Origin of the sequence: Paenibacillus sp. FSL R7-0198, assembly GCF_038000415.1 — a bacterium.
GTDB lineage: Bacteria > Bacillota > Bacilli > Paenibacillales > Paenibacillaceae > Paenibacillus.
In genome coordinates this window covers 1,557,126-1,614,796 of record NZ_JBBOCB010000001.1, presented here as the reverse complement: position 1 = coordinate 1,614,796, position 57,671 = coordinate 1,557,126, and the positions used below count along the sequence as shown (strand labels likewise).

Below are 57,671 nucleotides of genomic sequence, written 5' to 3'. Positions count from 1 at the left end.
TGAACGTAGTCATATGCTACGTCTTGGTGAGAAAGTTAAATGTCGGGTGACACTGGTACGTGAAGACGGACGTGTGAATCTGGCCATGACTCAACTCAAACAAGTTGGACGTAACGAAGATGCAGACAAGCTGCTCGCCTTTATGAAAGAGCGTCCTATGGGCGGCATGCCTTACTCTGATGCAACTCCGCCGGATATCATCAAGCAGCGCTTTGGCATCAGTAAGTCAGCTTTCAAGCGTGCCTTGGGCAAATTGATGAAGGACGGATTGGTGGTCCAAAAGGAAAGCTGGACGTATCTGTCCGAATCTGCTCCTGCGGATCAGAATGAAAATAAGTAATTTTCTTGATTGAATATTTCGTAATATGAAACTCGGAGAAGGCAGGGCTAGGCTGGGTAAACACCGGATACCCCTGCTTTTTCTTTTGTTAGCAGGATTGGAAAATGAAATTGAAAGTGCGGTGCCTGACATGTCTTACCGGAAATTTGCCTATGTGTATGATGAATTAATGGAAGATATGCCTTATCCGGACTGGATAAGGTTTGCAAGAACAGCATGGGAAAAGCATGGAATGCCCAAAAGTGTCGCTGAACTTGGCTGTGGAACGGGCTCCATTACGATCCCGCTCGTGAACTCCGGTTTCGAAGTTACAGGCATTGACCTCTCAGCAGATATGCTGTCGGTTGCACGCAGCAAGATGGAGGCTACGCCTCAGGGCCATCGCTTGTATCGGGAAGGCAGCGTACGTTGGGTGCAGCAGGATATGCGAGACTGGCGAGTTCCGGAACCTGTGGATTCGGTGATATCATTCTGTGATTGCGTCAATTATCTGCTTGAACAAGAAGATGTTGTTCGAACATTCCAGCGGACATATGAGATGCTGAAGCCTGATGGAACGTTTTTGTTTGATGTGCATCATCCCAATACGCTTATCCGTTATGATGAGGAGCAACCTTTTGTACTGGATGAGCGCTCCGTATCTTATATTTGGACTTGTGATCTGGACCAGGATCGTTGTGAGATTGAGCATCATCTCAGTATTTTTTCGCGTGTGGATGATGGTCCCAAGGATATATACCAGCGGTTTGAAGAGGTTCATGTCCAGCGTGCATATAACCCGGAATGGATGAAGATGGAGTTATCCAAGGCAGGTTTTAGAGATGTGAAAGTATATGCGGATTTTGAATGGAAAGAGGCCGGAGACAGCGCACAGCGTTTGTTCTACGTTGCTGTGAAGTAAGAATAAAAGATAAGAACTGTCCTTATGTTGCATAAGGGCAGTTTTTTTGTTTTATTTTCCATAAAGAATGAGTGACATGTTTCTGTATTCGGGCAAAGAAATGTCAGGAAAGACTCACAAGCGTGACAAAAAGTATTGCCAGTTAAAGTAAAGGAGGCGATAATAGTCGGATAGAAAGCGTTTTCTAAGGAAATCAACAGTTGAGGTGAGGTGTAGAAGTGGAAAGTACATATAAAACAAGACTTTCGTCAGAACAGTTGAATGCCATAATAGAGCAGCATTTCTCTGCAAGTATACAGGAGTACAAGGAAATGGTGGATGGCTGGGCCAATCATGCATATCTCATTACACTCAGTGACGCACAGCGAGTGGTACTCAAAATTGCTCCTTCAGCTTCGACAAATCTGATGCGCTGTGAGCAGGATCTCATGATTGCCGAAGTTGAGGCCCTGCGCCTTATTACGGAGCTACAGGATGTTCCCGTACCCCAAGTGTTGGCTTATGATGATTCGTTAACTATGGCTTCAGCCCGTTATTTTATCATGGAATACATGTCTGGAACACCCTATAATCAGGTCAAGGATCAGTATTCTGCGGAAGAACAGGAAGCCATTGAACACCAGCTCGGTCAGTACAATCGTCGAATCAATGAAATCAAGGGCGAGCAGTTTGGATATTTCTCGGAGGAAAAACAGCGATATTCCACATGGAAAGAAGCATTTATGAATCTAATGGATGACATTCTTAACGATGGTGAAGAAGCCGGGATTACATTTTCGATCGATTATCCTGAATTGAGACGCTTGATTGAAGATAAGTCGGATGCGCTTAACGATGTCAAAGAACCTGTTCTTGTCAGTTGGGATCTGTGGGATGGCAATGTGTTAGTAGACAAAGGTCGTATCACAGCGATTATTGATTTTGAACGTTCACTGTGGGCAGATCCTCTGATGGAGCATTATTTCAGTCATTTTAACTATACTCCCGGTTTTGTGAAAGGGTATGGGCATGCGATTACAACTGAAAGTGAGCTGAGAAGAAGAAGTTTATACGACTTGTATTTTGATCTGGTATTACGCATTGAATGCGCTTATCGCCAATATGATAATCAGGAACATGTGAATTGGACCATTCATAATCTGGAGGAAGGCATTGAGCGTTTTCGCTTATCCTGAACAGCAACCAGTGTTATGAACGATACGAACCGTAGACTTCAAGATAGCGATTATAACGTGTAATATTGACTTTGGGCTTGCTTTTTTATATAATGGTCCCGATATTGTATACATATTTCGATGATAAGGATCAGTAGTAATTCCTGTACATACAGAGAGCCGGCGGTTGGTGCAAGCCGGTTGACAGTGATTTGCGAACTCGCCTTGGAGAAATGCGGTGATTACACCATTCTGTTTAACCTGCTTGTATAAAGCTTGGGTTCAGGAATGGAAATCCGCATCGGTTAACCGCCGTTACAGGTCCAAAGGGAGTGGATGACGAAGCACGTTCGTCCGCTAACTAGGGTGGTACCACGGGAATTCAACCTCTCGTCCCTAGCGCTGCAAACGCTACGGGATGCTGAGGTTTTTTTGTTGCAATTAAAGCTAAAGCGAATAACCTGAAGGAGGAACAATAGATGAGTGAGAATAACCAGCCGAAACACGGCTATCAGCCACAAGTCATGGAAAAAAGTTGGCAGCAATACTGGGATGCAAATAAAACGTTTAAAACGGGTGAGGACCCTGCTAAACCGAAATTTTATGCACTGGATATGTTCCCTTATCCATCCGGTTCAGGTCTGCACGTAGGCCACCCGGAAGGATATACGGCAACGGATATCGTTTCCCGTTACAAACGTATGCGCGGTTACAACGTATTGCACCCAATGGGTTGGGACGCTTTCGGTCTGCCTGCTGAGCAGCATGCACTGGATACAGGTGAACATCCACGAGATATTACATTCCGTAATATTGACAATTTCCGTCGCCAGATCAAATCGCTCGGTTTCTCTTATGACTGGGATCGTGAGATCAGCACAACGGACCCTGAATACTATAAATGGACACAATGGATCTTTATCCAGCTGTACAATAAGGGCCTGGCTTATGTGGATGAAGTTGCAGTTAACTGGTGTGAAGCCCTTGGAACGGTACTTGCTAATGAAGAGGTTATTGATGGCAAGAGTGAACGTGGTGGACATCCGGTTGTACGCAAACCGATGCGTCAATGGGTTCTGAGAATTACCGAGTATGCAGAGCGTCTGTTGGAAGACCTGGAAGAGCTGGATTGGTCTGAAAGCATCAAGGATATGCAGCGCAACTGGATCGGTAAATCAACAGGTGCGGAAGTTGTATTTGCCATTGAGGGTCGCGAGGAAGTTATCAAGGTGTTCACTACCCGTGCGGACACATTGTTCGGTGCGAGCTTTGCAGTACTTGCTCCAGAACATGAATTGGTAGGAGCAATTACAACCGATGACCAACGTGAAGCGATTCAGGCTTATCAGGAGCAGGCTTCTCGTAAAAGTGATCTGGAACGTACGGATTTGGCCAAAGACAAAACAGGTGTATTCACTGGCGCTTATGCAATCAACCCTGTTAATGGTGCAAAACTGCCGATCTGGATTGCTGATTACGTTCTTGCAGGCTACGGTACAGGTGCGGTTATGGCTGTTCCGGGTCATGATGCACGTGACTGGGAATTTGCGAAGCAGTTCGGTCTGGATATCATCGAGGTTATTCAAGGTGGGGACGTTACACAAGAGGCTTATTCCGGTGATGGCGCGCATGTGAATTCCGATTTCTTGAACGGACTGAATAATGAAGAAGCGGTTGCCAAGATGATTGCTTGGCTGGAAGAGAACGGTAAAGGGCAAGGGAAAGTAACCTATCGTCTGCGTGATTGGCTGTTCAGCCGTCAGCGCTACTGGGGTGAGCCAATCCCGATTCTGCACCTGGAAGATGGAACGATGAAGACGGTACCTGAGGATCAACTTCCATTGCTGCTGCCTGATATCGACCAGATCAAACCTTCGGGTACTGGAGAATCACCACTGGCGAATGTTACGGAGTGGGTGAATACGGTAGATCCGGAAACGGGAATGAAGGCACGTCGTGAGACCAACACCATGCCACAATGGGCGGGTAGCTGCTGGTATTACCTGCGCTTTATCGATCCGCACAATGACAAGGAACTGATCTCCAAGGAGAAACAGCAGCAGTGGCTGCCAGTTGATCTGTACATTGGTGGAGCAGAGCACGCGGTGCTTCACTTACTGTACGCTCGTTTCTGGCATAAAGTGCTGTATGATCTGGGTGTTGTGGAGACCAAAGAACCTTTCCACAAACTGGTGAACCAAGGTATGATCCTGGGTACCAATAATGAGAAAATGAGTAAATCTCGTGGTAATGTCATTAACCCGGATGAAATCGTCAATGAATTCGGTGCAGATACATTGCGTCTGTACGAGATGTTCATGGGACCATTGGAAGCGACAAAACCGTGGAATGCAAACGGGGTTGAAGGCATGCACCGCTTCCTGTCACGTGTATGGCGTCTTTTCATTAACGAAGACACAGGAGCCATCAATGACAAGATTACGGTGGACGGTGGAACGGATGAGTTCAAGCGGACTGCTCACAAAACGATCAAAAAAGTTACGGAAGATCTGGAACACCTGCGCTTCAATACATCCATCAGCCAGCTGATGATTTTCATCAACGATGCATACAAAGCAGATACACTGCCTCGCGAAGCGATGGAAAACTTTGTGCAACTGTTGTCACCACTGGCACCGCATATGGCAGAGGAACTTTGGAGCCGTCTGGGTCATGAAGGTGGAATCTCTTACGTGGCTTGGCCTGAATATGATGAGTCCATGACAGTGGATGCGGAAGTAGAAATCGTTGTTCAGGTAAATGGTAAAATTGTAACTCGTGCTACGATCGCGAAGGATCTGGATGCACAGGGTATGCAGGACTTTACGATGGAGTTGGCACCTGTTAAGCAGGCGCTGGAAGGCAAGACCATTCGTAAGGTCATTGCCGTTCCAGGCAAACTCGTTAATATTGTTGCCGGTTAATCTCACCGGCTCGAAATAGTTCATCCAGCTTTAACAAATCTTCATCATATTTGTCATGTGTCGTGTGGATTAGGCTGTCGAAAACACCGTCGAGACTAACCTTCAGCAGTGCAAGTGCCTGAGCGGTAATACCGCCAGGTACAGCGACACGAGCTTGAAGCTCTTGCGGCGTGTATCCTCCTTCGGTGAGCAGCTTGCCTGTGCCCAGGAGCATTTCGCCAGCCAGAGCGCAGGCATCTGCCCTTTTGATGCCTGTCAGCTTCACTGCACTTTCGATCCACTGTTCCAAAAAGAACGATATGAATGCAGGTCCGCAGCTGGAGAAGTCGGATGTGATTCGTGTACAGGCTTCATCCACTTGGTACGGCCTGCCTATATGACTGAGCAGACTTTCCAACACAGCGCGGTCTTCACTGGTCATTCGTTCGCCATGTATGCAGAGGGATGCTCCACTGCCGACTTGGTGTGTGACGCTGGGAATTACCTTGGAGACTTTGCAAGGAAGTGAAGATTCCAGATGTCGCAGCTGCACGGGACTGGTGATCGAGACAATTATATGATTGGGATTCACGACGGGCAGGAGGTCGTCAATAACATGTTTGAATTCAAGCGGCTTCACGCACAGGAAGATGATATTACTTCGGATCACCGTTTCCCGATTGCTCTGGGCTTCATGCAGACCGGGGTAACGGAGGGATAACTGACGTACTTTGGACGGGGTTCGATTGCTGGCCGCGATCTGCCGGGGCTCAAGTGCACCCGATTGGATCAGGGCATAGATTAGCAGGCTGCCCATGCTGCCGGTTCCGATAAATCCAACCTTCATTGTTTCAGGCCTCCTTTCATGCTTTACGGTACTGGCGCAGTTCATTCCCTCTATTCTATGCGTGAGGACCTGTTTCACATGACATGAAAAATGCACAACTTGTTTCATCAGGAAAGTTCAACGGTTCGGAAGCACCGCCCGTGTTCGAAATGAATGATTTTGAATTCAGGGAGAGGTGTGGAAGAATGAGATGTAACAAAGGGATGACCATTGCTGCTGCGGTGGTTGGAAGTATACTTATATTATGGTCGGGCAAAAGTGAACAACCACCTAGTGGCTGGGAACCCTTGCAGCTCGGCACCGAGAAGCCGACGATAGAGCAGGAACTCCCTGCTGTACAGTCGGCTACTTCGGTTCAGGGCAATACAGGAGCATCTTCGGGAGCGGATGCAAGTGGGATGCAGACTGGGAATGAGGCAAAGGCAGAAGAGTCTAAAGAGCTTGCGAGCGTTGGGGTTGAAGGTGATTCAGTTGTTCAAACTACAAGTCAGACGAATGATAATCCACCGGCCGCCTCAAATTCGACTGAACCAGTTGTGCAGGGTACGAATTCGAATCCTTCGGTTACTTCCGAGACGGTATTAGGCAGTAATCCATCTGTAGTTCGTGAGGAAGTTAGCGACAATGGCAAAATCGATGTGAATACAGCGCCTGTCTCCAAGCTTACGGAGCTTCCCGGAATCGGAGAGAAAAAAGCTCAGGCTATTGTGGATTATCGGAATGCACATGGTCCTTTTGCAAAAGTCAGTGATCTGACAAAGGTCAAAGGAATTGGGATGAAGATGCTGGAGAAGATGGCACCGTATGTGCAGATCCGGTAATATTAGAATAAAAATTGTGTTGAGCGGGAGGAAAGCAGCATGAGTACTGAGGTACGCAAGGACTGGGATACGTATTTTATGGACATCGCGTATATGGTTTCTACCCGTTCCCGCTGTTCGCGTCGTCATGTGGGTGCCGTTCTTGTTCAGGGAAAGAAACTGCTGGGAACAGCCTATAATGGTGCACCCACCGGCGTCCCGGATTGTTCTGAAGCAGGTTGCATGATATCGGAAGAGTATGAGTTGGTCGTGACCGATGGTCAGGAAGAAATGGTCAAAAAGCAACGATGCATTCGCACAATCCATGCGGAGCAAAATTTGCTTTTATTCACAGATCGAATCGACCGTGAAGGCTCGTCCGTGTATGTGACCGACGAACCTTGCTGGACATGTGCCAATATGCTGGCGAATAGCGGGATTACAGAAATCGTGTTTCATCGTTCTTATCTTAAAGATACCGGCAAGGTTACCAATATGATGGAACAGAAGGGAATAACGTTCCGCAGGCTGGAGAATTACCAGCCCCCGCGGGAAACGATGATGACTGTAAGCAATTAATGTGAATATGGTCGAATACGCGAGGGAGAACCTCCGGCAAGCCTGAATTGGCTTTCCGGAGGTTTTTCTGCGTTCAACGGGTGAAATGAAGGAGGGGTAGAAATGAAAGGCAGACCGTTACTAAGTTTTACGATTTGTTGGTTATGCGGGAGTGGGATAGCATGCGCGTTAACAGGCTGGACGTTAATCTGGGGGTTAATTGGAGCTCTGGCATGTTTGCCACTTTTACTTCGTTTTATGGATGTGCGTGGATGGTCTGTTTTATTTTTACTCGCTGCCTTTATTGGAGGTGCTGCACATTGGGAATGGAATGACGTACACAATCATAGCGGTCTGCCGGAGACTATGCGTATCGCTACTCATGAGTTGGACGGATGGCCAGCTGAAATTCAGGGTGAGCTGGTGTCAGATGTACGCATTGATGGAGATCGGGCTGACTTTAAGATTAAGTTGTCTTCAATATTGCCAATATCGGATTCGTCAGCAGATACAGATCTGGCAACAGCATCATCTGCATTCAACATAGATGAACAATTGATGGTACAAGTCAGACTGTTGGAGGAAGAAGAACAACAGGTAGCAGCGGGCTGGAAGAGGGGCGATACAATCACGCTTAATGGTTCTTTTGCCCTTCCTGGTGAAGCAAGGAACTTTGGCGGGTTTGATTATCGCAGTTATTTGCGAACCCTGCATATCCACTGGTTGTTCAAAGTGAAGGGAGCCAGCTCGGTAACAGCTACGCCTCCTGAAGGGCTTGGACAATTTAACGTACTACGATGGACGGATTGGGCAAGGCATACGTTGGGCTCGGCGGTTGAGCATTTATTTCCAGAGCCTCATGCAGGATATATGAAGGGTCTTATTATCGGGATGGCTACTGATATCGATCCAGGTACCTATGGTCAGTTTTCACAATTGGGTTTAACGCATATCCTGGCAATCTCCGGGACCCATGTCGCTGTATATGTCGCTTCTCTTCTCCTTATTCTATCCTGGCTAAGGCTTACCAGAGAGACGGCACTCACGATTGTTCTGATCCTGGTGCCAGCTTATGTACTGTTATCAGGTGGTTCACCTTCAGTCATTCGAGCAGGGATTATGTCCATGATTGGGTTGTATATGGCACGTCGCGGTCTCGCTAGAGATGGCCTTCAGATGATCAGTGCAGCAGCGTTGCTGATGATGTGGTGGGACCCGTACTTTTTATTAAGCGTGAGCTTCCAGTTATCCTTTCTTGTGACCGCAGGTTTGATGATCTACATGCCATTGATTAACCGACTGTTCAGCAGCTGGCCGAAATCACTGGCTGCAACAGCATCCGTAACGGTGACCGCTCAGCTGATTTCGTTTCCAGTAACCATTCTCTATTTCAATCAGTTCTCATTACTTTCATTTGTGGCCAACTTTCTGCTTGTTTCTTTGATTAGCGCCATTGTATTACCTCTAGGGACGGTCGCCATGTTATTGTCATTCATATGGGTTCCCTTGGCGAAACCTCTCGCATGGATTGCGATGCAACTGAATCAACTGACATTTATAAGCGTGGAGTGGATGAACAGCCTGTCAGGTTTTGTATTGATCTGGGCAACACCGCCCTTGTTATGGATTGCCGCATATTATGCTGTGTTGTATGCCTTACTCTACCTGTTGCATCGTGGCAATGGTGAGCAGCAAGAAACAGCGTTTGTTGAGGAAGAGACGGCTCCTCTTGTGAGGGGACAACCTTCAGTTTCAATGGCGAATATGGGCATTCGCTCTTCCGTGTCTACGGTGGCACAGGATCAAGGTAAGAACCGTGTAGATGGAAAAGAAACTTCATTAACGATATTAGGAGCCAGTATTGCCTGGCCGGAGTATACAAGTGCATTTACCGCAAGAGGTGCGGGTTATTATGCATATAAACGAATGAGTAAAGTTCAGCGATGGTTGTGCGGTTTGCTTGCGCTCAGCTTTGTTGCTGGATTGTTGTGGGCATATCAGACTCCCCAGCCTGCTGGAACCGGCATCGTACAGTTTTTGGATATTGGACAAGGAGATAGTACGTTGATTACAACCCCGAAAGGTAAACATATTTTGGTGGATGGCGGAGGAACGGTTAACTTTGGGAACACCGAGCAATCGTGGAAAACAAGGCGTGATCCGTATGAGGTTGGAGCCAAGGTGGTTGTTCCTCTGTTGAAAAAGAGAGGTATCCATCAACTGGACGCGGTCATTGTAACACACGCTGACCAGGATCATGCTGGAGGACTTCAGGCTGTGCTGGAACAGATTCCGGTTAAACGTTTCATGTTTAATGGAACGACCAGCGGTAAGGATAACTTTGATAAGTTACTGGACACAGCCATGGAACGGGAAATTCCTCTGTACGCCATTCGGCAGGGCATGTCCTATAAGGCTGATAAAGAGACATTTTTACATTTTATAGCTCCGGATCTGGCACATATGGATGTAAATGTATCGGGCAGTTTGCCTGTATCTGAACACCAGAATCATGATTCGGTTGTCTTTTTGCTGGACATGGCTGGGACTTCCATGTTATTCACCGGGGATATGGATGCAGCAGCCGAGCAGGACCTGCTCTATATGATTCAGGATGGCTCATTGGCTGCCCAGTTTGAACAGAAAGGTGCAGATCTTGGAGATACAGAGGGAGTTATACAAAGGGTACTTACACGCCCGTTGCAGGTTAATTCAAATGATGCTTCTTCAGCATTTGGCTCCATTGACGTTCTAAAGGTCGCTCATCATGGTAGTAAAACGTCGTCCACCGAAGCTTGGCTCCAATACTGGAATGCCAAAACCGCTGTGATATCTGCTGGAGTTAACAATACATATGGACATCCCAACCCGGGAGTGATGGAACGTCTGGAAGCTACCGGGTCAGAGATTTATCGGACGGATCAGATGGGTGAGGTCCAGATGAGAGTGAAAGATGGGAAGATCGATATCCGGTACAAGCTGGTTGGAGTTGAGTGACGGCACGCAATCTATTTATCGGTGTGAAGATAAGTGAAGAAAACTCCGATTTAATACCAACTGAAAGGTTAAAAAGACAATAGAACATACAACAATGTAGATAGTCTGAGCGGAAAAAGTAGTGAAGTTTAGTGTAAATATCGAGTAGATGATCCCACCTGTGAAGCCTAATAGAACATATGCGGCAATAGCAACGAGCAATTTTATATACGTATTATCTTTTTTTCTGTATAAAAGTAATCCATCCACCAATATGGAAAGTGGCATAATTAAGAAAAGTAAAATAGCGAGGTTAATCAATAATCCAACTGCAAATTTATACCCAAATGAATAATAGTAATTATTTTCCAATTTTTCATCTATAGGGACATAGTGATATATCCCCATTGCAAGTGAAATGAAAATTGCAGTTAATACAGCTGCAAGTATTTTTCCGCGCGGCCTATTGATTCTATGGGTGTTTGTCATTTAAATATTGACCTCCATCTTGAATAACTATATTAAACAACTGATAGACTTGGGGAGTTACTATATTTTAGCATATACAGGCTGAGAAAGAATGAGTGAGGGACATTGAGAAAGTAGTACTTGGTTGACCAATAACAGAAAAAAGTCGTTCCGCTGCGAACGACTTCTTTTTGAATTGCATGGTGGTGACATTTCCAATTGTGATGCACTTTATTCGATTGTCATTTAGTGGAATCGACTAAAAACAAATTACTCTCTTGCCTTTGAGATGCCAACTACCAAGCTAATTATAGTTGCGCTGAATAAGTTAAGTATGTGATCGATTTGATCCCAACTTTTATGCCCTATTATCATATTAAATGCAAAAAGTAACACACTACAGAGTAAAAAGAATCCCAGGAAGTATTTGAAAAAGATTTTTAGATTCATTTAATCTCCCTATATTGAATTTAAATTTTGTTGCGGATGTACGTTTATATGTTTCATTCTAGAATATTGAATAGAAGTATTTGTATGTTAATCGTTAATTTCGTGTAAAAATATGGTTTGAGTTGGGGTTTTATTATTGGTAGGTGGTTTTTGTTGCAGGATTATGATTTTTTACTAAATAATAGTTAGTCCCACCTTAGAGGAGGGATAGAGATACTTAGGGATCGTAGCACTATACATAATAATGAGGGATCAAGAAAATGGAAAGGCAACTCAGAAGTTTAGAGTGAAATGGATTAGAAAAGCGATAGCCCTATGCATTGGACTTTTAGTTATCGGTTTGATCGCAGGACAGTCCTCCGCTTTTGCATCATCTGGGTCGGGTAATTCCATCACTTCAGTTCTTGACCGAAATGACTATTTGCTGGACGATGGTACACTTTGGTCTAAAGGGGCCACAAGTGGATGATCAGGCTAAGGTTTTGGAATCGATTATCGATGCGGATTCTTATTGGAGTAGTACTGGAAGCGATTCTTCTTATAGCGCATTATCTTCATCAGGAGATATATTATGACAAATACAACAAAATACGTAAAGCTGGAAATGTACCTGATGGTAAAGCAATTGCAACGAATGGTGTTTACGCAGCTGTGCTGAAAAATGATGGCTCGGTAGTGATTGTAAGTATGCTGTATGAGGATGACTACATCACGGTTGCGAATAATGTGCAATCTTTGATTTGGTGGTGGGGTACGCATAAGCTGCTCACGGTGAAACAGGATGGAACCGTCTGGAGCTATGATCGAACTGCCAAATATAAGGGCGAGCAACTGCCTGGTTTAAGTAACGTATCGTAGATGGTGTGTGCGCCTAATCTGGATGAGCTATATACATAGTTACAAGATGGATCATGGGCTACATATGATAATGGAAAGTTAACTCCTCTATCAGCTCCCGGGTTAAATCAAGTGACACTTACGGCATCTTCCAAGGAAGTTTTATTGGGGATATGATCACCCTTACCGTTCAGGAGAATTATAGTAATGGTTTCAAGAACAAACGTTCACCTTTGCCTGAAGAACTTATAGTGGAGCAGCCCCAAGTTGCACAGATTCAGGCAGGAGGCAAACTAGAGGTTACGGGCATGGTAACAACCAAAGTGACGTTGAAGATAGGAGGTTTGGCTTCAAGTCTTCAACTGAACGTTGATTCACAGCAAAAGTTAACAGGCGCCACATTGTTGGATGGAAATGTATATGGGATGCTGAGCTAAAGCAGGCCAAGGTGCTGGTTGGAAATTCTTCTATTCTGGTGGAATCGAAGGACACACTTGCACTGATCAAGAAAAAAGAGCTGGGGAATCTTGCTCGCTTCATTGGCAAGTCCTACTGGATCAACAGTGATACGAGTTTAGGGCAACGTTTCAGTAAAGTGACCATATCAGATATCAAAATTGAGAAGATTAAATACGGTGATCGAAGTTACTCTATTATCTTCCGTAATGCAAAAGGAAAAACCGTTTCTGCCTACGCAGGAGGTGCACCTTCCAGTGTGACGGAGATGCTTGCCGATTCCAACCAATTCTTCTCTTCTGATCCGTATAAGAAAAACAATTGGTCCAAGTCCACTTGGAATAAAATCATTGCTGGAGAAGTAGCTTTAGGAATGAACATAACTCAGGTGCGCCTTGCATGGGGAGATCCATCGAGCATTACGTATGAAACGAGTTCAAAAGGCAAAATCGAGGTTTGGGTGTATGCCAGCTCAGCAGGCATAAGAGCTTTAGGGTTTCTCAATGGCAAACTGATGGCGATTTACTGATGAATATACCAATTAATCACTTCATTTGATTGTAAGTCACAGCACAAAAAAAGCCCGCTTTCCGTTACCCTCCAGGAGGGAGAATATCGGAAAACGGGCCATTTTTCAAAATGTAGAAGAAATATAATAACTACTCTACGCCATCCTTAAAGTGTTTGTTCCAGTGTTTATCTCCCTTATGCAACAGATCTTCTACCGTTTTCTCAAGAGTCATCAATAGTTGTGCTCTGACATCAAGTACGGTTTCTCTGTACAAGCGTTCTTCCGATCCAACGATTTTATCGCCGTATAATGCCTGTGCAGCTACGTACTTCCGATGTTCCTCGACCAGAGTATCAATGGACTCCAATGCATGTTCCACAAAATGGGAAATGCTTTGGTATTCTTTGGGCATTTGTTCTTTTAAAGCTTGAATTTTCGCTAGAGCTGGCATGCTCATCACCTCGTGTTTATGAATGTAAATTTACAATACACCATTTTCATGAAAATTGCATTAAAAATAGCTTAAATTTGGACAAATTTCGACTTTTTTTATTTTCAGAACCAAAAAAGTGCTTAGCTATAATGTATGCCATTGCATTTGAATTGAGTCGTGTAAGTAATGGAATCCCTTTTGGATACGTTTGGTGACTCGTTATGCAATTTCTGTTATTCTAAGAGAAGATTTCAGCGGCCCTAATACATACGCCGTTATTTTGTTATGGCAAATTAAAAAAATACTTAACTTTGCAACAATTTTATTGATGATCACGTCTGTAAGGTTGCAGGGAGAGGGGGATCCTTTGTGGTAGAGCCGGAACTCATCAGAGCCGCTCAATCGGGCGATCGCGACGCTCTAATTACCCTATTGCGGGAGATTGAACAACATGTCTATCGGACCGCATATTACATTCTAAATAATGAACAGGACGCTTTGGATGCTGCTCAGGAAGCGTTGATCCGAATTTACACCAAAATCAATTCATACGAAGAAAAGGCCCAATTCAAAACATGGGTACAACGCATCGTCACGAACATCTGTATTGATAAATTCAGAAGAACCAAACCGTCCGTCTCCATTGACGAACATGACATGGTTTTTCAGGATAATCAGGATGTGGAGTACGAGGTCATGTCTACATATGTGGCCCAAGACATTCAGGATGCGATCAACAAGCTTCCCGAGCATCATCGTACCGTTATTGTTCTAAGATATTTGCAGGACTTATCCTACAATGAAATTGCGGATTGTCTCGATCTTCCGTTGAATACGGTGAAATCTTATTTATTTAGAGCCAGACAGCAATTACAGAATCTACTACAGGAATATCAGAAAGGTGGTGTGACAGGATGAAATGCGAAGAGGTGGTGGAATGGATGCACCGCTATCTGGATCATGATCTGGGCGAGGCGGAAACCGCGCAGATGCTACAGCATGTGGCAAAGTGTCCGGAGTGCGCCGAAAATTTTAGTTTACTCAGAGCTCTTTCCAGAGAACTGGAAGAATTACCGCAAGTAAGCCCGAAATTTAGTCTGGTTGATGCGATTATGCCACAGCTTGATGCCATTGACGAAGCGCGGAAGGAACAAAGTAGCACCATACAGGAAATGAATCCTGTCCCCGCTGCATTTGAGAATTTACAACGTTCAAGTGAGCGGAAAACGAAGCAAAAATGGCTTAACTCGATGGCAGGACGTATGTCCATGGGTGCAGCGGCTGCGGCAGTTGTATTGGGATTTGCCATCTGGGGATATAATCCTGAACAGATCGAGAATGCCGATTCCATGCTGATGAGCTCTGGGGCTTCTCAAGAGAGTGGCAATGTGGATGAGAATCCATTAAGCAAGAGTATTGAACATTCTGATCCTGCCACTTCATCCCAACCAAGCAGCAACGATGTGTTTGTGGATCAATCGAATGTTTCACCGACTGAACCAGACAACCAAGGCGTAGAAACCTTGCCTGAAGAGAACGGTGGAGATAAGGTACAGGAGCCTGAAGTTCAATCAGATCCGGAACCTCAACAACCGGCTACCGAATCAACACCTGCTCGGAATAAAGGAACTCAGGATAATTCGTCTAAAACTCCTTCGACCGATAATCAGCAGAGTCAGGTTCAGAACCAAGATTCTGAGAAGAGAAATCAAGAATCAGGAGATGCTCCCAAATCTTCTGCAGATGGGGAAGAGAATGGAGTAACAGAAACAGAAAATGGAGATTCATTCACTTCTCAGACAATCGTACCAAATACCAATGAAGATGCTCCGGTAGAAGGCAGTTCTGCTCCTGATTCCGGTGCAGGTACAGACGCATCTGGAGGAAACAAAGGTTTCGCAGCAGGACCGGATCAGGGAATGACTACAACGGCAGCACCAAAAGAATGGAAGTCACCTGACGGCTCCTATGTAGTTATGCTTATTGGTGATCAACTCAGCATATACTCCAAACCTGCCAATGAACCGGATGTTCTGAATTTGGTTGAACAACGCAGTATAGAGGGGACACTGAAGTCAGCGAGTTGGTCCAAGGATGGTACCCTATTTAATTACGAGACGGACAAGGACGGAACAACGGCGAAGAACTCGTTTAATGTACCTGCCGTTCCAAGTGGAGCTCCTGCGAAATAATTTAAAAAATGGGGAGTGCGCTCCTCCAAACGAAAGAACATTTTCAGTATGACAAGCATATAGTGGAATTAACAAAACGTCCTATCTCAGTTCAAACAACTGACGTCGTATGACCGCGCACCGGCTTTTTCTAGAACTGCTGGTGTCTGCGTTTATATAGATGTAGGACAGGGGACCTTCATCCGTAAACTGGATGTAAGGTCCCTTTGTTGTCTTGCACTTTTTCTGGTAGGATAAGAGGGATAAGGAGGCACCGTGAATGGATGTAAAAAGTGCAACAAAGGCAATACGTAGTGGAGAACCGGCTCCGATCTATGTGCTGTATGGAACGGAAAAGTATCAGATACAGCAATTTACGGATATGTTAAAAGAACAGGTTATTGAAGAAGAACATCGTGATTTTGCGATTATTCCATATGATTTGTCTGAAACGGCTGTGGAGGTCGTTATTGAAGAAGCAGAGACCGTACCTTTTCTGGTTCCGCGCAAATTAATTATTGTAAGGGACGCGAGCCTGTTCACCGCAGGTAAAGAATCCAAGATTGAACATCAGGTTGATCGTCTGCTTACATATATGGAAAATCCGGCAGATTACAGTACGATTGTTTTCCTGGCCCAAGGGGATAAGCTGGATGAGCGTAAGAAACTGGTGAAGGCTGTTAAGAAACAGGCAGTAGTTCTTGCTTTTGCTCCACTTAGTGGAGATGAGCTGTTGAGTTGGATAGCGAAACTGGCGAAGCAGCGGGATGTTTCCTTGGAGACGGGAGCGGCGGAAACGTTGATCAGCTATGCAGGAACAGGTCTTCAGACCCTGTCTGCTGAAGTAGACAAGTTATGTTTGTTTGCTGGTAATGGGGGGACAATCAAGCGTGCTGATATCGAGTCACTGGTTGCCCGTAGTACAGAGCAGAATGTATTCTCGCTGGTCGAAGAACTCGCTAATTTGCGACTGGAGAAAGCGTTGGCTCTTTTCTATGAGTTGCTGAAGCAGCGGGAAGAACCGATTAAAATTGCCGCTTTAATCGCTCGTCAGTTTCGGATCATGATCCAGGTGAAAGAGTTGGGCCAACAAAGTTACTCCCAACAGCAGATTGCCAGTCAGCTTGGTCTTCATCCGTATGCTGTTAAGATTGCAGGTGAGCAAGCTCGTAAATTTCAGCCGGAACGTCTGAGAATGATTCTGAGTCACCTCAGCGAACTTGATTACCAGATGAAAACAGGTGCAGTGGATAAAGTACTTGGTCTGGAGCTGTTCTTATTGAGACTTGGTGCGTGAATGAATACGTAAACCTGATAGAATAATAGTATGATAACCAAACAAAGCGACCTTTGCTCCATGATCGTTAAATCATCGGAATAAAGGTCGCTTTATCTTTGTCTTATACTTATCGAATCAGATACTAAAAAATCCTGAAAGCCTATGCTGTTCAGGATTTTTCCATTGAATCGTATAAGTAACGCTTCTTACGCTTGTGCGGAAAGAGCGTTCAGTTTTTTCGCCAAGCGAGACTTTTTGCGTGCTGCAGCATTTTTATGAACCAGACCTTTAGTTACAGCCTTGTCCAGCTTTTTGGAAGCAGCTTGAATCGCAGCTTTTGCAGTATCAACTTCGTTACTTACCAGAGCAGCATCAGCAGCTTTAACAGCTGTACGGAGTGCAGACTTCTGGGAAGCGTTGAGTGCGCGGCGCTTGTCGCTCGTTTTTACGCGTTTAACAGCGGATTTGATGTTTGGCATTACATTCACCTCCTGTAAGGCATTTGCATGAATACAAACGTTTCACAACTTAAAATATTCTATCACGCTAGCATGTAAAATGCAACAGATATTCCTACGATGTTCGACATGCTGTATAAAGAAACCCTTTTTCCCACACAATATGCTCAAATGCGGTAAGGGAGGCAGGGACAGAATGACACTGGATTTGCAAAACTATACAGTTCGTACCGATTTGGCGATCGACTCCAAGGAAATGGCGCAAGGTGGACAGAAACAGACGATTCCCGGACTACAGGAAGATGTAGAGAAAAAAGAGGGCATTACGATTACACGTATTGATGTCCTGACTGAAGAAGCAGCCACGGCTATTGGTCGGGTGAAAGGTCACTATGTCACCTTGGAAGTACCTTCACTACGGAATGGTGATACCGAGTTACAGGAGCGAGTTGCTGCCGAGTTCACACGTGAAATGGAAGATTTTATGGTTAAGGCCGGAATTAACAAAACATCCAAGGTCTTGATTGTTGGCTTGGGCAACTTAAATGTCACCCCGGATTCACTCGGTCCACTTGTTGTGGAAAATCTGATGGTGACGCGTCAGTATTTCGAATTGGTGCCAGATCAGGTTGCGCCAGGGTATCGGGAAGTCAGCGCGATTGCTCCCGGCGTGTTAGGTACAACGGGCATTGAATCCAGTGACATCGTACAGGGGATTGTAGATCGGACCAAGCCAGATGCGATTATTGCGATTGATGCGCTGGCCTCCCGTTCTCTGGAACGTGTAAATACAACCATTCAGGTAGCGGATATTGGTATCCACCCGGGTTCCGGTATTGGAAATAAACGGCGTGGCCTGACTCGTGAAATATTAGGTGTGCCTTGCATCGCCATCGGAGTACCAACCGTATGTTATGCGTCCACCATTGTGAACAATGTGATTGAGATGATGCGCTCACACTTCCGCCAGGAAACGGATCAGACCAAACAGATCATGGGTATGCTGGACGACATCGGTGAGCAAGATCGCTTGAGTCTGGTGAAAGAGGTACTGGAGCCACTGGGTCATGACCTCATTGTTACCCCAAAGGAAATCGATGAGTTTATTGAGGGAATTGCCAATGTTATCGCTACAGGACTTAACGCCGCACTCCATGATGCCGTGAATCCGGATAACGTAGCTGCTTATACACATTAAAACTTAAAACTGCTGAGAAGAAGGTCCGAATCTATCGGACTTTCTTTTTTTGTTTTTGGAATCTTTCATTTTCCTGTTCTATCAAATTGGGCGGGCTCATAGAGTTGAAGTATAAGAGTTGTCCAGCAGGGAAGGAGACAGCAGAATGAATAAGATATTGGCCTGGAATATTGGGAAGTGGAAAAAAAGATGTCTGCACGTGCTGGCCATGGGCCGTACGTTGTTGTTGCTTATGATCATATCTGCCTTGTTTTTTGTCGTACTGGGTCTGGGGGGGATGGCAGAGAAACGCTTGAATAATTCACCCGTTTCTTCCATGAAAGGATTTGCGAGTGCCGTATCAAGCCGCTTTTTTGTCGATATGCTCGGTATGGAGATGCCCCATCTCACCCAGAAGGAACAGACCTCTGCGATATCCGGTGAGAATCTCACCTCTTTTGTTTTCCAATTACTAACGAATGTAAATCCTCAAGATCCGAAGAGCCTGATTGCGAGAGAAATGCCGGGCATGGGTTCCAACCAACCTGTTCTGCTCCGTCCTGGATCTGGTAACGAAAAAGCCGAGGCTCCCGAAGATTATCAGCCCGGTCCCGGTCTTACGGATACGGCTTCTGCAGGTGGAGGAAAACCCGGTAGTGAGCTGCATATTCCACCAGGCCAGGACAATACGGATCCACCTGAGTCGAGTGAGCCTGGAGATGGAGAAGGTAAAGAGGACCCCCCAGCGAAGAATGGTGAGAAAGACAATTCAGGCTCACCGACAACAGGCAAAAAGTCAATTCTTATCTATCATTCCCATCCAAGGGAAGGCTACAATCCACTGCTAGGTACGAAAAGTGATAATCCATCAACAGGCAAATCAACAGGCAATGTGTTTCAAGTGGGAACCTACCTCTCAGACAGTCTGGAGAAGCTGGGAATCGGCGTAGAACACGCCAAGGATGATTACCCCACTAAAGTTAAGGACTACAACTGGAACTATTCCTATAAATACTCCCGTCAAACGGTAAAAGCGGCACTCGCTCAAAATGATGATCTGACGTATCTCATAGACATTCATCGTGATTCACAGCGTCATGGCAAAACAACAACAACAATTAATGACTTGGGCTATGCCAAAGTGTATTTCATTATTGGACATGAAAATCCAAATTGGCGGCAGAATGAAGCCTTTGCAGCGAAAATTCATAAGAAACTGGAAGCGAAGTATCCTGGGGTATCCCGTGGTGTGTGGGGCAAGGATGGCGGAGGAGCCAACAATGGAGAGTATAATCAAACCCTTTCACCCAACAGCATTTTGATTGAGATTGGCGGCATAGACAACACAGGAGCTGAGTTACAACGGACATCGAAGATTCTAGCAGACATGATTGCCCAAGTGTATTGGGAAGATCAGAAGGTGGACAAAGCCAGTGCGGAAACCTCGTCGCAGGGTGGATAGGAATTATATATGTAAAGAAGATAAAAATAGTAGAGTGACAGGAGGCAAAGCATATGTCCAGATTCGGTAAAAGACTGTTATCCATGGCTGTATTAATGTTGCTGGGTGTTCTGTTCGGAATGCAGCTGGCTGGCAGCAACTTTCATATGGGCAATCCATCAGGAGGCACGTCAACCGTGGTGACAACTGAGCCAACTTCATCGGTTACCGAATCTGTTCCAACTGCACCTGTCCAGAAGGAGATCAAAGAACCAACGTTTGTACCTGTTCAGTCACCAAGCCAAGTGCTTGGGGCAGATCAGAGTAAAGCTCCGGTCGATGTGTTGGCAGACAAAACGGCTGGACTATTGCAAAATCTCTCACACAGTGGCATCAAATGGGTGGTCTCTCTTTTTAGTGGCGTTGCTGAATAAAATACCATGGATTAAAGGTACAATATTACCTCTAGGAGTGTATGATCACACTTTATTATAAAGTTGAGACAACACGGGATTGATGCACTGTGCTTCAACTGTTATAATGAAGTGATTGACACTAGGCTGTTTCTGGGGGTAAGGAATGACTGACATTCGGGCAAGACAACGTAAAATTCGTAACTTTTCTATCATTGCACATATAGATCACGGCAAATCAACACTTGCGGACCGGATCTTGGAGCACACAGGTGCGCTCACGTCACGTGAAATGCAGGAACAGGTTCTGGATAAGATGGACCTTGAACGCGAACGTGGAATAACGATCAAGCTACAAGCAGTAGCCTTGACTTACAAAGCGGATGATGGTGAAGAGTATTTATTGAATCTGATTGATACACCGGGACACGTAGACTTCACATATGAAGTATCACGCAGTCTTGCTGCATGTGAAGGTGCTCTGCTGGTTGTGGATGCGGCTCAGGGAATCGAAGCCCAAACACTTGCCAACGTGTATCTGGCATTGGATAACAACCTTGAAATTTTACCAGTTATCAACAAAATTGACCTTCCGAGCGCTGATCCTGAACGGGTGAAGCAGGAAGTGGAAGATGTTATTGGTTTGGACACAAGTAATGCGGTCTTGGCTTCGGCCAAATCAGGAATCGGAATCAAAGAAATTTTGGAGCAAGTGGTGAAAAGTGTTCCGGCTCCAACTGGTGATCCTGACCAGCCTTTGAAAGCGCTGATCTTTGACTCGCACTATGACCCGTACAAAGGTGTAATCGTATATGTGCGTGTTGTTGATGGCAAAATCAAATCCGGTTCCAAAATCAAAATGATGGCAACAGGTAAATCATTTGAAGTCATTGAAGTTGGAGCGTTCAAACCTCGTATGACCATCGTGGACGAGCTGAACGTCGGGGATGTTGGATTTATCGTTGCAGGTATCCGGCATGTTGGCGATACACAAGTCGGGGATACGGTGACAGATGCTAAAAATCCAACACCGGAACCTTTGCCGGGTTATCGTAAAATTAACCCAATGGTGTATTGTGGTCTCTATCCGATCGAAACATCGGACTATGTTGATCTGCGTGAAGCGTTGGAGAAATTGCAGTTGAACGATGCGTCTCTGAGCTTTGAACCGGAAACATCCAGTGCACTCGGTTTTGGATTCCGTTGCGGATTCCTTGGGCTGCTTCACATGGACGTTATCCAGGAGCGGATCGAGCGGGAGTTTAACATTCCGTTGATCACAACGGCACCAAGTGTAATCTATCACGTCACCTTAACGAATGGTGAAGTGATGAAAATCGACAACCCATCCAACTATCCTGAGGTGGGACGGATTGATTACGTCGAGGAACCATACGTCAAGGCAGATATTATCGTGCCGAATGATTATGTAGGTACCATTATGGAGCTGTGTCAGAATAAACGGGGTGAATATGTAAATATGGAATATTTGGACACAACCCGGGTTACCATTACCTATGAGATTCCGTTGTCCGAGATTGTATATGACTTCTTCGACCAGTTGAAATCCGGTACCAAAGGATATGCATCTCTGGATTATGAGTTGTCCGGTTACCGTCAGTCCAATCTGGCAAAAATGGATATTGTACTCAATGGCGAACAGGTGGATGCTCTGTCCTTCATCGTTCACCGTGACCGTGCTTATAACCGCGGACGCATTGTCTGTGAGAAACTGCGCGAGCTGATTCCACGGCAAATGTTCGAGGTGCCAATTCAGGCATCTGTAGGTACCAAAGTTGTTGCTCGTGAGACGGTAAAAGCAATGCGTAAAAACGTACTTGCCAAGTGTTATGGTGGTGACATCTCGCGGAAACGGAAACTGCTTGAGAAGCAGAAAGAAGGTAAGAAGCGGATGAAGCAGGTTGGTAACGTTGAGGTGCCACAAGAGGCATTCATGGCGGTACTGAAAATTGATGATTAAATAATCTAATTTGAAATACGTCACAGAATGTGAGTATTCAAACTAGATTAGGAGAATTCAATTTCGGGTACATCACAGAGTGTGTGTATCGAAATTGAATTGGTACAACACAGAATATTAAATAACTAAGCTGAAAGGGAAGCCGGATGGCTTTCCTTTTTTCAAATAGAGGGGGACTTGCCATGACATTGGCAGCACACAGCCGGAAGACAGGTGCGCCCCAAGCGGTGTATCTTCACATTCCCTTTTGCACGAATAAATGTTTTTATTGCGACTTTAACTCCTACGTTCTGAAAGATCAGCCCGTGATGCAATATCTCGAAGCGCTGGAACGGGAGATGGAACATACAGTTAAGGCCAATCCACCGGGTGAGATCAAGACCATATTTGTAGGTGGGGGTACGCCAACAGCTCTGAAACCGGATGAGATGGCAGTATTTCTTCGTTCCGTGAAGACGTATTTCCCAAATTGGGCGGACGATATTGAATTTTCGATGGAAGCCAACCCGGGAACCACGGATGCGGAGAAGCTTGCTGCGATGAAAGAAGGCGGCGTCAACCGTGTCAGCTTTGGCGTGCAGGCGTTTCAGAATGATCTGCTGACAGGCATTGGCCGTATTCATAATACGGATGATGTATATCGCAGTTTGGAGAATGCTCGAAAAGCGGGATTGAATAACCTGTCCATTGACCTGATGTTTGGTTTGCCGAACCAGACTGTTGAAATGTTGAATGAGAGTATCGACAAAGCGCTGGAACTGGATCTGCCGCATTACTCCATCTACAGCCTGAAAGTGGAAGAGAATACACTTTTCCATACACTGTATCAGAAGAACCAGTTGCCACTTCCTCATGAAGATGACGAGCTGGAGATGTATCTTCTATTAATGAGACGTATGAAAGAAGCAGGCTATGGACAATACGAGATCAGTAACTTTGCCAAGCCGGGCTTTGAGAGTCGTCACAATATTACCTACTGGCGTAATGAGGACTACTATGGTCTGGGTGCAGGTGCGCATGGATATGTAGGCCGCGAACGGCATATGAATATTAAAGGTATAAATCCTTATGTTGAAGCTTCGCGTGCAGGACTGCCTCGTCTGGATCATTTTGAGATTGCTCGCCCTGAGGCCATGGAAGATTATCTGATGGTTGGACTGAGAATGTTGGAGGGGGCTTCGGCCTCACGTTTTAGCGAACAGTTCGGAGAGTCCATGGAAGAAGTGTTTGCAAAGCCTTTGGGCAAAATGTTAAACGCAGGGCTGCTTGAGCGGACGGCAGACGGCTTCCGACTGAGCGAGCAGGGTATCCTGTTCGGAAATGACGTTTTTGCGGAGTTTATCGGGTCCATATCGCTGAATTCATAGCTTGAAATTCTATACGCTCTGTTGTATATTTATTCATATTGATTTTACAGAGCGTGTTAATTTAACAACTACGAAGTCAGCTTTCCTCTGGAAAGCTTGGTAATAGGAGGAGAGCAGGATGTCGGTAATATGCAGAAAAGCCGTGCCGGAAGATGTTGAACCACTGTATGAAATGATTAAGGGCTATGCAGAGCGTGGGATCATGCTTCCGCGATCACGGGAAATACTGCACCGACAGCTGGAGCACTTTGTTGTAGCCGAAGTTGATGGTGAAGTGGTGGGTTGCGGATCGCTTTGTCGTCTGGGGAATGATCTGGTAGAAGTCAGATCACTCGGTATCTCGGAAGGGCACAAAGGGCTCGGTATTGGCTCCCGATTGCTGGACCGACTGGTAGAAGAAGCGGAGAAACAACAGATTCCTAAGGTTATGGCGTTGACATATGAAGTGTCCTTTTTCCTCAAAAACGGCTTTGCCGTGGTGGAAAAGGAGATTTTCCCCGAGAAAGTATGGACCGACTGTGTTCATTGCAGCAAGCAGGATTGTTGTGATGAGATCGCTGTATTGAAAGAGCTTAACGTTTCAGCCTAATAACTGAATGGACTGCATGAATCGAGCCGAGTCAGCCTCTGCCCTACATGCAGTCCTTTTTTACTTTAAAGTATGTACAATAAAGTTGTTAGGACTCGTTGACATTGGTCTATACTATAAATAGATGAGCCCACTCATCAAACTCACTTGACAATGTTCACGTCAGTTTGGTATTTTTGTATTACCGCTTAGCACTCATCTAACCGGAGTGCTAACGACATGGGACAGTACAGTCAGAAGGAGGGAATACTCACCATGTTAACAGAGCGTCAACGAATGATTCTGAACGCTATAGTGGATGACTATATCCGTTCAGCTGAGCCCGTAGGGTCCCGGAGCATTTCCAAAAGGGGAGATGTTGGATACAGTCCGGCGACGATCCGTAATGAAATGGCGGATCTCGAAGATATGGGCTTTCTGGAACAGCCGCATACATCGGCTGGACGCATTCCATCCCATAAAGGCTATCGATATTATGTCGATCATTTGGTTCCCTGGAATCAGGTGGAGCCTCAGGAGTTGGATGATCTGAAGTCGTTCTTCGCTGAAAAGTTGAACGTCATGGAGCAAGTTATTCAGCATGCATCCAATATTTTGTCACATATGACGAATTATACTTCGATCCTGCTTGGACCGGAAGTATTCCATACGTCCCTACGTCACTTCCAATTGCTTCCGTTGAATGAAAGTGAAGCTGTGGCAATCATTGTGACCAATACAGGTCAGGTGGAGAACAAGACGGTCCAGATTCCACCAGAAATCTCGGTAGCCGAGATGGAAAATGTGGTTCGTTTGTTAAATACCAAACTTGTGGGCGTACCAATCTACAAATTGAAATCCCGTCTTTATACCGAACTTGGGCAAGAGATGGAACGGCATATTACACGTTATGAGGAAGTTATGCAGGTGCTGAACAGTGCCTTTGACAACGAACATGATAATCGTCTGTTCCTCAGTGGTGCCACCAACATGTTGACTCAACCGGAGTTTAAAGATATCGAAAAGGTAAAAGATATTCTTGACCTGCTGGAAGAGACACCAACACTCATGAAATTGATGATGCCCGTGCCGGGTGGATCTGGTATTCAAGTGCGAATCGGCACTGAAAATGATCATGAAGCCTTTGCCAACTGCAGCCTGATTACAGCCTCCTATTCATTGGACGGTGAGGCATTGGGTTCGATCGGTATTTTAGGACCCACGCGGATGGATTATGCACGTGTCATTCATATTTTAAATACACTATCCCGTGACTTGACGACGATGCTGACACATCGTTTCAAATAAGATTCGGGAATGAACCATTTCATTCGTATAAGGAGGTGAACATCTTGAAAGAGGAGCAATCATTTACAGAAGAACAAGAGGTAACAGCAGCTGAGCAGGAGCCTATTAATGAAGCTGGCGCTGCAGAAGCACAAGCTGAAGAGATGGCTGGTCAGGAGCAGGATGAGCTTGCGCGTCTGAAGGCAGAAGCTGAGGAGCAACAGCAGCGTTATGTCCGTGCACAGGCTGATTTTGATAACTTCCGTCGTCGTACGCAGAAGGAAAAAGAAGAATTGGCTAAATACGCTTCGATGAAGCTGGTCACCGAACTGGTACCGGTTATTGATAACTTCGAGCGCGCCATGGCTACTGTACCGGAAGGAGCAGAGGTCGAATCTTTCTCAAAAGGCATCCAAATGATTTTCCGTCAATTGGAAACCGTGATGAATAATGAAGGTCTGACGGCTATGGAATCGGTAGGACAACCGTTCAATCCTGAATTCCACCAAGCAATTATGCAAGTGGAGAGCGACGAGTACGAAGAAGGTATCGTTGTTGAGGAAGTCCAAAAAGGCTACATGCTGAAAGATAAAGTGCTTCGTCCAGCTATGGTAAAAGTCAGCTCATAATTTCCTTATAGGAAGGAATGAGTTGGCTCCGTGGTTGAACAATGTGGGCGAAGTTTAATATAAAGGTTTGTACACATAGAGCACGATTAGCAACATGAACATCTAAATAAGGGTCAGATCAGACCCATTCATTTTAAATTGTTGAGGAGGAAATTTTCGGATGAGCAAAGTAATTGGTATTGACTTAGGAACAACAAACTCATGCGTAGCAGTAATGGAAGGCGGCGAGGCTGTCGTAATTCCAAATCCGGAGGGCGCACGTACAACTCCATCCGTAGTTGGTTTCAAAAAAGATGGAGAGCGTGTTGTTGGTGAAACTGCAAAACGTCAAGCGATCACCAATCCGGATCGTACGATCATGTCGATCAAACGTCACATGGGTACTTCCCACAAGGAAACAATCGATGGCAAAGACTACTCTGCACAAGAGATCTCTGCAATCATCCTGCAAAAATTGAAAACTGATGCTGAAGCTTATCTGGGTCAAACGGTAACTCAAGCAGTTATCACTGTACCAGCTTACTTCAATGACAGTCAGCGTCAAGCGACTAAAGATGCGGGTAAAATTGCAGGTTTGGAAGTTCTGCGTATCGTCAACGAGCCTACAGCAGCAGCTTTGGCATACGGTATGGAGAAATCCGAAGACCAAACGATTCTGGTATATGACCTGGGTGGCGGTACGTTCGACGTATCCATTCTTGAACTGGGTGACGGCTTCTTCGAAGTTAAAGCAACGAGCGGGGACAACCAACTGGGCGGGGATGACTTCGACCAAGTAATCATTGATTATCTCGTAAGTGAATTCAAAAAAGATCAAGGCATTGACTTGAGTAAAGATAAAGCAGCGGTTCAACGTTTGAAAGATGCAGCGGAAAAAGCGAAAAAAGAACTTTCCGGCGTATTGACTACAACGATCTCCTTGCCGTTCATCACGGTTGCTGATGGCGTTCCTCAGCATTTGGAGTTGAACCTGAGCCGTGCGAAATTTGAAGAAATCTCTGCAGGTCTGGTTGAGCGTACGCTTGAACCGACTCGTCGTGCATTGAGCGATGCGGGTATGACAGCTAACGATATCGACAAGATCGTATTGGTTGGTGGTTCCACACGTATTCCTGCAGTTCAAGAAGCAATCAAAAAACTGACGGGTAAAGAGCCTCACAAAGGCGTTAACCCGGATGAAGTTGTAGCGTTGGGTGCTGCTGTACAAGCGGGCGTACTGACAGGTGACGTGAAAGACGTTGTATTGCTTGACGTAACTCCACTGTCCCTGGGTATCGAAACAGCAGGTGGCGTATTCACTAAAATGATCGAGCGTAACACAACGATCCCTACAAGCAAATCTCAAGTATTCTCCACTTATGCAGACAATCAACCAAGCGTTGAGATTCATGTTCTGCAAGGTGAGCGTGAGATGGCAGCAGGTAACAAATCGCTTGGACGTTTCATGTTGGGTGATATTCCACCAGCTCCACGTGGCGTTCCGCAGATCGAAGTTAGCTTCGATATTGATGCCAACGGTATCGTTAACGTATCTGCAACAGATAAAGGTACTAACAAAACTCAAAAAATCACAATCACTTCTTCCAGCGGTTTGAGCGATGCTGAAGTTGAGCAAATGATGAAAGATGCTGAGTTGCACGCTGAAGAAGATAAAAAACGCAGAGAACTCGTTGAAGCGAAAAACAGTGCAGATCAATTGATCTACTCTGTTGACAAAACGATCAAAGATCTTGGCGAAAAAGCAGATGCTGGCGAAGTTGAAAAAGCAAATGCTGCCAAAGAAAAACTGCAAGGCGTGCTGGCTTCCGACAACCTGGAAGATATCAAAGCTGCTACAGAAGAACTGACAGAGATCGTTCAACAACTGTCCGTGAAACTGTATGAGCAAGCTCAGGCGCAAGAGCAAGAAGCGCAAGGTGCTGAAGAGCAACAAGGTTCCGCTAAACGTGACAACGTCGTAGACGCTGATTACGAAGTTGTGGATGAAGATAAAAAACAAAACTAATTCGTAGTTCTACGCGAATTAAACATCGGTGACGTTCGAATTAGAGGGAAAGTCATAGCCGGGGCTCCCGCGCTTTGGCTTTCCTTTTGTCACGATGTGCGATATGGTGAATGATATGGGGGTGGAAGAGTGGCTGAAAAGCGTGATTATTATGAGGTGCTTGGCGTTAGTAAAACGGCTAACGACGATGAGATTAAAAAGGCTTACCGTAAGCTTGCCCGTCAGTATCACCCTGACGTAAACAAGGCTGCTGATGCGGAAGCTAAATTTAAAGAAGTTAAAGAAGCTTACGACGTAGTGAGTGACGGTCAGAAGCGTGCACAATATGATCAATATGGTCATGTCGATCCGAATCAAGGTGGATTCGGTGGTGGCGGTGATTTTGGCGGCGGCGGATTTGGCGACATCTTCGACATGTTCTTTGGCGGCGGTGGCGGTGGACGACGTGATCCAAATGCTCCGCAACGGGGGAATGACCTGCAGTATACGATGACGATTGAGTTCAAGGAAGCTGTATTTGGTAAAGAAACCGATATTACGATTCCGCGTACAGAAGGCTGTGATACCTGTCATGGCTCAGGTGCCAAACCTGGAACGAAACCGGAAACCTGCTCGGTCTGCCAAGGTAGCGGTCAGCAGGAAGTCGTGCAAAATACACCGTTTGGTCGTATGGTTAATCGCCGTGCATGTTCGAACTGTAGTGGTTCGGGCCAAATTATCAAAGAAAAATGTACAACGTGCAGTGGTAGCGGTAAAGTCCGCAAGCAACGCAAAATCCATGTCCGCATTCCAGCGGGTGTAGATGATGGCGCGCAACTGCGTATGACAGGTGAGGGCGAGGGAGGCCTGCGTGGCGGACCAGCGGGAGATCTGTATATTGTCATTCGCGTGAAATCACATGATTTCTTCGAGCGTGAAGGTGACGATATTTATTGCGAAATCCCACTTACCTTTGCACAGGCAGCTCTGGGAGATGAAGTTGAAATCCCAACGTTGACTGAAAAAGTGAAGTTGAAAGTACCAGCTGGTACACAAACGGGAACGTATTTCCGCCTCAAAGGCAAAGGTGTACCACGCCTGCGCGGTATGGGGCAAGGGGATCAGCATGTGAAAGTGGTTGTGGTTACACCTAGCAAGCTGAATGACGAGCAGAAAGATCTGCTTCGCCAAATCGCTGCGCTGGATGGAGAGCAAACACATGAGCATGAACAATCTTTCTTTGATAGAGTGAAACGCGCCTTCCGCGGCGACTGAGAATAAAATAAAGCAAGCCCAACAGGACACCATAGCGGTTTTTACCGCGGGGTGTCCTTTTTTGTGCGCCTTTTTAGTGGTTCAGTGTTTTTTGTGAAATCCATGGATTTATGCTACGAAGAACGACAGCAATTTGTGGGAGCATTTCGGTATATTCTGAGCGAACTTGCGGAAAGATAGCATGGCGAGAATGATATGCATAGCTGATATGCGAGAAATTAGGGAAGCAGGTGAAGCGGATGACCGAGAAAAATATTTTGGCGTACTTTCACAGCCCGGAACAGGCTCAAGGGGCAGCCAAAAAACTGGAGGCATTGCGAGTGGAGGACCTGTCAATTAATCGATTCAGCCGATATGCGGGTGTAGGACCAAGCGGGGCTTCCTACAAGCCGGGCGTTTCCGGCAGTTTTTCATCATGGGTGCCCGATTCGATGCAAACGAATGCCAGTGCTGGAATCATGGCTGCGGCGGACCCTTCTGCAAGCGGCATGAGTGATGGTGGACAGGGTGGACCTACAGGAAGGGATGTATTACTAACCGTCATCGTAGATGAATCGGTACATCACCGTGCTATGTCTATTATCGAACAAGCCGGTGGATTGATCTAGTTTCAAGAAATATATATTTAGACCAGCAATATAAGATTCAATCTAAACATTTACACAATAACGGAGAGGACAGAAAAAACCTGAAGAAGCGAAGCGTTCGCCTAAAAGCTTTCGCAAGAAAGCTACTTCGGAAGCATACGCTATCCCCGGATTTTCCCTTTGAAGAAGGGAATTAAAAAAAATCTGGGGATAACAGCGATCGGAAGGTTGTTCTGTCATCGGAGTGTCAGTGTAAATACGATTTAGTTGAACTTATACAATTTGAAGGAGGAGCATTACAATGGCAGAGCATGAACGTCCAGGCAAGATTTTAACCAAAACGGAAAAGATGAAACGTATGCAATCCGCGAAAAATGAGGACGTGGAATTCAGCGCTGAAGCTGCGGATCATGAAGATATCGAAGCACTACGCCGCAGTGAAGCGGCTGATCGACGTCAGGGACGGGAGCTGCATGACTGAAGATCGCTCGGCGGTGACCCTCGAAGCTGTTTTTACAAGCTGGACTGAGGCGGAGTCTGCACGCAGAGCCCTGGAATTGTTGCACCCGAACCAATTGAGTATCGAGAGCCTTGGCAATGAAGCGTCTGCATTGGACTCACACGATGTTACGAGCTCAGATAATTCTCCTACAGCCGTCGTTGGAGGATTTAGTGGCGAACTGAATGTACTCGCCTTGATCAGTGATGAAACAGAAATGTTGTCCAATGGTCAGGTGTATGATACACCCAAAGAGGTCTCGGCAAACAGGCTAAAACAAGAAATTTTGCTGACCGTGTCCGTATCCAACGATTCGCTCCCGCAAGCCGCAGAGATGATCACACAGAATGGTGGGCGTTTTTGTTAAGTGAGATTCGAATTATGCAAAATACTGAAGTAAACGAAACAGATATGGATGAATAGATGACAGGATATTCGAGCAGTCAGGCTGCGGATATCCTGTTTTGTTTTTCTTTTACTGATGCGGCTTTGTGCTCTGGCTAGCTTGTGTAGTACAATAGTTGGGATGTTTGAAAAATGAGGAGGAAAAACCAAGTATGTTATGGCATGAACTAACAATACATACCACAGAAGAAGCTGTGGAGATGATTTCGAATTTTTTACATGAAGCGGGTGCTGGAGGGGTTTCGATTGAAGAGTCCGGTACTTTAAATAAAAAACGGGACACAACATATGGTGAGTTATACGACGTTCCTTTGAATGATATTCCGGAAGGCTTTGCGGTCATCAAAGGGTACTTCTCCGAAGGTACGGATATGGTTGCACTACAGTCAGAAGTTAATCCGAGAATCGAGGAACTCTCTGAATTTGGAATTGATACAGGTGAGGTTCGTTATGAGACGCGTACAGTGGATGAAAATGACTGGGCAACAGCCTGGAAACAATATTTCAAGCCAGTACGTGTATCGGAGCGTCTGACCATTAAACCAACGTGGGAAGAGTATACACCAGAAAGTCCGGATGAGAAAATTATTGAGCTTGACCCAGGCATGGCTTTTGGTACAGGAACACATCCAACGACCTCCCTCTGCTTGCGTACACTGGAAACGGTTGTTCAGGGCGGCGAGGAAGTTATTGACGTAGGTACAGGTTCTGGGATTTTGGCTATAGGAGCGATAAAACTTGGTGCAAAACATGTACTGGCGCTTGATCTTGATCCGGTTGCGGTAATCAGTGCCAGGGAGAATGTGGAACTGAACGGGCTGGAGCAACAAATTACGGTTAAAGAGAGTGATCTGTTGTCCGTCCTCGGGAGTCAGGACCCTGCGCTTGGTGTGCAACTGCCAGTTAAGGTTGTCGTGGCGAACATTCTGGCTGAGATCATTTTGTTGTTCGTAGACGATGTTTATAATGCGCTTGAGTCTGGTGGGACCTATATTGTATCCGGAATTTGGAAAAACAAAGAGCAGGTTGTACATGATGCACTGGTAGCCTCCGGGTTTGAAGTGAGTGCGATCCACCGTGATGAGGATTGGCTGGCGTTTGTAGCCAGAAAGGGGTAACGTATGGACTTTTGGAATTCGTTCTTTCGTTATCCGATCGATCAGCTTCCGTTTTTCCTGCTGACCATCCTGATCGCATTTACGGTGCATGAATTCTCGCATGCGTATTTTGCCAACAAATTCGGTGATCCGACAGCCAAGCTGTTGGGTCGGGTCACGCTGAATCCGGTTGTACACTTTGACTTGTTTGGTGTGCTGTTGCTCATTATTGCCGGCTTTGGTTGGGCACGTCCAGTTCCGGTTAATCGTGCTAACTTCGACAAACCTAGATTGATGGGCATCATCGTATCCGCAGCAGGGCCTCTGAGCAATCTGTTGCTCGCGATCATCGGTACAATCATCTATGCTTCACTGGTTGGTTCGGGAGCACTCGGCGGCATTGATAATGAGCGGTTGCTGACAGCAATCACAACGTTTTTCGCTATTTTTAACTTAACCAACTTTTTCCTGTTCCTGTTTAACTTGATTCCGTTGCCCCCGCTTGATGGTTATCGGATTCTGGAAGATGTAGTGCCACCTTCAATCAGCCGCAAGCTGCAAGGGGTGGAGCAATGGTCCATTTTTATCTTCTTATTGATTCTTGTTATACCTCCGTTGCAAAATGTGACGATTCAACCTTTGTATGAGTTTGCGCAAACGATGTATGTGGATCTGGCAAAGCTGGTTATTGAATTATATCGCTAAAAGCGTAGCGTGTTTTGGGCTGATATACTGGTCAGAAACACGTAAAAGTTGTATGATCATCTGTGGCGATTGGATTCACGCCTGTCATCAGGCGGGGTGAATTCCAGTCATAACAGGACAGAATGGGTGGATTGACTAATGCAGCGATATTTTGTATCTGCAGAACAGTTTAGTGAACACGCTGTGATCATCACAGGTGATGATGCACGCCATATCGGCAAGGTCATGCGTGGTAAACCTGGAGATAAACTGATTGTCAGTGACGGAAACTCCAGAGAAGCACTCGTGGAAATTGAGACTATTGAAGTTGGCCAAGTGACAGCCAATATTGTCGAACCTCTCGAGATGGACCATGAAGCACGGATTCGTGTAACCGTGGCACAGAGTTTGCCCAAGGGCGACAAGATGGAAACAGTCATCCAGAGATGTACTGAGATTGGGGCGGTATCATTTGTACCCTTCCTGTCAGAACGTACGATTGTGCAATATGATGCCAAGAAAGAAGGCAAACGGTTAGAGCGGTGGCGGAAAATCGCCAAGGAAGCTGCCGAACAGAGTCACCGGAATCGTATTCCATCTGTCGAGCAGCCGCTTTCCTGGAAAGGGCTGTTATCTTCTTTTGAGGGCTATAGCCTGGTATGTTATTGTTATGAGAAAGAAAACGGTAAACAGCTGAGAGATGCACTGAAACCGTTTGTAGAGCAGCTTGCACCTGATGCAAGTGTAGAAGTTTTGATCGTGGTTGGACCGGAAGGTGGATTTTCTGAGAAGGAGACGGCAGAGGCTGATGAGGCAGGTGCTGTATCTGTTGGACTGGGCAAACGCATTTTGCGTGCTGAGACAGCTGGAATGGCAGCACTAACTTGCGTGCTATATGAATCCGGAGAAATGGGAGGAATGTAATTATGCCATCCGTGGCGTTTTACACCTTAGGCTGCAAAGTTAATTTCTATGATACAGAGGCGATTTGGCAATTGTTCAAAAACGAAGGTTACGATCAAGTGGACTTTGATGAACAGACAGCGGATGTATACTTGATTAATACTTGTACAGTAACCAATACCGGCGACAAAAAGAGCCGTCAAATTATTCGTCGTGCCATTCGGCGCAACCCGGAGGCGATTGTGGCCGTTACAGGCTGCTACGCGCAGACTTCTCCGGCAGAGATTCTGGACATCCCAGGGGTGGATCTGGTTATCGGTACACAAGACCGTGACAAGATTTTGCCATATGTTAATGAAATTCAGGAGTCGCGTCAACCGGTTAATGCGGTGCGTAATATTATGAAAACCCGTGTGTTTGAAGAAATGGACGTACCGGATTTTGCTGACCGTACCCGCGCATTTCTGAAAATCCAGGATGGATGCAATAACTTCTGTACATTCTGCATTATTCCATGGTCTCGTGGTCTCTCGCGCAGCCGTGAGGCGAACAGCATTATTCAACAGGCTCATCAACTCGTACACGCCGGATACAAGGAGATTGTTCTGACCGGTATTCATACAGGTGGGTATGGCGATGACATGGAAAACTATGATCTGACCGACCTGCTGTGGGATTTGGATAAGGTAGAAGGTTTGGAGCGTATTCGAATCAGCTCGATTGAAGCCAGTCAGATCGATGACCGCATGCTCGACGTGATCAAACGTTCGGACAAACTTGTTCGTCACTTCCATATTCCGCTGCAAGCGGGTGATGATACGGTGTTGAAACGTATGCGCCGTAAGTATACGACAGAAGAGTTTTACAACAAAATGCTTCGCATTCGGGAAGCAATGCCGGATGTAGCGATTACAACAGACATCATTGTTGGATTTCCAGGTGAGACGGATGAGATGTACCGTAATGGCTATGAGTTGATGCGTAAGATCGGTTTTTCCGAAATGCACGTATTCCCTTATTCCAAGCGTACGGGTACACCAGCAGCACGGATGGAAGATCAGGTGGACGAAGAAGTCAAAAATGCACGTGTGCATGAACTGATTGATTTGTCCGAGCAGATGCAGCTGGAGTACGCTAAGCAGTTTGTTGGACAGGTACTGGATGTTATTCCCGAAGGTGAAGCCAAGGGCCGCGAGGGAAGTGGCAAGCTGCACGGTTATAGCGACAACTACATTCAACTGGTCTTTGACGGAACCATGGATATGGTCGGTAAAGTGTGCCGGGTCAAAGTGGTTGAAGCTGGCGTCAACGAGAGTCAGGCTACGCTGGTACGTGTGTTGGAAGAGAATCTTAAGTCCGCCGCGATGTGATCGAGGCGTCAGAAACAAGGATTTCATTTCCTTGGGGAGCTTACCCGGGGAGATGAGGTCCTTCTTTTGCAAAAAATAAGATAAAGATATCGAAGTTGATGGGGGAGAGCACGATGAACAAAAAAGAAATTTCAGCAGGCGGAGTTGTTTATAGAACAGGGGAAGACGGACGTCTTCAAATTCAGCTTATCGTAGATCGTTATGGTAAAACAACTCTCGCCAAGGGCAAAATGGAAGAGGGAGAAACAATCGAACAGACGGCACTGCGCGAGATTTTGGAAGAGACAGGTATGGTGGGTCGCATTGTAGAGCCGGTTGATATCATTGCTTATACGTACCAACATGCAGATTTTGGCCCGGTGGACAAGGAAGTTCATTATTATCTCGTTGAAGCCGAGAGTGGTGATCTACAGCCTCAGATTGAAGAAATTAAGGGTGTGGATTGGTATGCTCCAGAAGAAGCATGGTCCAGACAGCAGCAGAACGGATATGATAATAACGATGATATCTTGCGTGTAGCCCTGAACAAGTTAGGCATTAACGTATAACGCATTATTGTTCGAGTCAGTTACCCGCGCGTTCTGTGGGTCTGATAGGCAGATCATCAAGCCACGGGTGACTTCGCCGCTGGGGCGTGGACCGGTGGTTTTTTGTGCCAGATTGGCAAGTAACAGAACGGTAAAGCAAGCAGTGAACTGGTGATGTTAAAAAGGGTCTGGGCATGCGCAATCTGTGCCCCGTTGTCCGCTGACAGCCAGGCCGAAGCTGCATGCAGCTGGCCGATCAGCGGCATAAACAGCAGCGCTCCCGCAATGTTTAATACAACATGGGAGGCTGCGACAAATTTGCCTGCGGATGCTCCGCCCGCGGCAGCGATCACGGCAGTGATGCAGGTCCCCACGTTGGACCCGATCACAATGGCGATGCCGATCTCCACAGGCAGTACCCCTGTGGCTGCGAGCGTAATCGCCATGCTAATGACAGCTGCGCTGCTGTGAATGAGCGCTGTCAGACAGGCACCTGCCAGGAAGCCCCACCACAAGCTGTCGGCCGAGCGGTCGAGAAACCATTGAAATACGCCCATGCTCCGCAAGGGTAAGGCAATGGATTGCATTACCTGAATGCCTGTCATAACAAGTGCAAATCCCGCAGCTGCGAGGAAGCTGTACTGGATGTTAAACAGTGTCCGGCGCGTGCGTTCAGGAGCGGCCAGATTGCGTTCACCAAGGACAACAAACATGGCCCAGCCCGTAAGCGACAGGACAAGCAGCGGCAGGGAAGCACGTCCGATCTGTAATCCCACCAGCTCCGTCGTCAGACATGTCCCGATGTTGGTACCGAGGATGATGCCGAGTGTGCGTCCATAGGTAATTAATCTGGCATTAGCCAGTCCAATGGTGAGCACGGTGACCGCAGTACTGCTCTGTAACAAGGCCGTTGCACCTGCACTGAAGGCCATGCCTTTCCATGGAGCAGAGGTGGCGCGATTGAGCCAACCTGCCAACATGGGCCCTGCCATGCGCTGCAAGGCCGTCTCCATCAGCTTCATGCCACCAAAAAAGATAATAAGCCCATAGAGTAGGGGCAATATCACATCTCTAAACATAGAAATATCATTCCTTCCGTCCGGTTCCTTAACTCATCCTATGAGTAAGAAAAGACAACCATGACAAGCCTAAAGGAATTCAGAGGGAAGCGACCTAATTTCCGTCCCCTAATTCGAAAGATACGGTGATTCGTGCAAACGTAGTGGAGGGGACAAAATCGAATCTTAAGAAGCGAAGCGCTCGCCTTTGTCTCCGGATTTTCCCTTTTAAGAAAGGGGATTAAAAAAAATCTGGAGACAACAGCGATCGAAAGATCGATTCGAACCCGGAACGCCACTCATACAGCGCTCAAAGTAACACCTTAGCGCCGATTGCTCTCAATTGCTGCACCCCAATTCGAAAGATACGGTGATTCGTGCAAACGTAGTGGAGGGGACGAAATCGAATCTGAAGAAGCGAAGCGTGCGCCTTTGCCTCCGGATTTTCCCTTTAAAAAAGGGAATCAAAAAAATCTGGAGACAACAGCGATCGGAAGATCGATTCGTAACCGAAACGCCACCTACGCGCCGCACCAAACCTATCTTTTCAACTAACTATGAAAGAAGTGGATCTACCTTGCCATCAGTTACACTCGAACGCAGTCGCAAAAAGCGGCTTGAACATGCACATCCATGGATATTTAACAATGAAATTGCCTCTGTTGATGGAAACCCGGAGCCGGGAGATCTGGTCAATGTATTGAATCATCAAGGTCGCTATCTGGCGACAGGATATTACAATCCCGCATCCCAGATCACGGTAAGGGTTGTAGCTTATCAACCCTTGGAGTCCGAACAGATGGATACGGCGTTCTTTGCAGCACGTTTCCGTGATTGCTTGCGTCATCGGGAACGTTTTATCCAGGATGGCGAGGCGTACCGTCTCGTTTATGGGGAAGCTGATTTTCTGCCAGGATTGATCGTTGATCGATTCGGCAGTATCCTCGTTGTACAGTTGCTTACACTTGGCATGGATCGTTGCCGTGAAGCCATCGTACAGGCACTCATTGAAGTAATGCAGCCAGAAGGCATATATGAGCGCAGCGATGTCTCGATTCGTGAACTGGAAGGTTTGGAGCAGACCAAAGGTCCACTGTACGGAGATTGCCCGCGACATGTCACCGTTACAGAGAATGGACTACTCATTAAAGTGGACATCGTAGAAGGACAGAAGACAGGTTACTTCTTCGACCAACGTGAGAATCGTGCAGCGATCGAACCGCTCATGAAGGGTTGGGGCTACAAGAGTGGAATTACACTCCAAACGACTGAGCAGGACGGCACAGAGCAGCTCTTGCCTATGAATAAAAGCGGTAAGGTAGTTACATTCCCTTATTGGGATGGTGCCACTGTACTGGAGTGCTTCTCACACACAGGCAGCTTCACGTTAAATGCTTGCAAGTATGGAGCCAAAAAAGTGACTTGTCTTGATATTTCGGAGCATGCCATTGAGAGTGCACGAACAAATGTGGAGCTGAACGGTTTCACCGACCGGGTCGAATTTGTAGTTGCTGATGCATTCCAGTACTTGCGTGAACAAGTGAAAGGACTGGATGAACGTACCGCACGTGCACGTGCAGGCGAACAGAAAGTGGATACATCCAAAGCGCTGGCAGCTGGCGGTAAAACATTTGATGTCGTCATCCTCGATCCTCCTGCATTTGCCAAAACGAAATCAGCAGTTAAAGGTGCATGCCGTGGATATAAAGATATCAACCTGCAAGGAATGAAACTGGTTAATGAGGGCGGATATTTGGTAACAGCCAGCTGTTCGTATCACATGCGTCCAGATCTCTTCCTAGATACGATTGCCGATGCAGCGGAAGATGCAGGCAAAGTGCTTCGTTTGATCGACTGGAAAGCAGCCGGTAAGGATCACCCGCAAATTTTGGGCGTGGATGAAGGACATTACCTGAAATTTGCTATTTTCGAAGTACGCAGTAAAAAGAATTAGAAGAGTCTGTTTCATTTTTTTTTTGATCTCTCGTGAGGTAAAGTGAGTTTTAAATAAATGATACTTTCGGTCAAAAGTCCCCAGTGTGAACAGCTGCGGGCTTTTTGCCGTGTTAACGGAGATGATCTCCGGTTTTACCGAATAGTGGCAAACGTATGTTCCGAACCAAGTCAGATATGTTATACTGGGAATTAAAATCTTGTACGTGTGGTTTGGAGGATTAGACATGTCCGTTCGTTTTGTTATTGGCCGGGCAGGCAGCGGTAAAAGCTCGCTGATTACCCGGGAAATTACATCCCTGCTTCAAAAGGAGCCGCAAGGTAAACCTTTAATTTTACTCGTTCCCGAACAGAGTTCTTTTCGAACAGAGCAGGCATTGGTGTCTTCTGGAGCAATTAAAGGTACCATGCGTGCAGAAGTGCTCGGCTTTCGCCGTTTAGCCTATCGTGTAATGCAAGAAGCAGGTGGTTCTGCTCGTATTCCGATCGGAGCCGAAGGAAAAAAAATGCTGCTTTACAAAGTCATCCAGCGCCGTAAGGAAGAATTGAAGCTGTTTGGTGCATCCGGCAGCCAGCTGGGTTTTATAGGCGAATTAAATGATTTATATAGTGAATTTAAACGTTATGAAGTTGATCCATCATTGCTGGAAGAAGGGCTGTCTGGAGGGAATATCTCGTCCACTTCGCCAATTCTGGAGGACAAGTTGCATGACTTGAATCTGATATATCGTGACTATGAACAGGAACTGACCAATTTATATATTGATGATGAAGATACGTTGACCGAGCTGACAGATCGTTTGTCGGAAAGTGCATTGCTGCAGGATGCCCAGATCTGGATTGATGGTTTTCAGGGATTCACGCCACAGGAGATGAGTGTGATCGGTCGGCTAATGTTGCAGTCCTCTTCCGTGACGATTGCACTGACACTCGATCGCCCTTATGATCACGGCGCACTGCCTGGAGAACTGGAACTGTTTTATCCTACGGCAAGTGCCTACGCGCGTCTCAAAGGGATGGCTGACGAACTGGATGTACCGAGCGATATAACCGTGCTAGATTCGGAGATTCCACCGAGATACAAGGATCGTCCGGGACTTGCTCATCTGGAGGCTGGTTTCGACCGCCGAATTCGTTGGAAAAGTGAGGGCCTTGATTCCGGAATCCGACTGGTTGCAGCGGAGAACCGACGAGCTGAGATGGAGGGAGCACTGCGTGAGATGCGGCGTCTAGCGCAAAACGAAGGTGCGCGTTATAGGGACATGGCGGTACTTGTTCGTCAGTTGGATACCTACGCTGATATAGCTGAACCTCTATTCAGGGATTATGACGTACCCGTCTTTCTGGACCGCAGAAGAAATGAACTTCATCATCCATTATCTGAGTTTATCCGTTCTGCACTGGATATTGTTCGGCGTCACTGGCGTTACGAGGATGTATTTCGCTGTGTCAAAACGGATCTGCTGCTTCCACGTGATGGTTCCATCACTCGTGAAGATATGGACCAGCTTGAGAATTATGTGCTGGCTTGTGGTATTCACGGGTATCGCTGGACTGACGGCAAACCATGGAAGTATGTACCAAGCCTGTCGCTGGAAGACAACGGTCAGGATGGCCGTAGTCGAGGACGGGACCAGATGCTTTCTTTAATGGAGAGCTGCCGAACGGTCATTACAGATTCCTTGGGTGTTTTTGAGAAGCGAATGAAAAAGGCAAAGACAGCCAAAGCCCAGTGTGAGGCACTATACAGACTGCTGGAAGATGCTGAGATCGCATGGAAGCTGGAGAATATGTCTGCTGAAGCTAAGGCACAAGGTGACCCCGAACGGTCGAGAGAACATCGGCAGATGTGGGGAGCTGTGCTGGATTTATTGGATCAGATGGTCGATATGATGGGGAATGAACGGCTGGATATCACGCTGTTTGCCGGGATGATTGAGACCGGATTGACCGAACTGAAACTGGGTCTGGTACCACCAGCACTGGATCAGGTATTGGTTGGTTCGATGGATCGTACACGTCTTCAGGACATCAAATATGTATTTATCCTTGGTGCCGTTGATGGTGAATTACCCGCCGTACCTCAGGATGATGGTGTATTAACAGAGCTGGAAAGATCGTTGCTGACGGAAAGAGGTGTGGCGCTTGGACCAGGTGCAACAAGGCAGATGCTGGATGAACGTTTTCTAATCTATACGGCACTTACAGCGGCAAGCAGCCAGTTGTGGCTGAGTTACCCGGTTGCTGATGATGAGGGGAAAACACTTCTTCCTTCCGAGATTGTCCGCCATGTACGGAAAATGTTTGGTTTACAAGAACAGCCGTTGCTCGCTCAACCACCGGTTGCGAACTCGGAAGAAGCGCATTGGTCCTATGTCACCCATCCAGGTCAGAGTCTGTCTACGCTCATTGGACAATTGCGCAAATGGCGCCGTGGAGAAGACATCCCTGAAATGTGGTGGGCGGTCTACAATTGGCATGTATCTCGGGAGACAAGCAGACCTCACCTGGAGCGGTTGATGGGATCGATTTTTTATCGTAATCGGGCATTGCCACTACGGACAGCCACCAGTCGCAGACTGTATGGCACAGAGGTAAGGACGAGTGTCTCGCGAATGGAACGGTTCGTTGCTTGTCCGTTCTCCCATTTTGCTTCACACGGGCTGCGCCTCAAAGAACGGCAATTGTACCGCTTGCAGGCTCCTGATATCGGACAACTTTTTCATGCTGCACTAAGCCAGCTGGCTATGCGGTTGCGTGAAGAAAATCGTAGTTGGGGCAGCTTGACTCCAGACCAATGCCGCCAGGAAGCCGAGCAAACCGTGGAGCAGATTGCACCACAGCTGCAAGGGGAGATTTTGCTCAGCACCAAGCGATATGGTTATATTTTCCGCAAATTGAAGGACATTGTTAGCCGGGCATCCGTTATTCTCGGGGAACAGTCCAGACGTGGAAGTTTTGAACCGATTGGGCTGGAGCTTGATTTTGGACCGGATAAACCGCTGCCCCCACTCCGTTTTGAACTGGAGAACGGCTGTGTGATGGAGATCGTGGGTCGTATTGACCGTGTGGATGTGGCAGAAGGAGAGAATGGTCTGCTCCTGCGTGTCATTGACTATAAATCAAGCCAGACGGACCTCAAGTTACATGAAGTGTACTACGGTCTGTCATTGCAAATGCTCACCTATCTGGAGGTGCTGCTTAGTGCTGCCGAAGAATGGCTTGGGGAAACGGCGATGCCGGGAGGAACGTTGTATTTTCATGTGCATAACCCGCTGTTGCAATCCGCAAACGGCATGACATCAGAGCAGGCAGGACAAGAACTGCTGAAACGGTTCAAAATGAAAGGTTTGCTGCTGGCGGACCGGGACGCAATTGCTCAAATGGACAACACCCTGGATAAGGGGTATTCAGCTATTATTCCAGTTGCTCTTAAGGCGGACGGAAGCTTTTATAGCAGCGCCGCTGTAGCTACGCCAGAGCAATGGGATACGCTGCTTGCTTCAGTCCGCAGTAATATCCGTGAGATTGGTACCCGGATTACGGATGGAGATGTGGCCATTGAGCCTTATCGTATTCAGCAGGAAGTGGCGTGCACGTTCTGTCCGTATAAGCCTGTTTGTCAGTTTGATGAGAATATAGAAGGAAATGAATACAACCTGTTGTCCAAACCGGGCAAACAGCAAATCTGGGATATGTTATCTCACACCAAGGGAGGGGAAACATCATGACGAATATGCCAAAACCGGAGGGTAGCTTCTGGAGTGATGATCAGTGGAGTGCCATCTCGGAAAGCGGAGAAGACATCCTTGTTGCCGCAGCGGCGGGATCAGGCAAGACAGCCGTACTGGTTGAACGAATTATTCGCAAGATCGCAGATCCCTCCCAAGGATACAGTGTGGATCGTTTGCTTGTAGCTACGTTTACCAAAGCCGCCGCCGCCGAGATGAAACAACGGATTCGGGAAGCGTTGGAACGTGCGCTTGAAGAACAGCCTGGAGAAGAGCATCTGCGTAAGCAGCTGTCGTTGCTTGGGCGAGCATCTATCACAACATTGCATTCATTCTGTATGGAAGTCATTCGGCGGTACTATCAGCAAATTCCGTTGAACCCGGCTTTCCGTATCCTGAATGAAAACGAAGCGGAAATCATGCGACAGGAACTGCTCGAAGAACTCTTTGAGGAAAAGTACGGCGAAGAAGATGAAGGGAGTACATTCCGCGAATTGGTGGACTGGTTCAGTGGAGAACGAAACGATGATGCCATGCATCGACTGGTGCAACGATTATATGATTTCTCCCGCAGTCATTCCTGGCCGGATCATTGGCTCTTTGAGATGGCATCCGCTTTTCAGGTGGAAAGTGTAGAGGCGCTTGGACATTCAGCATGGGTTCAGAGTATTTTGCGTGATGCGGCTCTTGCTTTAAGTGGTGCAGCAGGACTGCTTCGTCAAGGCATCCATATTTCCATGCAGCCTGAAGGTCCGGCACCTTATGCAGATACGTTAAAAGAAGACCTGGTGATGGTAGAAGAGCTATTGTCTGCGGTCCAGGTTATGCCATGGGAGAGGTTGCCTGAAGTGTTTCAACCCGCTGCATTTGGCAAACTGAAACCCTGCAAAAAAGATCAGACGGACCCGGCTTTACAGGATCAGGTGAAGGAACTTCGGGAGGCTGCGAAAAAGGCAGTTACCGACCTGAAAGGCTCACTGTTCGGAAGAACTGCGTTTTCGTTCTGGCAGGAGCTGGAGCAGGCGGCACCACTCATGCAGGAGTTGTCAAGGTTGATTAGTACATTTGGAGAACGTTATCGACAGGCCAAACAGGAACGTGGGCAAGTTGACTTCAGTGATCTGGAGCATTACTGTCTTCACATTTTACGACATGAGGATTCAACGCCTGAATTGTCGATGCCTTCCGATGCGGCTATGGAGTACCGTTCGCGATTTGATGAAGTGTTGCTTGATGAATATCAGGACACCAATACGGTTCAAGAAGATATCGTCAAGCTGATCTCCAGAGAAAACCCGGGTAACCGATTCATGGTCGGTGATGTCAAACAGAGTATCTACCGTTTCCGGTTGGCTGAGCCAGGTCTGTTTATGAACAAGTATCGTCAATATGGAGCGAGCACACGTGAGGACGGAAATTTGGAAGATCGTCTGCATCGTACAGGTCAACGTATTGATCTTGCGCGGAATTTCCGCAGTCGAGCAGAAGTCGTGCATTCGGTCAATATGATATTCCGGCAACTCATGAACGAAGGTGTGGCAGAGATTGCTTACGATGAACGAGCTCAACTAGCATATGGGGCTACGTTCCCGTCAGAAACGCTTGGTGATGAGGCGTATACACCTGAACTCATGTTGATTGATCGTCAGGGTGGTGGTCCTGATCTGACAGAGAGTACGGATGAGAATGGGGATGTATCGGTCTCCGCAGAACTGGAGAGTGCCGAACTTGAAACAGCCCAGTTGGAAGCACGGGCGATCGCAAGGCGTATTCGTGAGATGGTTGGGGATACGGAGAAACCTGCTCTCCATGTCTATGATAAAGCCCTGCAAACCATGCGTCCGGCACGTTACGGTGATATGGTCATCTTGCTGCGTTCGACCTTGATGTGGGCTCCGCTCATGATTGAGGAATTCAGACAGCAGGGAATTCCTGCTGGAGGAGAACAGAGCAAGGGTTATTTTCAGGCTACAGAAGTGGAAATCATGATGTCTCTGCTTCAGCTTGTTGATAATCCAAGGCAGGATATTCCGCTCGCTTCCGTGCTTCGTTCCCCGATTGTCGGACTGGATGAAGAAGAACTGGCACAGATTCGGCTCGGTGACAAAAGACAGTCATTCTACGATGCAGTTATATCGGCTGTTGGAGAATGGGGCGATTCCTCCACTCATGCCGTACAACAATCCCGGCAGGATAATCATCCTGATACCAATATCGTCCAGTTACAGTGGCCGGAAGCCTGGTCAGAGATGGAACTGGGACAGCGGGAGACAGCAGCTTCAGTCGAGGCAGAGATCCTGGATGATGTCTATGAATCCGATGTGCCTACATTGCATACAGATGGATTGCAAGATGCTGGTGTTGCGGGACATGCAAGTGAGGATTTGGGCATAACGGAGATCTCAGGCTCGGAGTTACAGCAAAAGTTAATTCGCTTTATGCGTCAATTGCAGCAGTGGAGACTTGAGGCAAGACAAGGCAGTCTAAGTGAACTGATCTGGCGTATGTATCGGGAAACCGGGTATTTGGACTGGGTTGGAGGTCTTCCTGGAGGACTGCAACGTCAAAGTAATCTTAAGGCATTGTATGATCGCGCACGACAATATGAGGAATCAACTGCAAATCGCGGTTTGTTCCGTTTCCTGACCTATGTCTCAAGATTGCGGGAAAACGGGGGAGACCTCGGGACTGTAGCAGGTAGTTCTGGTGAGCAGGACAACGCCGTACGTATCATGACGATTCACCGGAGTAAGGGTTTGGAGTTTCCGATTGTCTTTGTTGGTGGCATATCCAAGATGTTTAATCAACAGGATCTGAACGCACCGTTTCTAATGCATAAGGAACTGGGATTTGGTCCGAGGTTTGTGGATCGTGAGAACCGGGTTGCCTATCCTACATTAGCCAATCTGGCGATTCGTCGTCGTGCGCAATTTGAACTGCTTGCTGAAGAGATGCGTGTGTTGTACGTTGCATTGACCCGCCCCAAAGAGAAAATGATTCTGCTGGGTACCGTAAAAGATGCCGCGAAAAAAGCGCTGGCGTGGTCTCAGGTCAAGGACAGCCCTGAATTGGCATTGCCAGACTATCTGCTTGCTGCAGGACGGAGCTACCTGGACTGGATTGGACCATCCCTGATGAGACATCCAGATGCGGCTGTGCTGCGTGAACTTGCTGGAAGCAATGATTCGTTCTCAACCTGTCTTGCAGATGATCAATCACGATGGGAGATTTCTATTATTTCCGCCGATCAGGTATCCCGTGATCATGTGGTGGATCAGACACTCGGAGAAGAAGACGGGATGACTGAGGTGCGGAAAGAACGACTTGCTGCACTACAAGCGGTTCAGCCTGTGAAGTTGGTACCATCCTCAACCGTAGAAGAGCTGATGAAGAGTGTACAAGATACGGCTAACCAAAACATTGAAGATGCAGGTACAGATACAGTAGCCCTTCAAGAAGAAGAGACACGCCTGATTCGCGAAGTTGATCAACGGCTTTCGTGGACATATCCCTATGAAGCTGCAACTCAAGTGGCAGCCAGTACATCTGTCACGGAGTTGAAAACGTTACTTGCGATGCAGGATATCCAGTCCGTAGAGGTCATGGAGGAACTGGGAGAGCAGTCCGAGGCATTATTGGATTACAACATGCCAGGAATCAATCACACCAAAGATGAAGCAAGCCATGTACTACGTGGCATATCCAGTGAATTGAACGAGCATGAGACTGGATCAAGGTTAGATTCAAACGGTACGGTGAACGTTCCGGATGCGGGATCTGCGGGTACGTCTTTCAAATTGCATCTGCGTCGTCCCAAGTTTATGAGAGAGAAACAACTGACAGGAGCAGAACGGGGGAACGTGTATCATACGTTGATGCAGCATCTTCCTATAGATGGAACAGCCATTGATTCACAACTTATTGAGCAGACCATTCAGCGATTGGTGGAGCTCCAGATTTTGCTGTCCCATCATGCGGAGGTTATCGAACCGGAAGAGCTGGTCGGATTTTTCGATACAGAACCAGGGAAAGAGCTGTTGCGTGCAGCTTGGGTGAAACGGGAGATTCCGTTTGTGTATGGACTTCCAGCACATCAGTCCCCTGCGGAGTGGTTACATGAACGGGCAGCGAACTCAGATATGATTAAGATAAATGAAGATAGCAAACTGCAAGCATCAATTGAAGATGAAACCGTGCTTGTACAGGGGATTATCGATTGTCTGTATGAGGTGGACGGTGAGCTTGTCTTGCTCGATTACAAGACGGATCGTGTGTTGGAGCATCGTGGTGGTTTGGATGAACTCACCAAAAATTATAGCTTCCAGCTGGATCTATATGGACGGGCTATCGAAGATATATTAGGTCGGAAAGTTGCCCGGAAATGGCTGTACTTTTTTGATGGTGGACATGCAGTGGAATTATAAAAGAGCTGGATCGGAATTTAAAACCATGGATTTCATATGGGAGAGGGGTGGAACGGAAGATGCGTATTTTGCATACAGGGGACTGGCATTTGGGAAAAACGCTGGAGGGACGAAGCCGACTGCGTGAACAGGAAGATTTCGTTGATGAACTCGTCAGACTGGCGGATGAGCAGCAGGCGGATGCCATATTGATGGCCGGGGATGTGTATGATTCGGTGAATCCTCCCGCAGCGGCGGAGCAGCTTTTTTACGAGGCGGCAGCGCGTCTGACAGCACATGGAAGGCCTCTTGTGGTGATTGCAGGGAATCATGATCAGCCAGAGCGTGTAGCTTCTGTAACGCCACTTGTGAACAGACAGGGCATCACACTCGTAGGGATGCCTACTTCAGAAGCGGTGACCATCCATGCAAAGCGAACCGGAGAGACTGGACAGATTGCGGCATTACCTTATCCTTCTGAAGCCAGATTGAATGAATTGCTGACAACGGATGGGGACGAAAATGTACTTCGTCAGGCATACAGTCAACGGGTGGGGATGTTAATGCAGCGTCTGGCAGCTTCTTTTCGCCCGGATACCGTGAACTTGGCCATGAGCCATATCTATGTGCTCGGCGGACTTGAGAGTGATTCGGAACGTCCGATTCAGATCGGTGGGGCTTACACGGTGGACCCTTCATCTCTAGCGACTGGTGCGCAATACACGGCGCTTGGGCATCTTCATCGTGCACAGGCTGTCAAAGGGGATGGTGTGATTCGATATAGCGGTTCTCCTCTCGCCTACAGCTTCTCGGAAGCGGGGCAGAGCAAGTCTGTCACGATGGTTGATCTGGCACCGGGTGGAGCAGCACAGGTAGAGGAAGTTTTGTTAACATCCGGGCGTCCGCTTGTGCGTTGGCAGGCGCGTGGTGGTCTGGCAGAAGTATATCGCTGGCTGGATGAGGGACGTGATCCGCAGGCTTTTATCGACATGGAAGTGTGGCTGGACGAGGCGATGTCTCTGAAGGAGATTCAGCAGCTGCGAAAATCACATGAAGGTATCATCCATATTCGCCCGGTGTATCCCGAGATGGCTGCAGCAGGACTTTTGGAGCAACGATCCGAGTTACCTGTACATGAACTGTTCCGTAAATTCTATCAGCGTCAGACCGGTGGCGCACAACCGGAAGACAGTCTGGTACAGCTTTTCCTGGAACTTGTCGATGAAGATGAGCCGGGTGTGCGTGAGGAGGTTGAGGAAAGATGAAGCCGATTCTATTAAAAGTTGCCGGACTGCAAAGTTATCGGGAGATGCAGGAGATTGATTTTACCGTGCTGACAGAGACGGGGCTATTCGGTATTTTCGGTCCAACGGGTAGTGGTAAATCTTCCTTGCTCGATGCCATCACACTCGCCATGTACGGAAAAGTGGAACGCGCTGTGAACGGGACGCAAGGCATTATGAATCATGCAGAGGATTCGTTGTCGGTTGCTTTTACATTTGAACTGATGTCGGCGGAAGGCACTCGAAGGTTCAGGGTAGAACGACGTTTCAAACGAAATAATGAAGTGTCGGTGAGTAACACGATCAGCAAATTCATAGAGACTGTTAATGGCGAAGAACAGGTACTTGCCGACAAATTGGCAGATGTGAATCGTTGTGTTGAAGATGTGATCGGTTTGAAGATGGATGATTTTACACGGGCAGTGGTGCTTCCGCAAGGAAAGTTTGCCGAGTTTTTGTCACTCAAAGGCAGTGAACGTCGCCAGATGTTGCAACGATTATTCCATCTGGAGAAGTATGGGGACCAGTTGGCTATCAAATTAAGCCGGCGGGTCAAGGATAATGATATGGTTCACCAATCTCTTGCTGCGGAGCAACAGGGACTGGGCAATGCCAGCAAGGAGACGCTGGAAGAAACGAAACGTCTTCTTCAAACCGCTGTTCAGCAGTCTGAATTGTCCCGCAAAGCGCTGGATGAAGCTGCGAAGGAAGCTGAACAACTGGGCAAAATTCGTGAGTTAAGTAACGAACGGCAGGCCAGGACGGATGAACAGCAGAAGCTGAAAGCACTGGAACCACAGATAGAGGCAGGCGAACAACGGCTGAAACAATCCGTTGCGGCAGATACAATACTGCCTGCGTTGCAGACGGTTCGAGATGCCGCAGCTACACAGAAGCAGCGGCAGGATACCGCCGAGACAGCTCATCAGCAAGCACTGGAACATGAGCGTCTGGCTGTTCAGGAAGCGGATAAGGCCGAGACGGCACGCAAGCAAATGACGGAGGAAGAACCGAAACTTTTGCTGCGCCTGGAGCAACTCGAACAAGCAAAAGAGCTGCAACGAGAACGGGACGGGCTTCAGGCCGATTGCTCGCGCCTCACGCAGCTGCTGGAACAGGGGCAGGGCGAACAGACTGCGCTGGGACAGCAGCTTGAGAAAGAAAAGGAGCTGCAACAGCGCGGACGCAAACGGCGTGAGGAACTACAGGAGAGCCTCAAGCCAAATGAAGTGAAGTCAGAGGAACGCAGGCAACTTCAAGCTGCGCTTGAACTGAAACATCGTGTGGATACTGCCGCGGAGCAGTTGCAGCAAAATAAGGCTGACATGCAAGCCTATAAGCAGTCGGCAGAACAGGGAGCCAACAAGCTGAAGGCGGCGGCTGAGGAAGAAAAACGCCTGAGTGATCAGCGTCAGCATCTGGTGGAACAGGCGTCAGCAGGTCTTGAGGCCTTGCTTGCCTGTGAGCAGGATATTAGCCGCGAACAAAGCATGCTGGTCCTTGCGGAGGAACAGCTGCGTGGCACAATGCGCGAGCAGGAGTTGCACCGGCTGTCCTCCGCCTTGCGCGCCGAGCTGCGTGACGGCGAGCCATGCCCGGTGTGCGGCTCGCCGCATCACCCGCTCCCGGCTGCGCCGCCGGGAGAAGGTCCGCACGCAGGCGATGCGGACCTGGAACTGCTGCGCAGCCTGCACGCTGAGCTGCAGGAGCTGCGCTTTGGGCTGCGCCAGCAGCTGCACGAACGTCGCAGCCTGCTGACGCAGCTTGGCGCTGCGGCCGGCGAAGCTCCGGCCGCAGCCGAGGCCGCGCCTGCGGCAGCGGAGCCCGAGCCCGCCGGGGCGCCCGAACACGGGCGCTCCCCGGCAGGCTGGGCATCGCGTGCCGCTGCGCTGCGCGAAGCCGCGCAGGCGCTGGCTGCCGCAGCAGCGCCGCTCCAGGCCGAAGCCGCCGCGTTGCAGCAGGCGGCTGTAGGCGCGCAGCAGCGCCGCATGGAAGCGGCAGCTGCGCAAGAGGCCGGCCGTGCCGGGCTCGCCCAGGCGGAGCGCAAGCTGGCCGAAAGCGAGGCCACAGCGGCTGCCTTGCAGAGCCGCTGGGCCGCGGAACTGCCGGGCATCGCACAGGAGGAGGCCAAGGCCCTCTATCAGGCGATGCAGGAGCGCGATGCGCGCGCCGAAGACATCAAGGAACGTCTGAACAAAAGCGTGACGTTCCTTGAGGAAAAAGACCAGATCATCCAATCTCTCCAGCAGAAGCTGGTTGAATTGGATAAACAACTGATTCAGTGGCAAACGGAGTGGCAGGGCAATAGCAAACAGCTGGCCGAGAAGGAAGAACGTTTACGCCAGTGGGTAGGGGAGCAGCGGGTAGAGGATCTGATTGCTGCGGCTCAGGCTCGTCTGGATGGACTGCGGAAAGCAGCTACAGACTTGGCACAACGCTTCAAAGAAGCGGACACGCTGAAGCAGGAATCAGCCAAGAAAGACGTTATGGCTCAGCAGGCAGCCGCCTCGGCCACAGAACATCTGCAGCAGGCACAGGAACGGTGGAAGCAATTGCTGGAACAATCCCCGTTTGACTCGGATGATGCTGTTGTATCCGCGGCGATTCCTTCCCAGGAAGCAGAGCGACTGGCAGGGGAGATCCAGCAGCACCGTGAACGTGAGCGTGAACTGGCATCCCAGTTGCGTGAATTGGAACAAAAGCTGGCTGGAGCTGTCGTATCGGAGGAACAGTGGTTAGCCTGCACCGAACGTTTGCAGCAGGTCCGAATTGAGGACGAGGCTGCCCTTCGTGCTAAAGCACGTGCAGAACGTGATCTGGAGGATGTGGAGCAGCGACATGTTCGCTGGACCGAACTTGAGAACAAGCGGGTGGAGGTAAGCCGTCAAGGCGAACTGCTCAGCAAACTGCAATCCGCGTTCAGAGGTAATGCTTTTGTTGAGTATATTGCCGAAGAACAACTGATGCAGGTTAGCCATGCGGCATCTCAGCGTCTGCGCTTTCTGACCAAACAGCGTTATTCACTGGAGGTGGATTCCGGTGGTGGTTTTGTAATCTGTGATGATGCCAACGGGGGAGTCAAACGACCGGTATCAACGTTGTCAGGTGGCGAGACATTTTTGACTTCGTTGTCACTGGCCTTGGCACTGTCGGCCCAGATTCAGCTGCGAGGTCAGTACCCACTTCAATTCTTCTTCCTGGATGAAGGGTTTGGTACTCTTGACCCTGAACTGTTGGATACCGTCATTACGTCTCTGGAAAAATTGCATGACGACCGATTGGCTGTTGGTGTAATCAGTCACGTGCCTGAACTGCGTGCACGCTTGCCGCGCAAACTTGTGGTGATTCCGGCAGGTGAGGCCGGAAACGGCTCACGTGTGGTCTTGGAGACCCTGTAGAGGGCAATGTGTAAGCAATATAGATCATAGAAGCGCCTCTAATAGTCCAAGCAAAATGAATATTAGAGGTTGTTCAAAAAGTCCGCTTTTGATTACGAATGGTGCCTGGCGGCATCATCAACATCGAATATGGAATTCAGCTGAAATAAGTAGGGGCTTACGGAGGTTTTTTCCTTCGGAAACATTGCAGTTGCTCACGTAGCTCTATCTATGCTCCGCTACTCCATTTCTAGCTTTATCCCGTCTTTTTGGTACTGAAAACCGCCCTTTTTAAACACGCACTATTACGGAATATCATTTTTGTAAAAATATTTCTTTTCTTGCTTTTATAACTTAGCGGAGTGAGTTACATCACAGATACAGGTTCATCCCGCTGTTATACTACAGTTAAGCCGACAAACTTTATTTAAGTACCCCGGCGGACATCTGATCAGGACGTTTCCTGAATAGATGTCCGCGCAGCAGACTTCCAAGGAAGCCGCTCACGGGGTGCTTCTTTTTTTGTGTTTTCTCGTCAGTAGTGTCAATTCGCCCAGTTCTGAATACCATGAAAAGGTGATCAAGAGCAGAATCAGGGAGGCGTTGGCAAGTGGAAAAAGTGGAAGCGAAGAAAATATGCAAGGAACACATGCACCGTTATGTATGTGTACAGATGAATGACGGTATGCACTACGATGGCATTATGGAAAATGTGGATGACGAAATGATCTACCTGGCTGTTCCCGTTGGACCGGAAGCCATGGTGAATCATGCGAACTGGGCTCCAAATGCAATGCCGGGAGCAAACTATCCGATAGGTCATACTCGCGGATTTTACCCAGGATACGGGTACCCTACTCCTTATCCGTATTATGGTTATGGCCGCAGACGTTTTAACCGACTGGTGCTCCCGTTATTTGCGCTTACAGCGTTAACTCTTTTACCGTACTATTGAAATTAGAAAAAACAGTCATAACTGCAAGTGACACATTCTTATGTACCCTATGGGCATCCTATGAAAATCCTCGAAAAATAACTAGCTGAGGATGGATGTTTCATTCATGGTACCGTACAGCATGAAACAGAGAGGTCTTATCACATACAGAGTCTCAGCCTGATGTATCGCAACAGTCATTGCAATACAACTGGCAACATACGAACATCCAAAAAGGTCATGCCTGTGCAGAAGCGAACTTCTGTAAGGCATGACCTTTTTTTGAGCCTAATTAGTGTAAGGTTGAGGATGAACAGATAGTATATAGCTTGTATTCAAACCTTGCTGAAAGCAGAAGCAGGTCTAAACGTGTCGCAGCAGAGGCATACCACATCCATACCACATCCTGAATATGTGAGAACGTTCCTAAGTGCGAGCAAACGATCAAGACATAAAGCTTTAATTCTTTATCCCGATAAAAATCTTCGCTTAGGGTGGAATCGCTGCTGTTCTCTTGCCCACGGTTAAAGGAGCGGAGCATGGTGTGCGAGCGCTGACGAATCTGAGGCATCTTATTCAAGGTTTTGAAGCGCCCGCCAAAATTTTAAGGAATCTGAGACACGTTATAACCGTATAAAGAGCCGTTTTCAGCATTTTTTGAGGTTATTTTGGGAAATAACGTGCCTGTTGTTCCTTATAATTTCCAATGAGGGCCTGAACATCAAATAAGACTTCCTGTGTTCCTTAGAAAATCTTCGACTACCCATTCACGAGTATCAGCCAGCACGGACTTCAAAATGCCCTTAACCTAATGCAGATTTCAAATCCTCAAGTAAATCCTCAACATCCTCGATCCCAACGGAGATACGAATCAAACCATCCGTGATCCCCAATTCTTGCCGCCGTTCATACGGAATGGAAGCATGTGTCATTCGGGCAGGTACAGAGATTAAACTTTCCACCGCGCCCAGACTTTCAGCCAATGTGAAATAACGAACTTTGCTTAACACGTCATCTACTTTTTCAGCACTGCCTACATCAAAGGAAACCATGCCGCCATATCCTCTCGCTTGCGTGGAAGCGAGCTTGTGCTGCGGATGGTCGGGCAACCCGGGATAATAAACTTTGCTCACTGTTGGATGCTGATTCAAAAATGTCACAAGCTGCTCTGTATTGCGTTCCTGCGCTTCCATCCGCAATCCCAATGTTTTAAGACCTCGCATTAACAACCAGGAATCCATGGGTCCCAGGACTGCGCCGATTGCATTTTGGATAAAATGAAGATCTTCTCCAAGTTGCTCGCTGTTAACAACCGCAAGTCCTGCCACGACATCACTATGACCACCGATATATTTTGTTGCAGAATGCAGCACAATATCTGCCCCCAGAGCCAGCGGGGTCTGCCAATAAGGCGTACTAAACGTGTTATCCACGATGAACAGCAATTCATGTTGTTTCGACCACTTCGCTACAGCAGCAATATCGGTGACCTTGAGTAACGGATTGGTAGGTGTTTCTACATAAATGGCCTTTGTATTGGATTGCAAAGCCTGCTCCATTGCTTGTAGTGAGGTGGTATCTACAAAGGTAGACTCGATCCCTAGACGATTTAGCACCTTGGTGAAAATGCGGTAAGTCCCGCCGTATACGTCATCCGTCAGAATGACGTGATCTCCAGTTTTCAACAGAGACAGTACAGCGTGAATTGCAGCCATGCCCGAACTAAAAGCAAAACCTCGAACGCCATCCTCCAGCTCTTTAATGACTTCTTCCAACGCATGACGGGTAGGGTTGCCTGTACGTGAATACTCGTATCCTTTGTGTACGCCAACCGATTCCTGCTCATACGTGCTTACTTGATAGATCGGTACACTCACTGCTCCAGTGTGTGGATCACCAACAATACCTGCATGAATCAGCTTGGTTTTTGGTCTCATTTCATTGCCCTCCATTATAGATATTTTGGCTTAAATATCGTTCGCTGCTATCCGGGAAAATAACGACGATGTTACTTCCGGGAGGTGCGTGAACAGCTTCGTTTAATGAGGCTTGCATAGCTGCACCTGAGGAACTTCCTACCAGTAAGCCTTCCAACAAGGCTAGATCCTTGACCCGCTCAAAGGCATCTTCATCTGAGATCGTATGAATGGCATCAAAGTAACTCACATCCATAAAAGAAGATAACGTTTCGACCCCTATTCCTTCTGTGCGATGTGGTCCCGATGGACCTCCTGCGAGAATCGAACCTTCGGGTTCTACGATACATGTTTTAATTAACGGGTTTTGCTCCTTCAAATAGCGAGACACTCCCATGAAAGTTCCGCCAGACCCGGCTCCGGCGATATATACATCCACCTGCCCGTTCAGATCACGCCAAATCTCAGGGCCCAGATGTTCATAATGTGCGAGTGGGTTATCCGCATTGGAGAACTGACCTGGAATATACGAACCCGGTATTTCTTTCGCCAGCGATTCCGCCTTGCGTATGGCACCAGTGATTCCTTCGGATGTGGGTGTGTTGACGACCGTAGCACCAAGGGCTTTCATCAACTGCTGCTTCTCAACGCTGAACTTCTGAGGTACCGTGAAAATGACCTTTAAATTTAGGCCTACAGCCGCCATTGCAAGACCAATTCCTGTGTTGCCTGCGGTAGCTTCAATCACTGTTCCACCTGGCTTAACATCTCCTCTTGCCAAGGCCTTCTCCAATAAAAACTTGCCGATCCGGTCTTTCACACTTCCTCCGGGATTCATGAATTCCAGTTTGGCGAACAGGCGGATTCCTTCCGGTAATGGATAACGAGTTAATTCAAGCAAAGGTGTATTACCTATAAGTTCCTGTACATGTTGATAAACGGTCAAATTAACCAATCTCCTTTTGTGTGTCATTAACCATACATATTTGTTTAATTGAGAAAAGTGCGTGATAAAACCATATTTCGATAAAATGGCTTGGTATACATCCAATGTTGTATAGTGTTCGGCTCGATGATAGATGGAGAGTTGACCTAGAATACCTGGTTGTGTGTCTAGAGATTGGACGTGGGTTTTTACTTTTAGTATGATAGAGGGGAATACATACACTGGAATACAAAGGAGGGTATGAACTATGGATTGCTTATTTTGCAAAATTGTAGAGGGCAGCATTCCCTCCAATAAAGTACTGGAGAATGACCATGTTATCGTTTTTCATGACATCCAGCCCGCTGCACCGACACATGTTCTTGTCATTCCGAAGAAACATATTGCTTCCATGAATGAAGTTACTGCAGAAGATCTGCCATTGATCGGCGAGATTCATCTGGCTGCTCAAGAAGCGGCGAAGCGTCTTGGCGTGGAGGAAACAGGATATCGATTAATCAACAATTGTGGTAAGGATGGAGAACAAACCGTTCATCATCTGCATTACCACTTGTTGGGTGGTACCAGACTTGGCGTGTTGACAAGTCTGTCCGATTCTCACAAATAAACGAGCTGATGGGTACTACTATTGAGGATTTAGTCATATGCATTAAATCCATGAATGTGTGACCAAATGCTTATATAATGAATCCATTTCATAATACCTTTGAGTTATAAAATGGATTCAAATAAGTGATCATTACATTGAGGTTGACACCTTTATTATCTTTCGCCTATAATGTAAGATGATGAACCGTGTTATTGCTCTTGGACGGTCTGGTCGGAGGGAGGGAAAACTGGTGTCTGAAACTAAAGTTCGCAAAAACGAGACTATTGATGCTGCACTTCGTCGTTTTAAACGCTCCATCGCTAAAGATGGCGTATTGGCTGAGGTGAAGAAACGTAAGCATTATGAGAAGCCAAGCGTAAAGCGCAAGAAAAAGTCCGAGGCTGCTCGTAAGAGAAAGTTTTAGGAGGATTTTAATTACATGAATCTTAGCGAACGATTGAACGAAGATATGAAGCAAGCGATGAAGAGTAAGGACAAGTTCAGACTCTCCAACATTCGGTTGATTCGTTCGACGATCAAGAATCTTGAAATAGATTTGAAAAGAGATTTGGATGACAACGAAGTGCTTGATATCCTGAGTCGTGAAATCAAACAGCGCAAAGATGCCCTCCAAGAATTTGACAAAGCGGGCCGTGAAGATCTCGCGGCAAATGCAAAAGCGGAAATTGAAGTACTCATCCAGTACCTTCCCACACAGCTTACCGAAGAAGAAATTAAAGTTATTGTACAGCAGACCATCCAGGAAACCGGTGCTTCTTCGAAAGCCGAGATGGGGAAAGTCATGGCGGCCCTTATGCCGAAAGTTAAAGGCAAAGCGGACGGCAAACTGGTAAATCAAGCAGTTCAACAATTTCTGCAATAAAGCAAATCAATAAACACCTTCTGACTTGTCAGGAGGTGTTTTTTCCATTTACCAGAAGGCATGATGTCCTTGGGATGATGAAATTTCTTTTTAATGGTTAATATATATTATTATGGATTTTTATTCTTGCAATTGATCGAGTTTTCAAATATAATTTTAAGATTTTGAAACGAAATGTTGCATTGCACGTAATAAATACCATAAGCTGGACAGTATAACATTAATGGAAAAGGGGGGACTATTGTGAAGGGAAAGCGCCGGAAGAAGCTTACGGGGCCATTGATGCTCTTAATGCTGCTGACGCTGTTGCTTCCTGTCTGGATTGGATCACCGTCAGCGCATGCAGCTGAGAAGAGTGGCGCCGTATATATTATTCCGGTTGATAAACCAATCGAGCAGGGACTTGGCAAGTTTATGGAACGCGGGTTCAAACAAGCAGAAGAGATGAATGCTGGCCTGATCGTTCTTGATATCAATACGCCGGGAGGCCGTGTCGACACTGCAGAAGCATTGGGTACCCTGATCAAGAACAGTCCGATTGAGACTGTTGCATTTGTTCGTGGAGATGCTGCTTCAGCCGGGAGTTTTCTGGCTCTGAATGCAGATAAGATCGTAATGTCACCAGGCAGTATGATTGGTGCGGCAGCAATGGTGGACAGTACGGGTAAACATGTTGATGATCCAAAGCTTGTTGCATTCTGGAAAAGCAAAATGCAGGGAGCGGCAGAAATCAGTGGTCGTGATGGCAAGATTGCAGCTGGAATGACGGATGTTAACATCGTTGTTGAAATGCCAGAGATTAATAAAACCAAGCAAAAAGGTGAAATTATTGCTCTCTCGGCTGAAGAAGCGCTGAAAGTTG

Annotated in this window: 48 protein-coding genes and 1 other annotated feature (2 of these 49 cut by a window edge); of the genes, 42 read left to right on the top strand and 6 right to left on the bottom strand. The window is 47.2% G+C overall.

The window, feature by feature from the left end:
• The 4 genes from MKY87_RS06915 to leuS all read left to right on the top strand — a co-directional run.
• On the top strand, positions 1 to 340 hold the final stretch of the coding sequence (locus tag MKY87_RS06915) for a CvfB family protein (protein WP_338588023.1). Its footprint begins 566 nt before the window's first position; only the last 340 of its 906 coding nucleotides appear in the window; the start codon falls outside the window, past its left edge; its stop codon occupies positions 338 to 340.
• A 130-nt stretch (positions 341 to 470) separates the two neighbouring features.
• Entirely contained in the window at positions 471 to 1,241 is a 771-nt protein-coding gene (locus MKY87_RS06910; RefSeq protein WP_340963476.1) for a class I SAM-dependent DNA methyltransferase, read from the top strand.
• 218 nt (positions 1,242 to 1,459) lie between these two features.
• The gene (locus MKY87_RS06905; RefSeq protein WP_340963474.1) at positions 1,460 to 2,416 is read left to right on the top strand and encodes a phosphotransferase family protein; all 957 of its coding nucleotides are present in this window, start codon (positions 1,460 to 1,462) and stop codon (positions 2,414 to 2,416) included.
• Positions 2,417 to 2,527: 111 nt separating this feature from the next.
• Positions 2,528 to 2,796 (top strand) — a binding site (T-box leader).
• Between the two features lie 78 nt (positions 2,797 to 2,874).
• A complete protein-coding gene (gene leuS / locus MKY87_RS06900; RefSeq protein WP_340963472.1) occupies positions 2,875 to 5,319 on the top strand; it encodes a leucine--tRNA ligase in 2,445 nt (814 codons plus the stop codon).
• On the opposite strand, the gene comER is transcribed toward leuS, so the two are convergent.
• A complete protein-coding gene (gene comER, locus MKY87_RS06895; RefSeq protein WP_340963470.1) occupies positions 5,300 to 6,145 on the bottom strand; it encodes a late competence protein ComER in 846 nt (281 codons plus the stop codon). The genes leuS and comER overlap by 20 nt on opposite strands.
• 185 nt (positions 6,146 to 6,330) lie before the next feature.
• Here comER and MKY87_RS06890 point away from each other — a divergent pair, with 185 nt between their 5' ends.
• From MKY87_RS06890 to MKY87_RS06860, 7 genes are all read left to right on the top strand, one after another.
• Positions 6,331 to 6,966: a ComEA family DNA-binding protein gene (locus tag MKY87_RS06890; RefSeq protein ID WP_340963469.1), complete on the top strand. Its 636-nt coding sequence runs from the start codon at positions 6,331 to 6,333 to the stop codon at positions 6,964 to 6,966.
• Between the two features lie 39 nt (positions 6,967 to 7,005).
• The gene (locus MKY87_RS06885; RefSeq protein ID WP_340963467.1) at positions 7,006 to 7,524 is read left to right on the top strand and encodes a deoxycytidylate deaminase; all 519 of its coding nucleotides are present in this window, start codon (positions 7,006 to 7,008) and stop codon (positions 7,522 to 7,524) included.
• A gap of 102 nt (positions 7,525 to 7,626) precedes the next feature.
• Positions 7,627 to 10,500, top strand: coding sequence for a ComEC/Rec2 family competence protein (locus MKY87_RS06880; RefSeq protein ID WP_340963465.1), 2,874 nt, complete (start codon positions 7,627 to 7,629; stop codon positions 10,498 to 10,500).
• 1,183 nt (positions 10,501 to 11,683) lie between these two features.
• On the top strand, positions 11,684 to 11,866 hold the full coding sequence (locus MKY87_RS06875) for a hypothetical protein (protein WP_340963464.1): 183 nt from the start codon (positions 11,684 to 11,686) through the stop codon (positions 11,864 to 11,866).
• Between the two features lie 29 nt (positions 11,867 to 11,895).
• Positions 11,896 to 12,255 carry a hypothetical protein gene (locus MKY87_RS06870; protein ID WP_340963462.1) on the top strand — a complete coding sequence of 120 codons (360 nt, stop codon included), beginning with the start codon at positions 11,896 to 11,898 and terminating at the stop codon, positions 12,253 to 12,255.
• A gap of 152 nt (positions 12,256 to 12,407) precedes the next feature.
• On the top strand, positions 12,408 to 12,671 hold the full coding sequence (locus MKY87_RS06865) for a hypothetical protein (RefSeq protein WP_340963460.1): 264 nt from the start codon (positions 12,408 to 12,410) through the stop codon (positions 12,669 to 12,671).
• An 11-nt stretch (positions 12,672 to 12,682) separates the two neighbouring features.
• Complete coding sequence (locus MKY87_RS06860; RefSeq protein ID WP_340963458.1) at positions 12,683 to 13,219, top strand: hypothetical protein; 537 nt, start codon at positions 12,683 to 12,685, stop codon at positions 13,217 to 13,219.
• Positions 13,220 to 13,349: 130 nt separating this feature from the next.
• Here MKY87_RS06860 and MKY87_RS06855 read toward each other — a convergent pair whose 3' ends face one another.
• On the bottom strand, positions 13,350 to 13,652 hold the full coding sequence (locus MKY87_RS06855; RefSeq protein WP_062835531.1) for a hypothetical protein: 303 nt from the start codon (positions 13,650 to 13,652) through the stop codon (positions 13,350 to 13,352).
• 351 nt (positions 13,653 to 14,003) lie between these two features.
• Here MKY87_RS06855 and MKY87_RS06850 point away from each other — a divergent pair, with 351 nt between their 5' ends.
• The 3 genes from MKY87_RS06850 to holA all read left to right on the top strand — a co-directional run bounded on the left by MKY87_RS06850 (position 14,004) and on the right by holA (position 17,102).
• Complete coding sequence (locus MKY87_RS06850) at positions 14,004 to 14,552, top strand: RNA polymerase sigma factor (protein ID WP_017687205.1); 549 nt, start codon at positions 14,004 to 14,006, stop codon at positions 14,550 to 14,552.
• Positions 14,549 to 15,826, top strand: coding sequence for a zf-HC2 domain-containing protein (locus MKY87_RS06845; protein WP_339790130.1), 1,278 nt, complete (start codon positions 14,549 to 14,551; stop codon positions 15,824 to 15,826). The genes MKY87_RS06850 and MKY87_RS06845 overlap by 4 nt, the downstream gene beginning before the upstream one ends.
• Positions 15,827 to 16,085: 259 nt before the next feature.
• The gene (holA, locus tag MKY87_RS06840; protein WP_339790133.1) at positions 16,086 to 17,102 is read left to right on the top strand and encodes a DNA polymerase III subunit delta; all 1,017 of its coding nucleotides are present in this window, start codon (positions 16,086 to 16,088) and stop codon (positions 17,100 to 17,102) included.
• Positions 17,103 to 17,290: 188 nt separating this feature from the next.
• Here holA and rpsT read toward each other — a convergent pair whose 3' ends face one another.
• Positions 17,291 to 17,563, bottom strand: a complete 273-nt coding sequence (gene rpsT, locus MKY87_RS06835; protein ID WP_024628504.1) for a 30S ribosomal protein S20 — start codon at positions 17,561 to 17,563, stop codon at positions 17,291 to 17,293.
• A 175-nt stretch (positions 17,564 to 17,738) separates the two neighbouring features.
• On the opposite strand from rpsT, the gene gpr reads away from it, so the two are divergent.
• From gpr to MKY87_RS06745, 18 genes are all read left to right on the top strand, one after another.
• The gene (gpr, locus tag MKY87_RS06830; RefSeq protein WP_036615103.1) at positions 17,739 to 18,740 is read left to right on the top strand and encodes a GPR endopeptidase; all 1,002 of its coding nucleotides are present in this window, start codon (positions 17,739 to 17,741) and stop codon (positions 18,738 to 18,740) included.
• Positions 18,741 to 18,885: 145 nt separating this feature from the next.
• Positions 18,886 to 20,181, top strand: coding sequence for a stage II sporulation protein P (locus MKY87_RS06825; protein WP_315372316.1), 1,296 nt, complete (start codon positions 18,886 to 18,888; stop codon positions 20,179 to 20,181).
• Between the two features lie 53 nt (positions 20,182 to 20,234).
• Complete coding sequence (locus MKY87_RS06820; protein ID WP_338588008.1) at positions 20,235 to 20,594, top strand: hypothetical protein; 360 nt, start codon at positions 20,235 to 20,237, stop codon at positions 20,592 to 20,594.
• Between the two features lie 145 nt (positions 20,595 to 20,739).
• On the top strand, positions 20,740 to 22,554 hold the full coding sequence (gene lepA, locus MKY87_RS06815) for a translation elongation factor 4 (protein WP_076211672.1): 1,815 nt from the start codon (positions 20,740 to 20,742) through the stop codon (positions 22,552 to 22,554).
• A 182-nt stretch (positions 22,555 to 22,736) separates the two neighbouring features.
• Positions 22,737 to 23,921 carry a radical SAM family heme chaperone HemW gene (gene hemW, locus MKY87_RS06810; protein WP_036668565.1) on the top strand — a complete coding sequence of 395 codons (1,185 nt, stop codon included), beginning with the start codon at positions 22,737 to 22,739 and terminating at the stop codon, positions 23,919 to 23,921.
• 118 nt (positions 23,922 to 24,039) lie between these two features.
• The gene (locus MKY87_RS06805) at positions 24,040 to 24,510 is read left to right on the top strand and encodes an N-acetyltransferase (RefSeq protein WP_017687214.1); all 471 of its coding nucleotides are present in this window, start codon (positions 24,040 to 24,042) and stop codon (positions 24,508 to 24,510) included.
• Between the two features lie 255 nt (positions 24,511 to 24,765).
• Positions 24,766 to 25,797: a heat-inducible transcriptional repressor HrcA gene (gene hrcA / locus MKY87_RS06800; protein WP_338588007.1), complete on the top strand. Its 1,032-nt coding sequence runs from the start codon at positions 24,766 to 24,768 to the stop codon at positions 25,795 to 25,797.
• 35 nt (positions 25,798 to 25,832) lie between these two features.
• Positions 25,833 to 26,405: a nucleotide exchange factor GrpE gene (gene grpE / locus MKY87_RS06795; RefSeq protein WP_133385571.1), complete on the top strand. Its 573-nt coding sequence runs from the start codon at positions 25,833 to 25,835 to the stop codon at positions 26,403 to 26,405.
• A gap of 160 nt (positions 26,406 to 26,565) precedes the next feature.
• On the top strand, positions 26,566 to 28,410 hold the full coding sequence (dnaK, locus tag MKY87_RS06790) for a molecular chaperone DnaK (protein WP_091028373.1): 1,845 nt from the start codon (positions 26,566 to 26,568) through the stop codon (positions 28,408 to 28,410).
• Positions 28,411 to 28,539: 129 nt separating this feature from the next.
• Complete coding sequence (gene dnaJ / locus MKY87_RS06785) at positions 28,540 to 29,664, top strand: molecular chaperone DnaJ (protein ID WP_062835521.1); 1,125 nt, start codon at positions 28,540 to 28,542, stop codon at positions 29,662 to 29,664.
• Positions 29,665 to 29,903: 239 nt separating this feature from the next.
• The gene (locus MKY87_RS06780; RefSeq protein ID WP_338588005.1) at positions 29,904 to 30,272 is read left to right on the top strand and encodes a hypothetical protein; all 369 of its coding nucleotides are present in this window, start codon (positions 29,904 to 29,906) and stop codon (positions 30,270 to 30,272) included.
• A 280-nt stretch (positions 30,273 to 30,552) separates the two neighbouring features.
• Positions 30,553 to 30,732, top strand: coding sequence for a YfhD family protein (locus MKY87_RS06775; protein WP_017687220.1), 180 nt, complete (start codon positions 30,553 to 30,555; stop codon positions 30,730 to 30,732).
• A complete protein-coding gene (locus MKY87_RS06770) occupies positions 30,725 to 31,117 on the top strand; it encodes a hypothetical protein (RefSeq protein WP_339790136.1) in 393 nt (130 codons plus the stop codon). The genes MKY87_RS06775 and MKY87_RS06770 overlap by 8 nt, the downstream gene beginning before the upstream one ends.
• Before the next feature lie 190 nt (positions 31,118 to 31,307).
• Positions 31,308 to 32,273 (top strand): 50S ribosomal protein L11 methyltransferase, encoded by a 966-nt coding sequence (gene prmA / locus MKY87_RS06765; RefSeq protein WP_338588004.1) that lies wholly within the window; start codon positions 31,308 to 31,310, stop codon positions 32,271 to 32,273.
• A gap of 3 nt (positions 32,274 to 32,276) precedes the next feature.
• A complete protein-coding gene (locus MKY87_RS06760) occupies positions 32,277 to 32,957 on the top strand; it encodes a site-2 protease family protein (protein ID WP_074095894.1) in 681 nt (226 codons plus the stop codon).
• A 138-nt stretch (positions 32,958 to 33,095) separates the two neighbouring features.
• The gene (locus MKY87_RS06755; RefSeq protein WP_339790139.1) at positions 33,096 to 33,860 is read left to right on the top strand and encodes an RsmE family RNA methyltransferase; all 765 of its coding nucleotides are present in this window, start codon (positions 33,096 to 33,098) and stop codon (positions 33,858 to 33,860) included.
• Positions 33,861 to 33,862: 2 nt separating this feature from the next.
• Entirely contained in the window at positions 33,863 to 35,209 is a 1,347-nt protein-coding gene (mtaB, locus tag MKY87_RS06750; RefSeq protein WP_289389895.1) for a tRNA (N(6)-L-threonylcarbamoyladenosine(37)-C(2))-methylthiotransferase MtaB, read from the top strand.
• Between the two features lie 113 nt (positions 35,210 to 35,322).
• Positions 35,323 to 35,757 (top strand): NUDIX hydrolase, encoded by a 435-nt coding sequence (locus tag MKY87_RS06745; protein WP_339790142.1) that lies wholly within the window; start codon positions 35,323 to 35,325, stop codon positions 35,755 to 35,757.
• Positions 35,758 to 35,813: 56 nt separating this feature from the next.
• Here the strand turns inward: MKY87_RS06745 and MKY87_RS06740 are convergent, their stop codons facing one another.
• Positions 35,814 to 36,815, bottom strand: coding sequence for a Na/Pi cotransporter family protein (locus tag MKY87_RS06740; RefSeq protein ID WP_315937168.1), 1,002 nt, complete (start codon positions 36,813 to 36,815; stop codon positions 35,814 to 35,816).
• Between the two features lie 556 nt (positions 36,816 to 37,371).
• Here MKY87_RS06740 and MKY87_RS06735 point away from each other — a divergent pair.
• From MKY87_RS06735 to MKY87_RS06710, 6 genes are all read left to right on the top strand, one after another.
• Entirely contained in the window at positions 37,372 to 38,748 is a 1,377-nt protein-coding gene (locus MKY87_RS06735) for a class I SAM-dependent rRNA methyltransferase (RefSeq protein WP_339790145.1), read from the top strand.
• A gap of 226 nt (positions 38,749 to 38,974) precedes the next feature.
• Positions 38,975 to 42,478: a helicase-exonuclease AddAB subunit AddB gene (gene addB, locus MKY87_RS06730; RefSeq protein WP_340963454.1), complete on the top strand. Its 3,504-nt coding sequence runs from the start codon at positions 38,975 to 38,977 to the stop codon at positions 42,476 to 42,478.
• Complete coding sequence (addA, locus tag MKY87_RS06725; protein WP_340963452.1) at positions 42,475 to 46,902, top strand: helicase-exonuclease AddAB subunit AddA; 4,428 nt, start codon at positions 42,475 to 42,477, stop codon at positions 46,900 to 46,902. The genes addB and addA overlap by 4 nt, the downstream gene beginning before the upstream one ends.
• 59 nt (positions 46,903 to 46,961) lie before the next feature.
• The gene (locus tag MKY87_RS06720) at positions 46,962 to 48,146 is read left to right on the top strand and encodes an exonuclease SbcCD subunit D (RefSeq protein ID WP_340963450.1); all 1,185 of its coding nucleotides are present in this window, start codon (positions 46,962 to 46,964) and stop codon (positions 48,144 to 48,146) included.
• Positions 48,143 to 51,562 (top strand): SMC family ATPase, encoded by a 3,420-nt coding sequence (locus tag MKY87_RS06715; RefSeq protein WP_340963448.1) that lies wholly within the window; start codon positions 48,143 to 48,145, stop codon positions 51,560 to 51,562. Before MKY87_RS06720 ends, MKY87_RS06715 begins: the two co-directional genes overlap by 4 nt.
• A 589-nt stretch (positions 51,563 to 52,151) precedes the next feature.
• The gene (locus MKY87_RS06710) at positions 52,152 to 52,496 is read left to right on the top strand and encodes a hypothetical protein (RefSeq protein ID WP_036674796.1); all 345 of its coding nucleotides are present in this window, start codon (positions 52,152 to 52,154) and stop codon (positions 52,494 to 52,496) included.
• Between the two features lie 782 nt (positions 52,497 to 53,278).
• On the opposite strand, the gene MKY87_RS06705 is transcribed toward MKY87_RS06710, so the two are convergent.
• Together MKY87_RS06705 and MKY87_RS06700 are read right to left on the bottom strand one after the other, a co-directional pair.
• Positions 53,279 to 54,412, bottom strand: coding sequence for a bifunctional cystathionine gamma-lyase/homocysteine desulfhydrase (locus tag MKY87_RS06705; RefSeq protein WP_339790159.1), 1,134 nt, complete (start codon positions 54,410 to 54,412; stop codon positions 53,279 to 53,281).
• A gap of 1 nt (position 54,413) precedes the next feature.
• A complete protein-coding gene (locus MKY87_RS06700; protein ID WP_445669411.1) occupies positions 54,414 to 55,364 on the bottom strand; it encodes a PLP-dependent cysteine synthase family protein in 951 nt (316 codons plus the stop codon).
• 220 nt (positions 55,365 to 55,584) lie between these two features.
• Here MKY87_RS06700 and MKY87_RS06695 point away from each other — a divergent pair, with 220 nt between their 5' ends.
• The 4 genes from MKY87_RS06695 to MKY87_RS06680 all read left to right on the top strand — a co-directional run.
• Positions 55,585 to 55,944, top strand: a complete 360-nt coding sequence (locus MKY87_RS06695; protein WP_024628477.1) for a histidine triad nucleotide-binding protein — start codon at positions 55,585 to 55,587, stop codon at positions 55,942 to 55,944.
• Between the two features lie 232 nt (positions 55,945 to 56,176).
• The gene (gene rpsU / locus MKY87_RS06690; RefSeq protein WP_005547957.1) at positions 56,177 to 56,350 is read left to right on the top strand and encodes a 30S ribosomal protein S21; all 174 of its coding nucleotides are present in this window, start codon (positions 56,177 to 56,179) and stop codon (positions 56,348 to 56,350) included.
• A gap of 15 nt (positions 56,351 to 56,365) precedes the next feature.
• Positions 56,366 to 56,809, top strand: coding sequence for a GatB/YqeY domain-containing protein (locus MKY87_RS06685; protein ID WP_017687237.1), 444 nt, complete (start codon positions 56,366 to 56,368; stop codon positions 56,807 to 56,809).
• Between the two features lie 282 nt (positions 56,810 to 57,091).
• Positions 57,092 to 57,671: the beginning of an NfeD family protein gene (locus MKY87_RS06680; protein WP_339790537.1), read on the top strand. Its footprint extends 743 nt past the window's final position; 580 of the gene's 1,323 nt are visible here — the first part of the coding sequence; the start codon lies at positions 57,092 to 57,094; its stop codon lies beyond the right edge, outside the window.

Bases quoted from the DNA above. Each gene is read 5' to 3' on its own strand.
- MKY87_RS06910 (WP_340963476.1), top strand. From the start codon at position 471: ATGTCTTACCGGAAATTTGCCTATGTGTATGATGAATTAATGGAAGAT.
- leuS (WP_340963472.1), top strand. From the start codon at position 2,875: ATGAGTGAGAATAACCAGCCGAAACACGGCTATCAGCCACAAGTCATG.
- comER (WP_340963470.1), bottom strand. From the start codon at position 6,145: ATGAAGGTTGGATTTATCGGAACCGGCAGCATGGGCAGCCTGCTAATC.
- MKY87_RS06890 (WP_340963469.1), top strand. From the start codon at position 6,331: ATGAGATGTAACAAAGGGATGACCATTGCTGCTGCGGTGGTTGGAAGT.
- MKY87_RS06885 (WP_340963467.1), top strand. From the start codon at position 7,006: ATGAGTACTGAGGTACGCAAGGACTGGGATACGTATTTTATGGACATC.
- MKY87_RS06880 (WP_340963465.1), top strand. From the start codon at position 7,627: ATGAAAGGCAGACCGTTACTAAGTTTTACGATTTGTTGGTTATGCGGG.
- MKY87_RS06870 (WP_340963462.1), top strand. From the start codon at position 11,896: ATGCGGATTCTTATTGGAGTAGTACTGGAAGCGATTCTTCTTATAGCG.
- MKY87_RS06865 (WP_340963460.1), top strand. From the start codon at position 12,408: ATGATCACCCTTACCGTTCAGGAGAATTATAGTAATGGTTTCAAGAAC.
- MKY87_RS06855 (WP_062835531.1), bottom strand. From the start codon at position 13,652: ATGCCAGCTCTAGCGAAAATTCAAGCTTTAAAAGAACAAATGCCCAAA.
- MKY87_RS06845 (WP_339790130.1), top strand. From the start codon at position 14,549: ATGAAATGCGAAGAGGTGGTGGAATGGATGCACCGCTATCTGGATCAT.
- holA (WP_339790133.1), top strand. From the start codon at position 16,086: ATGGATGTAAAAAGTGCAACAAAGGCAATACGTAGTGGAGAACCGGCT.
- rpsT (WP_024628504.1), bottom strand. From the start codon at position 17,563: ATGCCAAACATCAAATCCGCTGTTAAACGCGTAAAAACGAGCGACAAG.
- gpr (WP_036615103.1), top strand. From the start codon at position 17,739: ATGACACTGGATTTGCAAAACTATACAGTTCGTACCGATTTGGCGATC.
- MKY87_RS06825 (WP_315372316.1), top strand. From the start codon at position 18,886: ATGAATAAGATATTGGCCTGGAATATTGGGAAGTGGAAAAAAAGATGT.
- MKY87_RS06820 (WP_338588008.1), top strand. From the start codon at position 20,235: ATGTCCAGATTCGGTAAAAGACTGTTATCCATGGCTGTATTAATGTTG.
- lepA (WP_076211672.1), top strand. From the start codon at position 20,740: ATGACTGACATTCGGGCAAGACAACGTAAAATTCGTAACTTTTCTATC.
- hemW (WP_036668565.1), top strand. From the start codon at position 22,737: ATGACATTGGCAGCACACAGCCGGAAGACAGGTGCGCCCCAAGCGGTG.
- MKY87_RS06805 (WP_017687214.1), top strand. From the start codon at position 24,040: ATGTCGGTAATATGCAGAAAAGCCGTGCCGGAAGATGTTGAACCACTG.
- hrcA (WP_338588007.1), top strand. From the start codon at position 24,766: ATGTTAACAGAGCGTCAACGAATGATTCTGAACGCTATAGTGGATGAC.
- dnaK (WP_091028373.1), top strand. From the start codon at position 26,566: ATGAGCAAAGTAATTGGTATTGACTTAGGAACAACAAACTCATGCGTA.
- MKY87_RS06780 (WP_338588005.1), top strand. From the start codon at position 29,904: ATGACCGAGAAAAATATTTTGGCGTACTTTCACAGCCCGGAACAGGCT.
- MKY87_RS06775 (WP_017687220.1), top strand. From the start codon at position 30,553: ATGGCAGAGCATGAACGTCCAGGCAAGATTTTAACCAAAACGGAAAAG.
- MKY87_RS06770 (WP_339790136.1), top strand. From the start codon at position 30,725: ATGACTGAAGATCGCTCGGCGGTGACCCTCGAAGCTGTTTTTACAAGC.
- prmA (WP_338588004.1), top strand. From the start codon at position 31,308: ATGTTATGGCATGAACTAACAATACATACCACAGAAGAAGCTGTGGAG.
- MKY87_RS06760 (WP_074095894.1), top strand. From the start codon at position 32,277: ATGGACTTTTGGAATTCGTTCTTTCGTTATCCGATCGATCAGCTTCCG.
- MKY87_RS06755 (WP_339790139.1), top strand. From the start codon at position 33,096: ATGCAGCGATATTTTGTATCTGCAGAACAGTTTAGTGAACACGCTGTG.
- mtaB (WP_289389895.1), top strand. From the start codon at position 33,863: ATGCCATCCGTGGCGTTTTACACCTTAGGCTGCAAAGTTAATTTCTAT.
- MKY87_RS06745 (WP_339790142.1), top strand. From the start codon at position 35,323: ATGAACAAAAAAGAAATTTCAGCAGGCGGAGTTGTTTATAGAACAGGG.
- MKY87_RS06740 (WP_315937168.1), bottom strand. From the start codon at position 36,815: ATGTTTAGAGATGTGATATTGCCCCTACTCTATGGGCTTATTATCTTT.
- addB (WP_340963454.1), top strand. From the start codon at position 38,975: ATGTCCGTTCGTTTTGTTATTGGCCGGGCAGGCAGCGGTAAAAGCTCG.
- addA (WP_340963452.1), top strand. From the start codon at position 42,475: ATGACGAATATGCCAAAACCGGAGGGTAGCTTCTGGAGTGATGATCAG.
- MKY87_RS06720 (WP_340963450.1), top strand. From the start codon at position 46,962: ATGCGTATTTTGCATACAGGGGACTGGCATTTGGGAAAAACGCTGGAG.
- MKY87_RS06715 (WP_340963448.1), top strand. From the start codon at position 48,143: ATGAAGCCGATTCTATTAAAAGTTGCCGGACTGCAAAGTTATCGGGAG.
- MKY87_RS06705 (WP_339790159.1), bottom strand. From the start codon at position 54,412: ATGAGACCAAAAACCAAGCTGATTCATGCAGGTATTGTTGGTGATCCA.
- MKY87_RS06700 (WP_445669411.1), bottom strand. From the start codon at position 55,364: ATGACACACAAAAGGAGATTGGTTAATTTGACCGTTTATCAACATGTA.
- MKY87_RS06695 (WP_024628477.1), top strand. From the start codon at position 55,585: ATGGATTGCTTATTTTGCAAAATTGTAGAGGGCAGCATTCCCTCCAAT.
- MKY87_RS06685 (WP_017687237.1), top strand. From the start codon at position 56,366: ATGAATCTTAGCGAACGATTGAACGAAGATATGAAGCAAGCGATGAAG.